51 protein-coding genes (2 of these 51 running past the window's edge) are annotated in these 56463 nt (G+C 70.2%); 36 read left to right on the top strand and 15 right to left on the bottom strand.

The genetic code is table 11. The features are described from left to right. On the top strand, positions 1-23 hold the final stretch of the coding sequence (locus ACQPWU_RS50415; RefSeq protein WP_433433634.1) for a hypothetical protein. The gene continues 205 nt to the left of window position 1, outside the view; 23 of the gene's 228 nt are visible here — the last part of the coding sequence; the start codon falls outside the window, past its left edge; its stop codon occupies positions 21-23. A 99-nt stretch (positions 24-122) separates the two neighbouring features. Beyond that, on the top strand, positions 123-422 hold the full coding sequence (locus ACQPWU_RS50410; protein WP_360690884.1) for an HU family DNA-binding protein: 300 nt from the start codon (positions 123-125) through the stop codon (positions 420-422). 99 nt (positions 423-521) lie between these two features. Here ACQPWU_RS50410 and ACQPWU_RS50405 read toward each other — a convergent pair whose 3' ends face one another. Beyond that, the gene (locus ACQPWU_RS50405) at positions 522-761 is read right to left on the bottom strand and encodes a hypothetical protein (protein WP_433433633.1); all 240 of its coding nucleotides are present in this window, start codon (positions 759-761) and stop codon (positions 522-524) included. Between the two features lie 57 nt (positions 762-818). Between ACQPWU_RS50405 and ACQPWU_RS50400 the strand changes: the two genes are divergently transcribed. Continuing rightward, entirely contained in the window at positions 819-2030 is a 1212-nt protein-coding gene (locus ACQPWU_RS50400; RefSeq protein WP_433433631.1) for an MFS transporter, read from the top strand. On the opposite strand, the gene cofC is transcribed toward ACQPWU_RS50400, so the two are convergent. Next, complete coding sequence (gene cofC / locus ACQPWU_RS50395; protein ID WP_433433629.1) at positions 2025-2660, bottom strand: 2-phospho-L-lactate guanylyltransferase; 636 nt, start codon at positions 2658-2660, stop codon at positions 2025-2027. The genes ACQPWU_RS50400 and cofC overlap by 6 nt on opposite strands. A 134-nt stretch (positions 2661-2794) precedes the next feature. Between cofC and ACQPWU_RS50390 the strand changes: the two genes are divergently transcribed. The 3 genes from ACQPWU_RS50390 (at position 2795) to ACQPWU_RS50380 (ending at position 5806) form a co-directional block, all read left to right on the top strand. Continuing rightward, the gene (locus ACQPWU_RS50390; protein ID WP_433433627.1) at positions 2795-3451 is read left to right on the top strand and encodes a lysophospholipid acyltransferase family protein; all 657 of its coding nucleotides are present in this window, start codon (positions 2795-2797) and stop codon (positions 3449-3451) included. A 4-nt stretch (positions 3452-3455) separates the two neighbouring features. Further along, complete coding sequence (locus tag ACQPWU_RS50385) at positions 3456-4466, top strand: NAD(P)H-dependent glycerol-3-phosphate dehydrogenase (RefSeq protein ID WP_433433625.1); 1011 nt, start codon at positions 3456-3458, stop codon at positions 4464-4466. 245 nt (positions 4467-4711) lie between these two features. Then, positions 4712-5806 carry a D-alanine--D-alanine ligase family protein gene (locus ACQPWU_RS50380; RefSeq protein ID WP_433433623.1) on the top strand — a complete coding sequence of 365 codons (1095 nt, stop codon included), beginning with the start codon at positions 4712-4714 and terminating at the stop codon, positions 5804-5806. A 4-nt stretch (positions 5807-5810) separates the two neighbouring features. Here ACQPWU_RS50380 and ACQPWU_RS50375 read toward each other — a convergent pair whose 3' ends face one another. Beyond that, positions 5811-6242 carry a DUF3515 domain-containing protein gene (locus ACQPWU_RS50375; RefSeq protein ID WP_433433622.1) on the bottom strand — a complete coding sequence of 144 codons (432 nt, stop codon included), beginning with the start codon at positions 6240-6242 and terminating at the stop codon, positions 5811-5813. A gap of 13 nt (positions 6243-6255) precedes the next feature. After that, a complete protein-coding gene (locus tag ACQPWU_RS50370) occupies positions 6256-6489 on the bottom strand; it encodes an Lrp/AsnC family transcriptional regulator (protein WP_344991475.1) in 234 nt (77 codons plus the stop codon). Between the two features lie 47 nt (positions 6490-6536). On the opposite strand from ACQPWU_RS50370, the gene ACQPWU_RS50365 reads away from it, so the two are divergent. The 3 genes from ACQPWU_RS50365 (at position 6537) to thiD (ending at position 10284) form a co-directional block, all read left to right on the top strand. Next, positions 6537-7502 carry a thiamine-phosphate kinase gene (locus ACQPWU_RS50365; protein ID WP_433433619.1) on the top strand — a complete coding sequence of 322 codons (966 nt, stop codon included), beginning with the start codon at positions 6537-6539 and terminating at the stop codon, positions 7500-7502. Positions 7503-7627: 125 nt separating this feature from the next. Further along, complete coding sequence (locus tag ACQPWU_RS50360; RefSeq protein WP_433433617.1) at positions 7628-9481, top strand: hypothetical protein; 1854 nt, start codon at positions 7628-7630, stop codon at positions 9479-9481. Positions 9482-9498: 17 nt separating this feature from the next. After that, positions 9499-10284: a bifunctional hydroxymethylpyrimidine kinase/phosphomethylpyrimidine kinase gene (gene thiD, locus ACQPWU_RS50355; RefSeq protein ID WP_433433615.1), complete on the top strand. Its 786-nt coding sequence runs from the start codon at positions 9499-9501 to the stop codon at positions 10282-10284. 226 nt (positions 10285-10510) lie between these two features. Here the strand turns inward: thiD and rpmB are convergent, their stop codons facing one another. Continuing rightward, complete coding sequence (gene rpmB / locus ACQPWU_RS50350; RefSeq protein WP_043618345.1) at positions 10511-10696, bottom strand: 50S ribosomal protein L28; 186 nt, start codon at positions 10694-10696, stop codon at positions 10511-10513. 235 nt (positions 10697-10931) lie between these two features. Between rpmB and ACQPWU_RS50345 the strand changes: the two genes are divergently transcribed. From ACQPWU_RS50345 to mutM, 8 genes are all read left to right on the top strand, one after another. Further along, the gene (locus ACQPWU_RS50345; protein WP_433433613.1) at positions 10932-12479 is read left to right on the top strand and encodes a DAK2 domain-containing protein; all 1548 of its coding nucleotides are present in this window, start codon (positions 10932-10934) and stop codon (positions 12477-12479) included. Positions 12480-12541: 62 nt separating this feature from the next. Continuing rightward, positions 12542-14716 (top strand): ATP-dependent DNA helicase RecG, encoded by a 2175-nt coding sequence (gene recG, locus ACQPWU_RS50340; RefSeq protein WP_433433612.1) that lies wholly within the window; start codon positions 12542-12544, stop codon positions 14714-14716. A gap of 572 nt (positions 14717-15288) precedes the next feature. Further along, entirely contained in the window at positions 15289-15870 is a 582-nt protein-coding gene (gene rsmD / locus ACQPWU_RS50335) for a 16S rRNA (guanine(966)-N(2))-methyltransferase RsmD (RefSeq protein WP_433433610.1), read from the top strand. Positions 15871-15884: 14 nt separating this feature from the next. Beyond that, positions 15885-16361 carry a pantetheine-phosphate adenylyltransferase gene (coaD, locus tag ACQPWU_RS50330; protein ID WP_139632167.1) on the top strand — a complete coding sequence of 159 codons (477 nt, stop codon included), beginning with the start codon at positions 15885-15887 and terminating at the stop codon, positions 16359-16361. Positions 16362-16414: 53 nt separating this feature from the next. Beyond that, entirely contained in the window at positions 16415-16984 is a 570-nt protein-coding gene (locus ACQPWU_RS50325) for a YceD family protein (RefSeq protein WP_360703641.1), read from the top strand. A gap of 1 nt (position 16985) precedes the next feature. Continuing rightward, entirely contained in the window at positions 16986-17165 is a 180-nt protein-coding gene (gene rpmF / locus ACQPWU_RS50320) for a 50S ribosomal protein L32 (protein WP_139632166.1), read from the top strand. Positions 17166-17453: 288 nt separating this feature from the next. After that, complete coding sequence (gene rnc / locus ACQPWU_RS50315) at positions 17454-18173, top strand: ribonuclease III (RefSeq protein WP_433445506.1); 720 nt, start codon at positions 17454-17456, stop codon at positions 18171-18173. Between the two features lie 113 nt (positions 18174-18286). Further along, positions 18287-19132 (top strand): bifunctional DNA-formamidopyrimidine glycosylase/DNA-(apurinic or apyrimidinic site) lyase, encoded by an 846-nt coding sequence (gene mutM, locus ACQPWU_RS50310; protein WP_433433607.1) that lies wholly within the window; start codon positions 18287-18289, stop codon positions 19130-19132. Here mutM and ACQPWU_RS50305 read toward each other — a convergent pair. After that, the gene (locus ACQPWU_RS50305; protein ID WP_433433605.1) at positions 19080-20243 is read right to left on the bottom strand and encodes an MFS transporter; all 1164 of its coding nucleotides are present in this window, start codon (positions 20241-20243) and stop codon (positions 19080-19082) included. The genes mutM and ACQPWU_RS50305 overlap by 53 nt on opposite strands. 98 nt (positions 20244-20341) lie before the next feature. On the opposite strand from ACQPWU_RS50305, the gene ACQPWU_RS50300 reads away from it, so the two are divergent. From ACQPWU_RS50300 to ACQPWU_RS50270, 7 genes are all read left to right on the top strand, one after another. Beyond that, positions 20342-21244, top strand: a complete 903-nt coding sequence (locus tag ACQPWU_RS50300; protein WP_433433603.1) for a LysR substrate-binding domain-containing protein — start codon at positions 20342-20344, stop codon at positions 21242-21244. An 11-nt stretch (positions 21245-21255) separates the two neighbouring features. Continuing rightward, the gene (locus ACQPWU_RS50295) at positions 21256-21543 is read left to right on the top strand and encodes an acylphosphatase (RefSeq protein WP_360703628.1); all 288 of its coding nucleotides are present in this window, start codon (positions 21256-21258) and stop codon (positions 21541-21543) included. A 191-nt stretch (positions 21544-21734) separates the two neighbouring features. After that, positions 21735-21929: a hypothetical protein gene (locus tag ACQPWU_RS50290; RefSeq protein WP_106249247.1), complete on the top strand. Its 195-nt coding sequence runs from the start codon at positions 21735-21737 to the stop codon at positions 21927-21929. A gap of 177 nt (positions 21930-22106) precedes the next feature. Then, on the top strand, positions 22107-25847 hold the full coding sequence (smc, locus tag ACQPWU_RS50285; protein WP_433433600.1) for a chromosome segregation protein SMC: 3741 nt from the start codon (positions 22107-22109) through the stop codon (positions 25845-25847). 225 nt (positions 25848-26072) lie between these two features. Continuing rightward, positions 26073-27251: a signal recognition particle-docking protein FtsY gene (ftsY, locus tag ACQPWU_RS50280; RefSeq protein WP_433433599.1), complete on the top strand. Its 1179-nt coding sequence runs from the start codon at positions 26073-26075 to the stop codon at positions 27249-27251. A gap of 256 nt (positions 27252-27507) precedes the next feature. Next, positions 27508-29184 (top strand): tetratricopeptide repeat protein, encoded by a 1677-nt coding sequence (locus ACQPWU_RS50275; RefSeq protein ID WP_433433597.1) that lies wholly within the window; start codon positions 27508-27510, stop codon positions 29182-29184. Between the two features lie 3 nt (positions 29185-29187). Beyond that, positions 29188-30444, top strand: coding sequence for an MFS transporter (locus tag ACQPWU_RS50270; protein ID WP_433433595.1), 1257 nt, complete (start codon positions 29188-29190; stop codon positions 30442-30444). Here ACQPWU_RS50270 and ACQPWU_RS50265 read toward each other — a convergent pair. The 3 genes from ACQPWU_RS50265 to ACQPWU_RS50255 are packed head-to-tail and all read right to left on the bottom strand — an operon-like array spanning position 30365 to position 33242. After that, positions 30365-31168 (bottom strand): ABC transporter ATP-binding protein, encoded by an 804-nt coding sequence (locus tag ACQPWU_RS50265; protein ID WP_433433593.1) that lies wholly within the window; start codon positions 31166-31168, stop codon positions 30365-30367. The genes ACQPWU_RS50270 and ACQPWU_RS50265 overlap by 80 nt on opposite strands. Next, a complete protein-coding gene (locus ACQPWU_RS50260) occupies positions 31165-32208 on the bottom strand; it encodes a FecCD family ABC transporter permease (RefSeq protein ID WP_433433591.1) in 1044 nt (347 codons plus the stop codon). Before ACQPWU_RS50260 ends, ACQPWU_RS50265 begins: the two co-directional genes overlap by 4 nt. Continuing rightward, positions 32208-33242 (bottom strand): FecCD family ABC transporter permease, encoded by a 1035-nt coding sequence (locus ACQPWU_RS50255; protein WP_433433589.1) that lies wholly within the window; start codon positions 33240-33242, stop codon positions 32208-32210. The genes ACQPWU_RS50260 and ACQPWU_RS50255 overlap by 1 nt, the downstream gene beginning before the upstream one ends. 106 nt (positions 33243-33348) lie before the next feature. Here ACQPWU_RS50255 and ACQPWU_RS50250 point away from each other — a divergent pair, with 106 nt between their 5' ends. Further along, positions 33349-34311, top strand: a complete 963-nt coding sequence (locus ACQPWU_RS50250) for an ABC transporter substrate-binding protein (RefSeq protein WP_433433587.1) — start codon at positions 33349-33351, stop codon at positions 34309-34311. A 7-nt stretch (positions 34312-34318) separates the two neighbouring features. Here the strand turns inward: ACQPWU_RS50250 and ACQPWU_RS50245 are convergent, their stop codons facing one another. Continuing rightward, entirely contained in the window at positions 34319-35395 is a 1077-nt protein-coding gene (locus ACQPWU_RS50245; RefSeq protein ID WP_433433585.1) for a PLP-dependent cysteine synthase family protein, read from the bottom strand. Between the two features lie 246 nt (positions 35396-35641). Between ACQPWU_RS50245 and ACQPWU_RS50240 the strand changes: the two genes are divergently transcribed. Next, positions 35642-36232 carry a sigma-70 family RNA polymerase sigma factor gene (locus ACQPWU_RS50240; RefSeq protein WP_433433583.1) on the top strand — a complete coding sequence of 197 codons (591 nt, stop codon included), beginning with the start codon at positions 35642-35644 and terminating at the stop codon, positions 36230-36232. 267 nt (positions 36233-36499) lie between these two features. On the opposite strand, the gene ACQPWU_RS50235 is transcribed toward ACQPWU_RS50240, so the two are convergent. Continuing rightward, the gene (locus ACQPWU_RS50235; RefSeq protein ID WP_433433581.1) at positions 36500-37339 is read right to left on the bottom strand and encodes an EamA family transporter; all 840 of its coding nucleotides are present in this window, start codon (positions 37337-37339) and stop codon (positions 36500-36502) included. Between the two features lie 88 nt (positions 37340-37427). Here ACQPWU_RS50235 and ACQPWU_RS50230 point away from each other — a divergent pair, with 88 nt between their 5' ends. From ACQPWU_RS50230 to ACQPWU_RS50215, 4 genes are all read left to right on the top strand, one after another. Then, positions 37428-38003: a helix-turn-helix domain-containing protein gene (locus ACQPWU_RS50230; protein WP_433433579.1), complete on the top strand. Its 576-nt coding sequence runs from the start codon at positions 37428-37430 to the stop codon at positions 38001-38003. Positions 38004-38107: 104 nt separating this feature from the next. Further along, complete coding sequence (locus ACQPWU_RS50225; RefSeq protein WP_433433578.1) at positions 38108-38233, top strand: hypothetical protein; 126 nt, start codon at positions 38108-38110, stop codon at positions 38231-38233. Positions 38234-38698: 465 nt separating this feature from the next. After that, positions 38699-39493, top strand: coding sequence for a polysaccharide deacetylase family protein (locus tag ACQPWU_RS50220; protein WP_433433577.1), 795 nt, complete (start codon positions 38699-38701; stop codon positions 39491-39493). A 37-nt stretch (positions 39494-39530) separates the two neighbouring features. Next, entirely contained in the window at positions 39531-40181 is a 651-nt protein-coding gene (locus ACQPWU_RS50215) for a DUF2461 domain-containing protein (RefSeq protein ID WP_433433575.1), read from the top strand. 62 nt (positions 40182-40243) lie between these two features. Here ACQPWU_RS50215 and typA read toward each other — a convergent pair whose 3' ends face one another. After that, positions 40244-42094 (bottom strand): translational GTPase TypA, encoded by a 1851-nt coding sequence (gene typA / locus ACQPWU_RS50210; RefSeq protein ID WP_433433573.1) that lies wholly within the window; start codon positions 42092-42094, stop codon positions 40244-40246. 221 nt (positions 42095-42315) lie between these two features. Between typA and ACQPWU_RS50205 the strand changes: the two genes are divergently transcribed. The 5 genes from ACQPWU_RS50205 to ACQPWU_RS50185 all read left to right on the top strand — a co-directional run bounded on the left by ACQPWU_RS50205 (position 42316) and on the right by ACQPWU_RS50185 (position 49338). Beyond that, entirely contained in the window at positions 42316-43056 is a 741-nt protein-coding gene (locus tag ACQPWU_RS50205) for an AMP-binding protein (RefSeq protein ID WP_433433572.1), read from the top strand. Positions 43057-43108: 52 nt separating this feature from the next. Continuing rightward, positions 43109-45526, top strand: a complete 2418-nt coding sequence (locus tag ACQPWU_RS50200) for a LuxR C-terminal-related transcriptional regulator (protein ID WP_433433571.1) — start codon at positions 43109-43111, stop codon at positions 45524-45526. Between the two features lie 136 nt (positions 45527-45662). Further along, entirely contained in the window at positions 45663-46103 is a 441-nt protein-coding gene (locus ACQPWU_RS50195; protein ID WP_433433569.1) for an AMP-binding protein, read from the top strand. Positions 46104-46130: 27 nt separating this feature from the next. Continuing rightward, a complete protein-coding gene (locus ACQPWU_RS50190) occupies positions 46131-48575 on the top strand; it encodes a LuxR C-terminal-related transcriptional regulator (RefSeq protein ID WP_433433567.1) in 2445 nt (814 codons plus the stop codon). 10 nt (positions 48576-48585) lie between these two features. Beyond that, a complete protein-coding gene (locus tag ACQPWU_RS50185) occupies positions 48586-49338 on the top strand; it encodes an alpha/beta hydrolase (protein ID WP_433433566.1) in 753 nt (250 codons plus the stop codon). 199 nt (positions 49339-49537) lie between these two features. Here the strand turns inward: ACQPWU_RS50185 and ACQPWU_RS50180 are convergent, their stop codons facing one another. Beyond that, positions 49538-50971: an aldehyde dehydrogenase gene (locus tag ACQPWU_RS50180; protein ID WP_433433564.1), complete on the bottom strand. Its 1434-nt coding sequence runs from the start codon at positions 50969-50971 to the stop codon at positions 49538-49540. Between the two features lie 123 nt (positions 50972-51094). Next, positions 51095-54112, bottom strand: a complete 3018-nt coding sequence (locus tag ACQPWU_RS50175) for a M14 family zinc carboxypeptidase (RefSeq protein WP_433433563.1) — start codon at positions 54110-54112, stop codon at positions 51095-51097. 201 nt (positions 54113-54313) lie between these two features. Between ACQPWU_RS50175 and ACQPWU_RS50170 the strand changes: the two genes are divergently transcribed. Then, positions 54314-55210: a coiled-coil domain-containing protein gene (locus ACQPWU_RS50170; RefSeq protein ID WP_433433562.1), complete on the top strand. Its 897-nt coding sequence runs from the start codon at positions 54314-54316 to the stop codon at positions 55208-55210. On the opposite strand, the gene ACQPWU_RS50165 is transcribed toward ACQPWU_RS50170, so the two are convergent. Then, positions 55192-56463, bottom strand: partial view of a GH1 family beta-glucosidase gene (locus tag ACQPWU_RS50165; protein ID WP_433433560.1) — the 3' portion only. 24 nt of this gene lie beyond the right edge of the window; 1272 of the gene's 1296 nt are visible here — the last part of the coding sequence; the start codon falls outside the window, past its right edge — the gene reads right to left on this strand; the stop codon is at positions 55192-55194. The two genes, ACQPWU_RS50170 and ACQPWU_RS50165, sit on opposite strands and share 19 nt — an antisense overlap.

Here is a 56463-nt window from a genome sequence, read left to right as displayed (position 1 = left end):
GCGAAAATACGCTTGGTGATTGAGTTCCCCCGCGATCCAGCCTACTTTCGAGCGCGTAAGGGGTTTCTACGTCGAACTCGTGAGCTGGAACCCCGAGCCGTAACTGGGGGAGCAGGACTTTCATGAACAAGCGAGAACTCGTCGAGGCCATCGCGGATCGGGTGGGCGACAGGAAGACGGCCACCGAGGCCGTAAACGCGGTCATCGACGCCATCCAGAAAGCCGTGGCCAGTGGCGACAAGGTCTCGATCACGGGCTTCGGCGCGTTCGAGATGGTGAACAAGCCCGCCCGCACGGCCAGGAACCCGTCGACCGGCGCGGAAATCAACGTTCCCGAGAGCTGGGGGCCGAAGTTCCGGCCGGGCTCCGACTTCAAGGAGCTGGTCAACCAGGGCGGCAAGAAAGCCGGAAAGAAGAAGTAATCCCAGCGAGCCAGCACGCCCGGGCCGTCGGCCCGGGCGTTCGCATTTGGCCACGCGATCCGCCGAGAACGCCGGCCCGCCGCTCGCGTGCGGGACCCGTTACTCCGCGTCGGCCGCCGGACCCGGCTCACCGAATGTGTCCGGGACCGGGAAAGTCGAGAGCGTGATGTAGGTGATCTCGCCGGCGGACATCGCGAGGTTGACCCGCTGGCCCGTGCGCAGCAGCCGAAGCGGCCCCGCGTCGAAGGCGGGCGTGCCGAACTCCAGCACGGTCCCGTCGTCCAGGAACACCGTGCCCGAGCGCGTGGCCTCGTCAAAGCTGCGTACCGTCCCCTGCACGCAGATCAGCGTAATTGGTTTGCCCCTCGCCCGGCGAGGCGACCAAAATCGAAAAGCATGGTGCGTGCGGGCGACTTCTGGCGATTCGTGTGGGCGAACGGTGTCACGCAAATGGGCACCCAGGTCACGGTCGTGGCCCTGCCGCTGGCGGCGCTCCTCACACTGGACGCCGGAGCGTTCCAGCTCGGCCTGCTGTCGGCGGCCCAGATGCTCGCCTTCCTGCTGATCGGCCTGCCCGCGGGCGTGTGGGTGGACCGGGCGCGGCGCCGCCCGATCCTCATCTGGTCCGACGTCGCGCGCGGCGTGGCGCTGCTGTCGATCCCGATGGCGGCCTGGCTCGACGTGCTGACTCTGCCGCACCTCTACGTCGTCGCGCTGGTGCTGGGAGTGGGCACGGTGTTCTTCGACGTCGCCCACATGAGCTTCCTGCCCGCCATCGTGCCCAAGGAGCGCCTCGAACGCGGCAACGGCCTCCTGGAGGTCACCAGGAACGTCTCGCTGCTCGCGGGTCCGGGCGTCGGAGGCTGGGCGGTGGCCGTGTTCACCGCGCCGATCGCGCTGCTCGCCGACGCCGTCAGCTACCTCGTCTCCGCGCTCCTGCTGTCGGGGGTGCGGGCTCAGGAGAGTCCGATGCGTGGCGAGCGGGGGTTACTGCGGCATGAGGTGGCGGAGGGCATCAAGTTCGTCGCGGGGGAGCCCGTGCTGCGCAGGATCGCGGCCGGCGGCGCGCTGGCCATGGCCGCCAACAGCATCTGCACGGTCGGACTGCCGCTCTACCTGATCAAGCAGCTCGGCGTCGGCTCGGCCCAGTACGGGCTGCTGCTGTCGGCCGCCGCCGTCGGCTCCCTCGTGGGCGCGGCGCTGGTGGCCCGCGTCACGGCCCGCTTCGGCACCGGCCGCACCCTGTACGGCTCCGCCGTCCTGGCGACCCTGCTCTACCTGCCCGCGCTGGCGACCGGCCCCGGCTGGCGGCTGCTGATCTTCCCGGTGGCCTCGTCGCTGTTCGGCGTGGCCAGCTCGATCTTCGGGATCGCCCAGCTCAGCTACCGCCAGCGCATCACCCCCGACCACCTGCTCGGCCGGGTCAACGCCAGCATGCGCTTTCTCATGTGGGGCGCCGTCCCCCTGGGTGGGCTGGCCGGCGGGGCGCTGGGGGAGTGGCTCGGCGGACACGCGGTCTTCGCCGCGGGCGTGGCCCTGCTGGGCCTGTCGCACCTGGCAATGGCGACCTCGCCCGCCATCATGAAGGCGCCCGCGACCCCCTCATGAGGCGGGCCACAGCTCGGCGACCACCGCGGCGGTGTGCGGGCCGAGGCCCAGCGCGATGGCCGCGCGCAGGTCGTCGGGCGTGTCCACGTCCCGCCGGACGGAGTCGATCCCCGGCAGGCACAGCTCCTTGGCCCCGACCGCCAGATGCTTGGCCCGCGACTCCCCGCCGAACCTCGGCGTGAACGCCATCCCGGGCCGTACCCCGTAGAAGGTCGTCCCGACGTCGAGCGCGTCCGGCACGAAGGCCTGGTCCAGCTCGGCCGCGGCCGACAGCGCCACCCCCAGCTCCGAAGAGCGCAGGGCGGGCAGGTCGGCCTGGAGCGCCCCCACAGCGTCGCCGGGCGCGACGCGTACGGCGTGGGCGGCCCCTGTCCGTAAGGCGGTGTTCAGTCCGCGGTCCGGATCGGCCACCACCTCGGCCCCCAGCGCGCCCAGCGGACCCGCGGCGGCGGGATCGGCCGTCACCACGATCACCCGGGCGACCTGCGCACATGAAAGCGCCGCCGCCACGGTGTCGCTGGCCACCGCCACCGCCAGCCGGGTGCGGTGTGGCCCCGTCGCCGCGGCCAGCCTCGTCTTCGCCGCGACCAGCGTCTTCACCGGGATGACCAGTGACCAGCGGATGCTCATAGTCTTAAGCATCCCGCCTCGACATCCCGCACGGCCACCCGGGAGACTTGGGGCGCATCCCGTACGTGTTGGAGGAGACCATGAGCCGCCCCACGAGACCATCGCGTTTCTGGGAAACCCTGGCAGTAGTTATCGTGAAACCGCTGTCCCGGCTCCTGGTCAAGAGGGACTGGCGCCGGGGAGAGCGCATCCCGCGCACCGGCGGCGTGATCATCGCGGCCAACCATCTCTCCTGGACCGATCCGGTCCTGCTGTCCCACTACCTCTACAACAACGGCCGCTGGCCGGTGATCCTGGCCAAGTCCGCGCTGTTCAAGGTGCCGTTCCTGGGCAAGGCCGTGGCGGAGCTGCTCGCGATCCCGGTCTACCGCGACAGCGCCGAGGCGGCCAAGTCGCTGCACATCTCCGCTCAGCGGCTCAAGGACGGCGGCGCGATCCTGTTCTACCCGGAGGGCACCTGCACTCGCGATCCCAACCTGTGGCCCATGGTGGGCAAGACGGGCGCGGCCCGGCTGGCGCTGGAGAGCGGCGCGCCGGTCATTCCGGTGGCACACTGGGGCGCGCATGAGCTCCTGCCATATGGGGAGAAGAAGCCCAGGCTGTTCCCGCGTAAGACGTTCCACGTGACGGTGGGGCCGCCGGTGGACCTGTCGAAGTACGAAGGCAAGCCGCCGCACGCGGACGTGCTGCGCGAGGCTACGGCCGACATCATGGCGGCGATCACCGAGCAGCTCGCCGAGTTGCGTGGCGAGCAGGCCCCCGAGACTCCCTACGATCCCGCCGGACGGTGATGGCATGACAAAGGTGGCCGTTTTCAGTACGGGTTCATGGGGCACCACGTTCGCGATGATTCTGGCGGAGGCCGGCAACGAGGTCACGCTGTGGGGGCGCAGGCGGGAGCTGGTCGAGGCGATCGACCGCGACCATGTCAATCCCGACTACCTGCCGGGCATCGCGCTCCCCGAAAACCTGCGCGCCACGACCGACCCGGCGCGCGCGCTCGACGGGGCCGAGTTCGTGGTGCTGGCCGTGCCGTCGCAGCAGCTGCGGCCCAACCTGGCCGCCTGGCGCGAGCACATCCCGCCGAACGCGGTCCTGGTGAGCCTGATGAAGGGCATCGAGCTGGGCACGACCAAGCGGATGAGCGAGGTGATCCGCGAGGTCGCCGAGGTGCCCGAGGAGCGGGTCGCGGTCATCTCGGGTCCCAACCTGGCCAGGGAGATCGCCGAGCGCCAGCCCGCCGCCACCGTCGTCGCGTGCACCGACGAGTCGGTCGCCGCCCGCTTCCAGGCGATCTGCCATCTGCCTCCGTGGTTCCGCCCGTACACCAACCACGACGTGGTCGGTGTCGAGCTCGGCGGCGCGGTGAAGAACGTGATCGCGCTGGCCGTGGGCGTCTCCGCCGGCATGGGCATGGGCGACAACGTCAGCGCCATGCTCATCACCAGGGGGCTGGCCGAGATCTCCCGCCTGGGCGCGGCGCTCGGGGCCGACCAGCACACGTTCGCGGGGCTCGCCGGGATGGGCGACCTCGTGGCGACCTGCACGTCGCCGCTGTCGCGCAACCGCACCTTCGGCGAGAACCTGGGCAGGGGCATGACCCTCGACGAGGTCGTGGCCGCCACCAAGCAGACCGCGGAGGGCGTGAAGTCCTGCGAGTCCGTGCTGGAGCTGGCCAGGAAGCACGACGTCGAGATGCCGATCACCGAGGTCGTCGTCGGGGTCGTGCACGACGGCATGTCTCCTGCCGAGGCGGGCATGCTGCTCATGTCCCGCTCACCCAAGCCAGAACGCTACGGCGTCTAGACACAGTGCGCCGCGTCGACGCGGCACACTGTAGGCGCAGACTCCGCTGCCTGCAGTGCACCGCTGAACGCGGCACACTGTAGGCGCAGACTCCGCTGCCTGCAGTGCACCGCTGAACGCGGCACACTGTAGGCGCAGACTCCGCTGCCTGCAGTGCACCGCTGAACGCGGCACACTGTGAGAAAGACCTGATTACGGCGTGCTTGGCTCGCTGTGACCAGAACACCCCGGTAGATTCGGACACCATGAGCAAGCCACGCGTCGCCGTCGTTTTCGGAGGCCGCAATTCCGAGCACGCCGTGTCCCTGATGGGCGCGGGCAGCGTTCTGGATGCGATCGACAGGAGCAAGTACGAGGTGATCCCCATCGGGATCGCCCAGGACGGCAGGTGGGTGCTGGCAGCTTCCGACCAGCGGTTCGCCATCGAGTCGGGCGAGCTGCCGGTCGTCGACACCTCGGGCGCGGCGCTGGCGCTGCCGTCCGGCGGGAGTTCGCTGGTGGCGTACGACTCCGGCAGCATCCCCGTGGAGCTCGGCAGCGTGGACGTGGTCTTCCCCGTGATGCACGGGCCATTCGCCGAGGACGGCACGATCCAGGGGCTGCTGGAGATGGCCGGGGTGCGCTATGTCGGCTCCGGCGTGCTGGCCAGCGCCGTGGGCATGGACAAGGCCCACATGAAGACCGTGATGGCCGCCGCGGGTCTGCCGACCGGCCGCTACGTCGTCGTACGTGACCGCGACTGGCGGCTCGACCGCGACCGCGTGCTCAAGGAGGCGGAGTCGCTCGGCTGGCCGGTGTTCGTCAAACCCGCAAGGGCGGGCTCGTCGCAGGGCATCTCCAAGGCCTCCGACCTGGCCGGGCTGGAGTCGGCCGTGGAGTTCGCCAGGCAGCACGACCCCAAGGTGCTCATCGAGGCCGCGATCGTGGGCCGCGAGATCGAGTGCGCGGTGCTGGAGTCGCTCGGCGACGAGCCCGCGGTGGCGTCGGTGCCAGGCGAGGTGAAGGTCGAGGGCGGCCAGGAGTTCTTCGACTTCGAGGCGAAGTACTACCCCGATCAGATGTCACTCACCGTGCCCGCCGACATCCCCGAGGAGACGGCCGAGCAGCTGCGGGCGATGGCCGTGCGCGCGTTCGAGGCGCTCGACTGCGAGGGGCTCGCGCGGGTCGACTTCTTCTACACGACCGACGGCGAGCTGGTCCTCAACGAGATCAACACCATGCCCGGTTTCACGGCGCTGTCGGTCGCGCCGCAGCTCTGGGCCGCCTCAGGGCTGGACTACCCGGCGCTGGTCGACCGGCTCATCCAGCTCGCGCTGTCGCGGCCGACGGGGCTGCGTTGACGTCTCAGCTGGACGGCGTCGAGACCTGGGCGATCGGCTTCGACAGGTCCGCGAGCACCTCGGCGGCCACGTGTTCGCCGCCGACCGTGACCTCCACATAGGCCGTGTCCGTCACCGCGGTGAACAGGGTGGGCCTGTCGGGATCGGGGAACCAGCCCACCCCCCCGATCTCCTGGAGCTGGTCGGTGGGCGCCATCTTGGCGGGCCGGGGCACGCCGCAGCGCAGCGCGATGGCGGCCTCGCCCCAGACGGCCACGTACGGCGACTCCGGCGTGGACGTGCCACGCCGGTCGCCGTCGAGCGTCTGGGGCAGCAGCGTCGCCAGCTTGTCGCAGGCCGCCACCGCCTCGCCCTGCGGCTTGGGTGGGTCGACCTGCACGGTGCCGCCGCAACCGGCGAGTGCTAGGAGAACGAGCAGGACGGCGGCGGCACGCATGCGACGACTACCTTCAAATGTGGACAATCGGACACGTAAGAGTACGCGTGATGCCCTCCACTGCCTGAATCTGCGCCACCACGAGCTTGCCCAGCTCGTCGACGTTGTTGGCCTCCGCGCGCACGATCACGTCGTAGGGGCCCGTCACGTCTTCAGCCTGGGTGACGCCGGGAATCCCGGATATCTCCTGAGCCACGGCAGCGGCCTTGCCGACTTCAGTCTGAATAAGGATGTAGGCCTGCACCATCACGTCCTCCCAGGCGATTGGATCACGCCGAAGGGCCACCGTACCCTGTGTGCGTCAGGAGGTGCGTCATCACAGTCGGAGATCTCGGCGAATTCGGAGTGATAAATCGTATTACCGGACGTCTGCCCCAGGGCGCGGCGGTAATGCTAGGCCCGGGTGACGACGCCGCCGTCATCGGCGCGTCCGACGGCCGTGTCGTGGTCTCAACGGATCTGCTGATCGAGGGTAGGCACTTTCGCCGCGATTGGTCCAGCGGCTATGACGTGGGCCGCAAGGCGGCAGCACAGAACCTTGCCGACGTCGCCGCCATGGGCGCCGAGCCGACGTCCATCGTGGTCGGGCTGGGCATGCCCGCCGACCTCCCCTTGAAGTGGCTGGACGACCTTACGGACGGGTTCCGCGACGAGTGCGCAGTGGTCGGGGCGAGCGTGGCCGGGGGTGACATCACGAAGTGCGACCTGGTGGTCATCGGGGTGACCGCGCTGGGCGACCTGGGCGGCCGGGCGCCCGTGACGCGTTCGGGGGCCAGGCCCGGGCAGGTGGTGGCGGTGACCGGCCGGCTGGGGTACGCCGCCGCCGGGTGGGCGCTGCTGGAGGCGGGTGTGCCTCTGACCCCCGTCCTCGAGGAGGCCGTGGTCGCGCATCGGCGGCCCTGCCCTCCGTACGCGATGGGGCCGCGGGCGGCCGAGCTGGGCGCGAGCGCGATGCTGGACGTCAGCGACGGGCTGCTGCAGGACCTTGGCCACGTCGCCGAGGCCAGCAGCGTGCGTATCGAGGTCGATCCACAGGCATTCCCGGTGGGGGAGCCAGTGGCCGTCGCGGCCAAAGAACTGGGGGCCGATCCGCTGGAGTGGGTGCTCACAGGCGGTGAGGACCACGCGCTCGCCGCGGTCTTCCCCGCAGAGGTACGGCTGCCGCCGTCATGGCAGGTCGTGGGCCGGGTGGTCGAGGGCGAGGGCGTTCTGGTGTATGGACGCGAGATCGGCCGGCGCGGCTGGGATCACTTTCGGTGACGACTTGTCCCGATTTACGTGAAATTTTCCTGATTTGGCGTGGGACTCAGGGGATTGCTGTGACAACGACGTAGCAAAGGTGTTATGAAGATTGGCGGCCACTGTAACCGCGAGAAAGGGCAGCCATGGGCCGCCACGGCACAGGTGGATCCGACGACGGGGACGAACGGGGGAACAACAGCGCATTCTGGGGTCCTGACGAGCAGGCCGAGCCGCCGGGCTGGCCCTCGTTGCCGGACGAACCCGAGGTGACGGGCCAGTGGGCTCCCATGCCGCGGCGCACGGACGGGCCGCCGTCGCGCGGGCCGCAGTCCGAGCCGTTCGAGACCACCGGGGCCTTCGCGCTGCCCAACGACCCCGCCGGCGGCTTCCCCCCGGCCAACGACCCTTCGCGTGCCTTCCCGCCGGCGAGACCAGGGGAGGAGGCCGGGCCGTTCGAGACGACGGGCGCCTTCACCCGTCCGTCGGAGTGGGGCCCGGTCGCCGACCGCTCCTTCGACGGTCCGGATCCCGCTGACCGTCCCTTCGCCGGCCCCGCCGACCAGACATCCGTCTTCGGCGGCCCCGACCGGATGCCCGGTCGCGGCGCGCCGGACCCCGGGCCCTCGGGCATCTTCGGCGGCGCGCCCAATGACCGGCCCGGGCCTTCCGCCGGGCGGGGCCCCTTCGACGTGCCGGGTCCCTTTGACGGGCCCATGGAGCGCACGGCCTTCTTCGACGGTCCGGACGCGCCGGGTCCTTCTGAGCGCACGGCCTTCTTCGACGGCCCCGATGCGCAGGGCCCGTCCGAGCGCACGGCCTTCTTTGACGGTCGGGACGCCCACGGCGCGTCCGAGCGCACGCCCTTCTTCGACGGTCCGGACGCACCCGGCCCCTCTGAGCGCACGGCCTTCTTCGACGGCCCCAACGCGCCAGGTGGTGCCTTCGGTGGGCCGCCCGGCGACCGTACCGGAGGGTTCGACGTACCCCTGTCGCCCGGCCCGCCCGAGCCGGGGGACGTCAAGGTGGCCGGGGAGCCGACGGCCGTGCAGGCTCCCGCCTGGGCGAACGCCGAGACCGGGTTCCTCGGCTCCGACTGGCCGTCCGACTCCGGCTACGACGAGCCGGAGGAGCCGAAGGGCCGCCGCGGGCGCCGTAAACCCGGACGCGGCGGCGACGACGTGCTCGCCGCGCCCCCCTCGGGCGGAGGCAAGGGCCGGGTCGCGCTGCTGTCTGTCGCCGCCGTGGCCGTCGTGCTGGGCGGCACCGTGGCGGGCGTCAAGTTCATGAGCTCGTCGAGCGGGACCGGCAAGTGCGCGGATACGACCTGCGCCGCCGTACAGGCGACGGGCAACCAGCCGGGCCCCGAGGTCTCCCAGCCGAGCGAGGAGCAGACCCAGCCCGAGGAGGAGCCGACGGAGGAACCGACCGAAAAGGACACGCCCTCCACGGCCCCCTCGCCGACGGCCTCCTACAGCGCCCGCACGCCGCGGCGCACCTCGTCCGCCACACCGACGCCCACCAAGACCAAGGTGAAGACGTCCTCGAAGCCGACGGAGGACCCGACGCCCCCCGTCGAGGAGAGCGTGTCCGAGTCCCCGGCCGAAGAGCCTTCGACGCTGGACGACTCCGACACCGGCGGCGCGCCCACCAGCGGCACCACGCCCGCCCCCACCGACACGGGCACCTTCGGGTCCGGCGCCGGCTCGATGAACCTCCGGCAGACGATCAAGCAGCAGCTGTTCACCTATCAGGCCGCCATGACGCTCTCGAACACGTCCAAGCAGACGCTCGAGAACCCCACCGTGTCCGTCCCGGTGGAGGGCAAGGTCATGAACGTGACCGGCGCCCAATGGACGCAGGACGGCGACCTGCTGATCCTGGACCTGTCGGCGTCGCTGGCGTCGGGTGACTCGGTCTCCGTCTCGTTCACCGCCACGGGCAAGGGCGAGAAGGCTGCGAACTGCGGGCTGGTCAGCGGGAAGTGTGCCGTCAGCTGAGTGGTTGGATGGGGGACATGACCCCTCCATGTGTGCTGACCGTCGCCGGCTCCGACTCAGGGGGCGGCGCGGGCATCCAGGCCGACCTGAAGACCATGATGGCCATGGGCGTCCACGGCATGAGCGTCATCGCCGCGGTGACGGCACAGAACTCGCTGGGCGTCCAGGGCTACTGGGAGCTGCCGCCCGAGGCCGTGCGGGCGCAGCTCGACTCGGTGCTCGGCGACATCGGCGCGCAGGCGGTGAAGACCGGCATGCTGGCCTCACCGGCCCTGGTCGAGACAGTGGCCGGCGTGCTCGGCTCGTACGCCGCCCCGGTGGTCGTGGATCCCGTCGGGGTGTCGAAGCACGGCGACCCGCTGCTCGCGCCCGAGGCCGTCGAGACGGTCCGGACGCGGCTGCTTCCGGTGGCCACCGTGGTGACGCCGAACCTGTGGGAGGTGGAGCAGCTCACGTCCGTCAAGGTAGAGGACGAGGACGGGCTGCGCCGGGCCGCGGACGCCGTACTGGAGCTGGGGCCCGCCTGGGCGCTGATCAAGGGCGGCCACCTGCCCGGGGCGCCGGTCGACCTGCTCACGGACGGCACGAACGAATACCGCTTCGCCGCCGAACGCCTCGACAACCGCCACACCCACGGCACGGGCTGCACGCTGGCCTCCGCCATCGCCTCCCGGCTCGCGCTGGGTGACGACGTGCCCGAGGCGGTGGGCAAGGCGAAGGAGTACGTGACGGGCGCGATCGCCCGCGGCTTCCCCCTGGGCAGCGGTATCGGCCCGGTGGACCATGCCTGGCGCTGGCGCTGAACCCAGACCCTGAGAGCCCTCCTCGGCCGCCGTTCCCTGCTTGCAGCCTTTTCAGGCGGAATGCCACGCTCTGGGGCGCGCTGACCCCTCTGGAGGCGCGCCGACCGCATTCCATCGGACAGCAGCTCGTTGTCCCGTTGGGCGGTCGGCCGTGGCCGCCGGGAACGAAAACACGCAAGCCCGCCGCTCCACAGAAGAGCGACGGGCTTGGGTGAGAAGTGTGGGACTAGCGGGTGACCTTGCCCGCCTTGATGCACGAGGTGCACACGTTCAGCTTCTTCGGCGTGCCGCCGACGACCGCGCGAACCGTCTGGATGTTGGGGTTCCAACGACGACGGGTGCGGCGGTGCGAGTGGGACACGTTGTTGCCGAAGGTCGGGCCCTTACGGCAGACATCGCAGACGGAAGCCACGGTTCGCTCCTTAAAACAGTCGATGTAGCCCTGTCCGCTGATGCTTTCCGGGCGGAGGGCATGCCGGGACAACCGGCCAGCCAGACGAGAATATCCGATCCACACCGATGGGCGCGAACTGGAACGCTGGACCGGGGGCCCAGCAGCGATATTCTCCATCGACAACCGTAGCGCATTCGGGCCAGGAGTTCGGCCGGGGGTCGGTTGGTTGGGGAAATACAGTCGGAGGGCGTAGATGAAGATCCTCGACCCGCCCGCGGTGCGCCGCTGGGCCCGCCTCGCCGCCGACGCGCTGGGCCAGGCCAGGGCCGAGATCGACGCGCTCAACGTGTTCCCGGTGGCCGACGGCGACACCGGCACCAACCTGCACCTGACCATGCTGTCCGCGGCCGAGGCCGTCGAGTCGCTGCCCGATGACGTGGACGCGGCCGTGGTGTGGCAGACGCTCTCTTACGGCGCCCTGGTCGGGGCCCGCGGCAACTCCGGGGTGATCGTCAGCCAGGCGTTACGCGGCCTCGCCGAGGTCCTGAAGGACGGCACCGATCTGCGGGCCGGGCTGCTCAGGGCCGCCGTGCTGGCCAGGGAGGCGGTGGCCAGGCCGGTGGAGGGCACGGTGCTGAGCGTGCTGGAGTCCGCCGCGCGAGCCGTACAGGACGTGGACGGGGACGATCTGACGGAGGTGGCGCGGCAGGCGGCGGGCGAGGCCCGCGCTGCGCTGCGCCGCACGCCCGGCCAGTTGGAGGTGCTGGCCCGCAGCGGTGTGGTGGACGCGGGTGGCGCGGGGGCGGCGATCGTGCTGGAGACGCTGGCCGCCGTGATCACCGACTCCTACGTCGACCACTACGACGTGCCGGCGCCGACCGCCCGGGTCTCGCCGATGGCCGAGGTGGGCGCGGGGTACGAGGTGATGTACCTGCTGGAGGCCGACGACGCCGCGGTGGCCGCGCTGCGCGGGGAGCTCGACGCCATGGGCGACTCGCTGGTCGTGGTCGGAGGCGGGGGCCTGTGGAACGTGCACGTCCACGTGGCCGAGGCCGGTCCCGCCGTCGAGGCCGGTGTGCGGGCGGGCCGGCCGCACCGGATCAGGATCACGTACCTGGCCGAGCGCACCCACCGTGGCGGCGCGGGCAGGGGCGTGGTGGCGGTGGCCGCGGGGGACGGGATCGCGGCGCTCTTCGAGGAGTGCGGCGCTGTCGTGGTACGGCGCGCGCCCGGCACACGGCCCGCGCTTCCCGCGATGCTGGCCGCGATCAGGCAGGCCGGCAGCGAGGTCGCGGTCCTGCCGAACGACGAGGGCGTCAGGTCGATCGCCGTCGCGGCCGCGGAGATCGCCCGCGAGGACGGGGTCACGGTCAGCGTGCTGCCCACGGAGGCGACCGTGCAGGGGCTGGCGGCCCTGGCCGTACACGATCCGCTGCGCCGCTTCGACGACGACGTGGTGGCGATGACCGACGCCGCGGGGCACACGCGGTACGGGCACGTGACGGTGGCGGACCGGGAAGCGGTCACGAGCGCGGGGGTCTGCTGCCCCGGGGACGTGCTCGGCATGATCGACGGGGATGTGGCGGTGATCGGCGGCTCGCTCGACCACGTGGCGACCATGGTCGTGGACCGGATGGTGGCGGGTGGCGGCGAGCTGGTGACCCTGGTCACGGGCCTGGAAGCGCCGCCGGGGCTGGCGGGGCACCTGGAGGAGCATCTGGGACGTGTACGGCCGGACGTGGACCTGGTCGTGTACGACGGCGAGCAGGGCGGCTACCCGCTCCTGATCGGCGTGGAGTGATCTGACGAAAGAGGACCGTCGGGCGGGATTCCTGTCGGGCGTAGGCGGTAGAACTTAATGCCGTGAGCCGTTTCGACGAGCCTCTGACGAAGGCGCTCGACCCGAAGACCGCCAAGCTCCTGCACAGCGTGCTCGACCTGGAGACGGTCGGCGACCTGCTGCGCCACTATCCGCGGCGTTACGCCGAGCGCGGCGAGCTGACCTCGCTCGACGCGCTGGAGGTCGACGAGCACGTCACCGTGGTCGGCGAGGTGACCAGGCTCATGCGCAAGCCCATGCGCAACCGCGGCGGCACCTGGCTGGAGGTCGAGGTCGTCGACGGAAACCGCAACAAGATCTACCTGTCGTTCTTCGGCAAGGGTTCCCATGTGGCGGAGTCGCGGCTCAAGCCCGGGCGGCGCGGCATGTTCGCGGGCAAGGTGGGGCTGTTCGGGTCGCGTACGAGCCCGCGCTGGCAGCTCTCGCACCCGGAGTTCGAGCTGTTCGAGGAGAACGAGGCGAGCGCGGAGGAGTTCGCGGCGGCGCCGGTGCCGATCTATCCGGCGGGCAAGGACCTCACGCCGTGGGCGATCAGGCGCGCGGTCGGCATCGTGCTCGACACGCTCGGCCCGCTCGAGGACCCGCTGCCCGCCGCGCTGCGGGCCCGCCACGGGCTGCAGGACCTGGGTGAGGCGCTGGTGGCCATCCACCGGCCGAAGGACTTCGCCGAGGTGGGGCGGGCGCGTCAGCGGCTGAAGTTCGATGAGGCGTTCGTGCTGCAGGCCGTGCTGCTGCAGCGGCGCCAGGCCGCCACCTCGCTGCCCGCCAAGGCCAGGCCCAGGCGTTCGGACGGCATGCTGGCCGATTTCGACGCGCGGCTGCCGTTCTCGCTGACGGAGGGGCAGGCGCAGGTCGGTGAGGAGATCGCCGCCGACCTCGCGCTCGAGCACCCGATGCACCGGCTGCTGCAGGGCGAGGTCGGCGCGGGCAAGACGGTGGTGGCGCTGCGCGCGATGCTCCAGGTGGTCGACGCGGGCGGCCAGGCGGCGCTGCTGGCGCCCACGGAGGTGCTGGCCCAGCAGCACCACCGCTCGATCACGAGCATGTTGGGGGATCTGGCGCAGGGGGGCATGTTCGGAGGCACGGCGGTCACGCTGCTGACCGGCTCGATGGGCGCCGCCGCCCGTCGCGCGGCCCTGCTCGACGCCGCCTCGGGCACGGCGGGGATCGTCGTGGGCACGCACGCGCTGCTGCAGGAGCACGTGCAGTTCGCCGACCTGGGGCTGGTCGTGGTGGACGAGCAGCACCGGTTCGGGGTCGAGCAACGTGACGCGCTGCGCGAGAAGGCGGGAGGCGGGCGGCCGCACGTCCTGGTCATGACGGCCACCCCGATTCCGCGCACGGTCGCCATGACGGTCTTCGGCGACCTGGAGGTCTCGACGCTGTCCCAGCTCCCGGCCGGGCGTGCGCCCATCTCCAGTCACGTCGTCCCGGCCGCCGAGAAGCCTCACTATCTCGAACGCACGTGGGAGCGGGTGCGGGAGGAGGTGGCCCTGGGGCGCCAGGCGTACATCGTGTGCCCGCGCATCGGCGACCTGGAGGGCGACGAGGGCGACCTGGCGGCGGCCAACGACGAGGAGCGCCGCCCGCCGCTCGCGGTCCTCGACGTGGCCGAGCTCCTGAAGAGCGGCCCCTTCCACGACCTGCGCGTCGGCACCCTCCACGGCAAGCTCCCGCCGGAGGAGAAGGACGCGATCATGCGTTCCTTCACGCGGGGTGAGCTGGACGTCCTGGTGGCCACCACGGTCATCGAGGTGGGTGTCGACGTCCCCAACTCCTCCGTCATGATCATCATGGACGCCGACCGCTTCGGCGTCTCCCAGCTCCACCAGCTCCGCGGCCGCGTCGGCCGCGGCGGCCTCCCGGGCCTGTGCCTGCTGGTCTCGGACTTCCCCGAAGGCACCCCGGCCCGCGCCCGCCTGGACGCGGTGGCCGCCACCTTGGACGGCTTCGAGCTGTCGCGCGTGGACCTGGAGCAGCGGCGGGAGGGCGACGTACTGGGGGCGGCGCAGTCCGGCAAGCGGTCGTCGCTGAAGCTGCTGCAGCTGCTGCGGGACGAGGACGTGATCGCCACCGCCCGCGACGAGGCGTCCGCCCTGCTCGCCGAGGACCCGGACCTGACCTCCCACGAGGGCCTGAGAGCCGAGATCACCCGCCTCTTGGCAGACGAACGCGCCGAGTATCTGGAGAAGACCTGACACGGGGCGCTCCTCAGCCGCACGGCGGGAGCCGGTAGGGGTGCAGGGGACGTCTGAAGCGGCGCTGGTGCGGCGGGACGGCGTGGGGTCCGCCACGAGGCGGGAAGGGCCGTCTTCCGGCATGGGCGGGGTCCGCTATGAGGCGGAAAGGGCCGTGCGGGGTCGCGGGTGGGAGCCACGGAATCGGCCAAGGAATCGCCGTAACGGTGGCCGGCCATGTGCGGGTCAGCGAGCGTCTTCCTGGAGGCCCTCGGCCACGTACGGCGGTAAGTGCCAAGCCGGCCCCGCCGTAACAAATGAAAAAACCCACGACAAAGAAGAAAAAGGCCCAGCCGCGGGGACGGCCTCCCCCCGAATGCCGTCCCCGGCTGGGCCCACCCTCGGGTCAGGTGCCGAGGGAACCGGCGTGCGGAAGGGCTCACGATCACGCCGGTCGGCCTTCATGTGGGTCACCTTGAAGGCCGCAGAACTCATCATGCGGGCCGACCGGCCCGATGTGAATCACCCTTGCGTACTCGAGGCAGACACTTGTCCACTCTTGACCTGCAAGAATATGCGGAACAATAGGTCACATGACGCGGATCATCGCAGGCACGGCGGGTGGCAGGCGGCTCGCGGTGCCGCCGGGGCGCGGGACGAGGCCGACCAGTGACAGGGCGAGAGAAGGGATCTTCTTGACGCTCGACTCGCTGTACGGACTCGACGGCGCCCGCGTGCTCGACCTGTACGCCGGATCAGGGGCGATCGGCCTGGAGGCCCTGTCCAGGGGAGCGAAGGAGGCCGTGCTGGTCGAGTCCGACCCCAAGGCCGTACGGACGATCAAGGCGAACGTCCAGACGCTCGGCCTCGAAGGCGCCAGGGTGATCGCGGACAAGGTGGTGCGGGTGCTCGGGAAGACACCTGACGATCTTGGAAAGGAGTCGCCCTACGACATCGTGTTCGCGGATCCGCCGTATGCCACGTCCGATGCCGAGGTCCAGCAGGTCCTGGATCTGCTGCGGGACAACGGCTGGCTGGCGGATGAGGCGTTGGTGGCGTTCGAGAGGGAAAGCAGGGGAAAGGCCCTGATGTGGCCGGAAGGCTACGTTGAGGAGAGGGTCCGTCGTTATGGCGAAGCGTCCGTTTGGTACGGTCGCGCCGCCGGGAACCCGTAGACCTGGGAGGCGTCTTGCGCCGCGTAGTCTGCCCGGGGTCGTTCGACCCCATCACCAATGGCCACCTCGACATCATCGGCCGCTCCGCGCGCCTGTATGACGAAGTGACCGTGGCAGTCCTCATCAACGTCGAGAAAAGCAGTCTGTTCACGGTGGACGAGCGAATCGACATCCTGCAGACCGTGACCAAGGACTTTCCGAACGTCAAGGTGCGGAAATTCCACGGACTGCTGGTCGATTTCTGCAGGCAGAACGACATCCCTGCCATTGTCAAGGGCATCAGGGTGGTCAGCGACTTCGACTACGAGCTGCAGATGGCACAGCTCAACTATCGGTTGTCAGGGGTGGAGACGCTTTTCATGCCCACGAATCCCGAATACTCGTTCCTGTCCTCCAGCAGGGTGAAGGAGATCGCCAGATATGGTGGGGACGTATCGGGCCTCGTACCCGATCTTGTGCACAAGCTGCTCATCGAGCGGCTCAGGGGCTGAGTGCGACCTGCTATCCTTTCATTTCGGCCTTGTACGACGGCGATCGTCTCGCCATGCCTAGCGAGAGCAGGATGACTCAGCACCTCGACCCCCGCTCCCCGTGGGTGATCTCCACTCATGACCTGGGAAAGCGGCCGGGCACGATGCGGCAGATGACCCTGACCCTTCCGGCACCGGCAGATCTCGGCGTCGACATGATCGGTGTCCCCAAGGACGCCGAAGTCGAGCTGGATCTCCGGTTCGAAGCAGTGATGGAAGGCGTGCTCGTGTCAGGCACGGCGCAGGCCCCGCTCGCCGGGGAGTGCGCGCGCTGCCTCGACCCGCTCACCTCGGAGATCGAGGTGGACCTGCAGGAGCTGTTCTTCTACTCCGACGAGGACGCCTCGGAGGAGGACTCACTGCTCGACGGGGAGCTGCTCGACCTCGAGCCGACGTTCCGTGACGCGGTGGTGCTGGCGCTGCCGTTGAGCCCCGTGTGCCGTGAGGACTGCGAGGGGCTCTGCACGGAGTGCGGGGTCAAGCTGGCCGAGGCCGGCGATGATCACCGGCACGAGAAGATCGATGCCCGTTGGGCGTCGTTGCAAGGTCTGATTTCCGACAAAGATAACGATCAGGAGAAGTGACGTGGCCGTCCCGAAGCGAAAGATGTCGCGGAGTAACACCCGCCACCGTCGCTCCCAGTGGAAGACGACTGCTGTCGCCCTGGTGAGCTGCCCGCAGTGCCGTTCGCCCAAGCAGCCGCACATCGCGTGCCCCACCTGCGGCACCTACAACCGTCGTCAGGTCATCGAGCCGTCCGCCTGATCCCTCTGACAAGAAGACCTGCCCGTCGGGCTGCCGCACCGGAGACCGTGGCGGCAGTCCACATCGCAGGTTTCTCGTCAGCAGTTGACGTGATGCCGACCGGGTGCCATTGTGCCTCGGTCGGCGTTACCGTCTCAGATGCGTGCGGCGGCGGCTCGCCCGCGGTCGTGGTGGACGCCGGGGCTACGTGTTACCCCGACGCCCACCACGTTTTCGGGCATCTCCCGCGGCCGGCGCGCCATGCGAAGATGTCCGAGGAGGAAGCACGTGGGCGCAGGTCCTAAGCCGGTGGCCGTGGAGGTCGCCAAAGACGAGCTTGAGCGGGTCCTGGCGGTCGGCCTCGACCCCGACATCCTGGAGCGGGCGCTGACCCACCGCTCCTACGCGTACGAGAACGGTGGCCTGCCCACCAACGAGCGCCTGGAGTTCCTGGGCGACTCGGTGCTGGGCCTGGTGGTCACCGACACCCTCTACCGCAACCACCCCGACCTGCCCGAGGGCCAGCTCGCGAAGCTGCGTGCCGCGGTGGTCAACATGCGGGCGCTGGCCGACGTGGCCCGAAACCTGGGCCTGGGCCGGTTCCTGCGGCTCGGCAGGGGCGAGGAGGGCACCGGCGGGCGCGACAAGTCGTCCATCCTGGCCGACACCCTCGAGGCGCTGATCGGCGCGATCTACGTCGACAAGGGGCTCGACGAGGCGTTCCGGGTGGTGCACCTGCTGTTCGACCCGCTGATCGTCCGCTCGGCCTCGCTCGGGGCCGGGCTCGACTGGAAGACCTCGCTGCAGGAGCTGACCGCCTCCGAGGCGCTCGGCGTGCCCGAATACCACGTCGAGGAGAGCGGTCCCGACCACGCCAAGTCGTTCACGGCCATGGTGCGGGTCGGCGGCGAGTCCTACGGGTCGGGCACCGGGCGCAGCAAGAAGGAGGCCGAGCAGCAGGCGGCCGAGGCGGCCTGGACCCGCATCCGGGCCAGGCGGGAGCAGCGCGAGAGCCAGCCCGCGGGCTGAACGGCCCTCCGGGTGTGTCCGGAGGGCGACAATTAGGTTGCTGCCCGAAGCGTCTGGGGCCCGGCCATCCGGGCGTCCAGAGGTTTGCGGCGCCCGAGCTTTAGGGGTCTGAGGTGCCTGAGCTACCGGAGGTCGAGGTCGTCAGGCGCGGCCTCGCGCAATGGGTCACCACACGCGAGATCGCCTCGGCGGAGGTGCTGCACCCCCGTGCCATCAGGCGGCATCTGCCCGGGGCCGACGAGTTCGCGGCCCAGTTGAAGGGCCGCGAGGTGCTGTCCGCCGAGCGTCGCGGCAAATATCTGTGGCTCCGGCTCTCGGGCGCCGAGGAGGCGCTCATGGCCCATCTGGGGATGAGCGGCCAGCTGCTGGTGGTCGACCAGGACTCGCCGCTGGAGAAGCATCTGAGGGTGCGCGTCCGTTTCGAGGACGGCGGCCCCGACCTGCGCTTCGTCGACCAGCGGACGTTCGGCCACGTCATGATCACGTCCCTGGTCGGCGGCGTGCCGGAGCCGATCTCCCACATCGCCCCCGACCCGTTCGAGGCGGTGTTCGACGACGCCGAGTTCGCCCGCAGGCTCAGGGCCAAACAGACCGAGATCAAGCGGGCGCTGCTCGACCAGTCGCTGATCAGCGGCGTCGGCAACATCTACGCGGACGAGGCCCTGTGGATCGCGCGGCTCCACTGGGCCAGGTCCACGCAGACGCTCACACGTCCCAAGATCGCCGAGCTGCTCGCCGCCGTGCGCACGGTCATGGCGTCCGCGTTGCGGGCGGGTGGCACCTCGTTCGACAGCCTGTACGTGAACGTCAACGGCGAGAGCGGCTACTTCGAGCGCTCCCTGGAGGTGTACGGCCGGCGCGACCTGCCCTGCTCGCGCTGCGGCACCCCGATCAGGCGCGAGCCGTTCATGAACCGGTCGTCGTACTCCTGCCCCAAATGCCAGCGACGGCCGCGGTGAGCACGGCCAGCCCCGCGCCCAGCCACATCGCGGCGGAGATCGAGAACCCGTCCACGACCCTGCCACCGGCGAACGCGCCGAGCGCGATGGAGACATTGAAGGCGCTGACGAAGAGCGCCGTGCCGAGTTCGCCGCCGCCCGCGCGCATGATCCACAGCTGAAGCGTCACTCCGACGCCCCCGTAGCCGAAGCCCCACACCACCAGCACGGCCAGGGGGAGGCCGATGACGGGCAGCGCCGCCGTGCCCAGCGCGATGAGGACGGCCCGGGTGATCAGGACCGGCTTGGGGTTCCTGGCCGCCCACGCGCCGGCCGTGAAGTTGCCCACCACGCCCGCGGCGCCGTACAGGAGAAGGATCGTGCTGATGAGGGCGGGACCCGCGTGCGAGACCTGCTCGAGGAACGGCTGGACGTAGGTGTAGGCGGCGAAGTGCCCGCACACGATCAGAACGGTCATCACCAGGACGGTCTTGAGCTGCCCCGAGAGCCACTCCCGTGGGGATCCCGATGTCCGGGCGGGGCCCTCGCCCGGCAACGGCGGCAGCGTGGCGTACAGGACCGCGATCAGGGCCAGCGCCACCACGCCCATCGCGGCGAACGCCATCCGCCACCCCGCGAACGACGAGATGAACGTCGCCGCGGGCACGCCCAGCACCGACGCCACCGAGACACCGCCCAAGATGATCGACGTGGCCCGCCCGACGGACTTCTCCGGCACCAGCCGCGTCGCCAAGCCCGCCGCGAAGGCCCAGAACCCGCCGATGCTCACCCCGGTCAGCACCCTGGCCGCCAGGATGACGGGATAGCTCGGCGCGAACGCGCCCACCAGGTTGGCCACAGCCAGCACCGCCATCAGCCCGAGCAATGTGGCGCGCCGATCGAGCCGGCGTGTGGTGACGGCCAGCAGGGGCGCGGAGACGGCGGCGACCAGGCCCGGGGCCGACATCATCAGTCCGGCGGTCCCGGCGGACACGCCAAGGCTGGATGCGATCGAGGTCAGCAGCCCGACAGGCAGCATCTCGCTGGTCACGATGGTGAAGGTGCCTACCGCGACCGTCGACACGGCCAGCCAGCGAGCCCTCGTAGCAGGGGAAACTTCGGTCATGGTCATGCCACTCAGCCTTTGCCCCGGCCGCCTGCGGGAACAATGGCGAAGTCCGAAGGCTTGGTTTAGGTGGGCTAAGCGATCCGGGTCCAGAGGTGGTGGAGATGGAGTTCAGGGAGCTGGAGTGCTTTGTGGTGCTCAGCGAGGAATTGCACTTCGCGCGTACGGCCGAGCGCCTCTACCTGTCGCCCGGGAGGGTGAGCCAGCTCATCAGCTCGCTGGAGACCGGCATCGGCGGCAGGCTCTTCCAGCGGACCAGCCGCAGCGTGCGCCTCACGCCGCTCGGCGAGCGCTTCCTGGCCGACCTGCGCCCCGCGTACGACGGCCTGGCGAGCGCCGTGAGCCGGGCCAAGGCGGCCGCGCGCGAGGTGACCGGCGCGATCAGGGTCGGCTTCCTGGCCACGCCCACAGAGGTCGTCACGGGGAGCGTGCAGGCCTTCGAACGCCGGTATCCGGGGTGCGAGGTGGAGCTGGTCGAGATCCCGCTCTCGGACCCTTTCAGCAAGTTGCGGGCCGGGCAGGTGGATCTCGCGTTCACGCTGCTCCCGGTGCGTGAGCCCGACCTGGCGACCGGCGAGGGACTGAACGAGGTCTCGTACCAGCTGGGCGTCTCCGTCCGCCATCCGCTGGCCGGCCGCGCGAGCATCGCGGCGGAGGAGCTGTCGGAGGTGCCCCTGATCGGACTGGACGGCCCGGCCCCGCGGGACTGGCGCGAGCGGGTGGCACCCTCGGTAACCCCTTCCGGACGTCCGATTCCTCTGGCCGGTACGGTGACCACCAGCCAGGAGGGCCTGACCCAGGTGGCGCTCAACCGGGGTGGCATGCTGTTCTGCACCCCGACGGCGGCCCACCACAGGCGGCCGGACGTGAGCTTCGTCCCCGTCACGGGGCTGCGGCCGTCCATCATGGGCCTGGCCTGGGTGAAGGCGGCCGAGACCGCCGCGATCAGGGCGTTCGACGAGGCGGCGGCCGGGCACGCACTCGGGGTGGAGTCCCTTGTGGCCTGACAGGAGAGGACATGCAGGAGAACGGCGAGAACGCCCGATTGACCGCCTGGGTTCGGGGCAGGGTCCAAGGGGTGGGGTTCCGCTGGTGGACCCGTGCCCGGGCGCTGGAGCTGGGGCTTGAGGGCTGGGCGCGCAACACGGCCGACGGCCGGGTGGAAGTGGTCGCCGAGGGCCCCCGCGAGGCGTGCGTCAAGCTGCTGGAGCTGCTCAAAGGTTGCGACACGCCGGGGAGAGTAGATGGAGTAGTAGAACGTTGGAGCGAACCCCGAGGTAGTTTGGGTGGGTTTGTAGAACGGTAGTACCTTTTGTTAAACCGCCCAAATAGGGTATAGTTGTATGTCGGGAGTGCCCATCAGTAGGGCTCAGCGGTTGGTTCGACTTGACCGCCCACACTGCCGGTGCGACTCTTGTTAGGTACCACGCGCACCCCTCCCGCGGAATAAGAAGTGCGCGAACCAGTCTGGTCACTCAGCGTGGAGGACCCTTTACCATGGCGAAGGCTCTACTCGGCCACGTCGGCGGTCCTGACCCTCGAATGGTCTCGGAGATGCGCCGTCTGCAGCAGCGTATCCGGGATCTGGAGGCAGAACTCATCCGACTTCAGGCCACCAATGACGCTCTTGCGGCGCAAACCCGCGATGAGGCGATAAGCCGCATGCAAGAGCGCGAGCCGGCACTCACCTGAGAGTGATCGGAGCGCAAGACCCCAGGGACGTCTCGGAGAGGCGTCCCTTGTTATTTGCGCTCTTTCGGAAACCTTCCTTTGCCCAGGCCGGCCCGGTCCAGAATGTACGTGCCCACGTGGGGCAGTGAGGACCAGTAGGCTTTCCCGAGTCCGGCATCAGGGAGAAGGGGGTCGCGCTTGTATTTGAAGACCCTCACCCTGCGCGGCTTCAAGTCTTTCGCCTCCGCGACCGCCCTGCGTCTCGAACCGGGCATCACCTGCGTCGTCGGCCCCAACGGCTCGGGCAAGTCCAACGTCGTCGACGCCCTGGCCTGGGTCATGGGCGAGCACAGCGCCAAGTCGCTGCGCGGCGGCAAGATGGAGGACGTCATCTTCGCCGGCACCTCCTCCAGGCCGCCCCTCGGGCGCGCCGAGGTGACGCTGACCATCGACAACTCCGACGGCGCCCTGCCGATCGACTACACCGAGGTCACGATCAGCCGGCTGATGTTCAGGTCGGGGCAGAGCGAATACGCCATCAACGGTGACACCTGCCGCCTGCTCGACATCCAGGAGCTGCTGTCCGACTCGGGCATCGGGCGCGAGATGCACGTGATCGTCGGTCAGGGCCAGCTCGACGCCGTGCTGCACGCGGGGCCCGAGGACCGGCGGGCGTTCATCGAAGAGGCCGCCGGCGTGCTCAAGCACCGCAAGCGCAAGGAAAAGGCGCTGCGCAAGCTCGACGCCATGCAGGCCAACCTGACCCGCGTTCAGGACCTCGCCACCGAGCTGCGCCGCCAGCTCAAGCCGCTGGGCCGCCAGGCGGAGATCGCCCGCAAGGCCGCCGTCATCCAGGCCGACCTGCGTGACGCCCGGCTGCGGCTGCTCGCCGACGACGTGTGCATCCTGCGTACGACGCTGGAGCGGGAGGCCGCCGACGAGGCCGCGATCATGGCCAGGCGTAACCAGGTGGAGACCGAGCTGGCCGAGGGCCAGCAGCGCGAGGCGGCGCTGGAGACCGCCGAGGCCGAGACGCAGCCCCGCCTTGCCGCCGCGCAGGAGACGTATTTCCGCCTCTCGTCGCTGCGTGAGCGCATCACCGGCCTGGCGCAGCTCGCCGCCGAGCGCCACCGCCACGCGCTCGACGCCGCCGCCATCGAGCGCCGCGGCCGCGACCCCGAGGACCTCGAACGCGAGGCGGCCGAGGTGCGCGAGCGCGAGCTCATACTCAGGGCCGAGCTGGAGCAGGCGCACGAGCTGCTGGAGGAGGCCGTCCAGCGGCGGGCCGAGGCCGAGGCCGAGCTGAGCGCCGAGGAGCAGCGGCTCGCCCTGGCCGCCCGGGCCGCCGCCGACCGCCGCGAGGGGCTGGCCAAGCTGCGCGGGCAGGTCGATTCCGTACGGAGCCGGGCACGGGCCGCCGAGGAGGAGATCGGGCGGCTCCAGCAGGCCGTGGCCGACGCGGCCCAGCGCGAGCGGCGCGCCAGGGAGGACCTGGAGGCGCAGCGGCTGGAGGAGCCCGCGGTCGATCCGGCGCTCGCGGAGGAGCTTGCCACGGCGCAGGCCCTGGTGGAGGAGGCCAGGGCCGTCGCCGACGAGGCGCGGGCCGCGGTGGAGGAGGCCAAGTCGGGCCTCGACGCGCCGCGCGCCGCCCTGCAGGCCGCCAAGTCCGGGGTGGTCACCGCGCGCGCCGCCGACCAGGAGGCGCAGCGGTCCGTGGCCGCTCTGGTCGCCCGCCGGGATGCCCTGGAGCTGGGGCTCGCCAAGGGTGACGGAGGCGCGGCCCTGCTGGACGCGGACCTGGCCGGGGTGCTGGGGCCGCTGGCCGCCTCGATGCAGGTCACGCCCGGTGCCGAGCTGGCGGTGGCGGCCGTGCTGGGTCCCGTGGCGGAGGCGATCGCGGTCAAGACCCTGGACACGGCCGTCGAGGCGCTGGATTTGCTGCGCACTCAGGGCGCGGGCCAGGCGACCCTCCTGGTGGCCCTGCCGGCCGGTGCCGACGACGACCACCCGGGCTTCCTGACCGACGCCACGACGTCCGGTGGGTCCTCACGCGGAGCCCCGCGCATGCGTACGGCGGCTCCCGAGGGCGGTCAGTGGGCCGCCGACCTCGTCGCGGTCCCCGACCACCTGCGGCCCGCCCTCGACCACGTGCTCGCGGACGTCGTCGTCGTGGCGGATCTCGAAGCCGCGCGCTCGGTCGCCGACCGCCACCCCGGGCTCAGGGCGGTCACCAAGGCGGGCGACCTGGTGGGCGCCCATCTGGCCAGCGGCGGCGCCGAGGGCGGCACCTCCGTGCTCCAGGTGCGCGCCGCGCTCGACGAGGCCATCGGGGACCTGGAGCAGGCCGAGCGCAGGTCGGAGGAGACGGCCGAGGCGCTGGACGAGGCGATCGAGCGGGAGCAGGCGGTCCAGGCGGCGCTGGAGGCCGCCCAGGCGAAGGTCAGCGAGGCCCAGACCGCCGTCACCACCGCCCAGGCGGGCGTGAGCGCCGCCCAGGGCACCCTCGACCAGGTCAGGGGCCGCCAGCGGGAGGCCGACCAGCGCAACGCCGCCGCCGCCAAGCGCCTGGCCCAGCTCGAGGCCGCCGCCAACGCCGCCCACGACGAGGCGGAGCGCCTCGCCAAGAGCGTCACCAGAGCGGAAGAGTCCCGTACCGAAGGCTTGGAAGAACTGGCCGAGCTGGAGATCCGCCTGGCCGAGGCCGAGTACGCCCGGGAGCTGGAGTCCGAGCCCACCACCGACCTCCGCGACGACCTGGCGAGCGCGTGCGAGGCCGCGAGGCAGCGCGAGATGGACACCCGCCTGCAGGTCCGCACCGCCGAAGAGCGCGCCAAGGGCATCGAGGGCCGCGCCGACGGCCTCATGCGGGCCGCCCAGCGGGAGCGCCAGGAACGCGCCCAGGCGGCCGCCCAGCGCGCCAGACGCCGCCAGCAGGCGGCCGTGGCCGAGTCCGTCAGCAAGGGCGCCAGGCAGGTGCTCAAAGCGCTCGAGTCCTCCATCCAGCTCGCCTCCAGGGAACGCGACGAGGCCGACCTCGCCAGGGTCGCCGTCGACGCCGAGCTCAAGCAGGTCCGCCTACGGGTACGCGAGCTCGGCCAGGAGCTGGACAAGCTGGTCAACCGCGTGCACGGCAGCGAGGTCGCCCGGACCGAGCAGCGGCTGCGGCTGGAGCAGATGGAGCAGCGGGCGCTGGAGGAGTTCGGGGTCGAGGCCGAGTCCCTGATCTCCGAGTACGGTCCCGAGGCTCCGGTCCCCGGCGACCCGCCCGTGCCGTACGTGCGCGAGGAGCAGGAGAAGCGGGCCAGGGCCGCCGAGCGGCAGATGAACCAGCTCGGCAAGGTCAACCCTCTCGCGCTGGAGGAGTTCGCGGCGCTGGAGGAGCGGCACGCGTTCCTCAACTCGCAGCTCGAGGACCTCAAGAAGACCAGGCGCGACCTGCTGACCGTGGTCAAGGAGGTCGACGACCGGGTGGAGCAGATGTTCGCCTCGGCGTACGAGGACGTGGCCACGGAGTTCGAGCAGATCTTCACCAGGGTGTTCCCCGGCGGCGAGGGCCGGCTGGTGCTGACCGAGCCCAACGACATGCTGACCACCGGCATCGAGGTCGAGGCCAGACCGCCGGGCAAGAAGGTCAAGCGGCTGTCGCTGCTGTCGGGCGGCGAGCGCTCGCTGACCGCCGTGGCGTTCCTGATCTCCATCTTCAAGGCGCGGCCCTCGCCGTTCTACGTGATGGACGAGGTCGAGGCCGCGCTCGACGACACGAACACGCAGCGGCTGCTGACGTTGTTCGAGGAGTTGCGGCAGAGCTCGCAGCTGATCGTCATCACCCACAACAAGCGCACGATGGAGATCGCCGACGCGCTCTACGGCGTTTCGATGCGCGGCGACGGCGTGACGCAGGTGGTCAGCCAGCGGCTGCGCGAGCGCGAGTCGGCCTGACCCCAGCGCCGCGCCGGACCCCGAGGCCGTTTCCTCCCGATCGAAGGACCGTGACCCCGGACGGCGGGGCGGAGGTTCCCTCGGGGAAGCGGGCCATCGGTGGCCGACCGGACCGTTCAGGGCCGGGCATGGGCTCGCTGAGGGCGGAGCGGGAGGCGCGAGTTGGGGCCGATCGGAGTGGCCTTGGGCATGACCATGCCGGTCGATCTGGAAAACTGACATCTTGTGGATGGTTACCTCGGCGTCATCGTGATCGTGGCCGTCGTCGCCCTGCTGGCGGCCGGCGGTCTTCTGCTGTACTTCAGGCCGGGTCGCAAGGCGGCCCCGCCGGTCAAGCCGCCAGAGACGCCCGTGCTTCCCGAAGAGAAGGAGAAGCGTCCCGCCGGACTCGGCGAGGAGGGCGAAGGCGCGACCACCACGCTCCCGCCGCCGGTCAAGCCCGCCGAGCCGGCCGTCGTCAAGCCGGAGCTCGAGGTGCCGCCGCCGTCCGCGGGCCGGATGGTGCGGCTGCGCTCGCGGCTGGCGCGCTCGCAGAGCGCGCTCGGGCGCGGGCTGCTCGAGCTGCTCTCCCGCGACCGGCTCGACGACGAGGTGTGGGACGAGGTCGAGGAGAAGCTGATCAGCGCCGACATGGGCGTCGCGCCGACGCGCACCGTCGTCGATGACCTGCGTACCAAGGTCAAGGTGCTGGGCAGCCGCACTCCTCAGGAGGTGCGAGAGCTGCTGAAGCAGGAGCTGCTCGCCCAGGTCAACCCCGACCTCGATCGAACGCTGCACGTCCAGAAGCACGGCGAGCGGCCCGCGGTCGTGCTCGTCGTGGGCGTCAACGGCACCGGAAAGACCACCACCACGGGCAAGCTGGCCCGTTCGCTCGTCGGTGACGGCAAGAAGGTCGTGCTCGGCGCGGCCGACACGTTCCGGGCGGCGGCCGCCGACCAGCTCGAGACCTGGGGCGAGCGGGTGGGCGCCGACGTCGTGCGCGGCCCGGAGGCCGGCGATCCGGCCTCCGTGGCCTTCGACGCGGTCGCCAAGGGCATCGACGAGAAGGTGGACGTCGTCATCGTCGACACCGCGGGCCGCCTCCACACCAAGACCGGGCTCATGGACGAGCTGGGCAAGGTCAAGCGGGTCATCGAGAAGAAGGCCACGGTCGACGAGGTGCTGCTCGTCCTCGACGCCACCACCGGCCAGAACGGCATGCGCCAGGCCCAGGTGTTCGCTGAGGTGGTCAACATCACGGGGATCGCGCTGACCAAGCTCGACGGCACCGCCAAGGGCGGCATCGTGATCTCGGTGCAGCGGGAGCTGGGGGTGCCGGTCAAGCTCGCGGGGCTGGGCGAGGGGCCCGACGACCTGGCGCCGTTCGACCCCGAGGTGTTCGTGGACGCGATCCTGGGGGACTAAGCGGGACAATTCCGGTCATTCGTTAATTAGCGGAGAAATAGCCATTACCAGATAAACGTTGTTTTGCGCCATTTCTCTGTGTTGACATGTACCGGTCACCGCTCGATTCCGCGCAAAGGGGCGTACATGAAGAAGATCGTCGTTCACCGGCCAGGCACCGTGAAGCCGACCGCCGCGGCCTCGCCGAGGCACGGCCAGTAAGTCGCCCGGCCGGCGTCTCGTGCGGGGACGCCGGCCACCACGGAGAAGGGCCCCTGTGGACACGATCATCCTTGACGCCGACCGCCGGATCGGCGGCCCCTACACGTTCGCGGCCGGGCTCCTCGACCGCCTCGTCCCCCAGGCGCTGGAGCGCTGGCCCGACCTGGTCGCCGCGTACGACATCGAGATCCGCGCCGCCGCGCCCGGCTTACGCGAGGCCGTCCCCGAGCGCAGGAGCTCGCTGGCCGGCAGCCTGCCCAGGGGGCAGCGCATTCTCGTGCCCGGCGCCCGGCGCAGCCTCCGGGTGGCGAACGGGCTGGCCGAGTTCGTCCGCGACCACCTGCGCCGCGCGGGCCCGCTGGCCGTGACCGTGACCAATCTGGGCGAGGCCGACCACACCGACGCCGAGCTGGTGTCCGTGCTGCGGCGCAGGGTCGATCCTCGGCTGCTGCGGATCGACGAGGGCCCGTCGGCCCCGAGCGCCGGGCCGTTATGTGGGGATTTCGACCGCTATCGCGATGAGGGCTTCCACCACGCCATGGCCGAGTCGGGCCTGGAAGCGCTGCGCGACATGACGTACGAGGACGACCCGGAGGGCTGGCGGCACCTCCAGCAGCGCGTCGCCGCCTCCCTGGAGGCCATCGAGCGCGAGGACGAGGCCCGCGAGCTGTACGACAGGGCCAGGCGCCACAGCACCGACCCCAAGCACCGCGCCACCATCGGGTACGCCACCGCCATGATCCTGGTACGCCACCACGACCCGGCCCGGCGCGACCCCGAGGAGGCCCTGGCCTGGATCAACGAGGCGATCACGATCACATCGCTGCTGCCGGACCGCCGTGAGCGCGCCTTCCACCTCGGGTTCGACCTCAACGGCAAGGCCCTGGTGGAGGTACGCAGGGGCCGTTACGAGGCCGCGATGGAGCTCGTACGGCAGGCCATCGACCTGGCCGAGGTGGACCTGGCCGGCGAGCACCCGATACACCGGCTGGTGCTGTACGCCAACAGGGCGCAGCTCCTGGCCGTGGCGGGCAGGACGGAGGAGGCGCTGGCCGACTACACGCGGGCCATCGAGGCCGACCCTGGCTATCCCGACTACTACCTTGAGCGGGGCAATCTGCTGCACCGGCTCGGCAGGCCGGACGAGGCCCTGGCCGACTACGAGGCGGTCATGCGGCTCAGCCCGCCCTTCCCCGAGGCGTACTACAACAGGGCCGAGCTCCGGTTCGCCTCGGGCGACCTCGACGGCGCCCGCGCCGACCTGGACCACACGCTGGAGCTGGACCCCGAGTTCGCGTCCGCGTACGTGAACCGCAGCGGCATCCACGCGGGGCTGGGGGAGTACACGAGGGCCAGGGAGGACGTGGTGCGCGGGCTGGGGCTGACGCCGCGCGACCCCCACCTGCTGTGCGTGCTCGGGCAGGTGGAGCTGGCCGAGGGCAGGCACCCGGAGGCGCGGACCGCGTTCGACAGGGCGCTGGAGATCGACCCCGGGCTGGTGGCGGCCTGGGCGGGCCGGGCCGAGCTGGCCTTCGAGCGCGGCGATCACGACGAGGCGCTGGCCGACCTGACGCACGCGCTCGAGCTGGGGGAGACAGCGGAGCTGCTGTTCAACAGGTCCGTGGTCTACCGGGCCGCGGGACTGGCGGGCAGGGCCAAGGAGGACCTGCTCAGAGCCGCGGAGCTGGCTCCTGATGACGAGGACGTCGGGCGGGCGCTCGCCGAGGTGTGACCCATGGGCAGGCGCTACTGGCTGCTGCTGAGCGCGTTCCTCGCCTCGTCGTTCGGCACCTGGATCTATCGGCTGGCGCTCCCGCTGCTGGTCTACGAACTGACCGGGTCCGCGCTGGGCACGGGGCTGGTCTACGTCGTGGAGTACCTGCCGTACCTGGCGCTGGGGATGTTCGGCGGGGTGCTGGCGGACCGGTTGGACCGCAGGCGCGTGCTGGTGCTCGGCGACCTCGTCTCCGGGGCGATCACGATCGTGCTCGCGGTCATGGTCAGCGCGGGGGTGTCGCGGACCTGGCCGATCTACGCGGTGGCGTTCCTGCTTGCCTGCGTCGATCCGCTGTACCAGCCCGCGTTCAGGTCGATCGTGCCCTCGCTGGTCGACGTGGACCGGCTGCCGCAGGCCAACGCCCGCATCCACATGGGCGAGCACGCGGTGAACATGATCGGCCCGGTGGCCGGCGGCGCGCTCGTCGTGAGCTTCGGCTACGAGGTCGCGGTCTATGCCGACGCAGGGACCTTCCTGGCGTCGGCGCTGCTGATCTGGTTCATCAGGACGGCTCCGGCCGTGGCGGCGGCCCGGGGGCGCTCGGTGCTCGCGGACATGCGCGAGGGGCTGCGTTTCCTCCTGCGCGGTGACAGGGTCGTGCTCACCACCGCGCTCACCTCCCTGGCCTGCAACTTCGGCGTCTGGCTGCTGCTGGCCGGCCTGGTCTACTACCTCAGCTCCTATCACGGCTTCACGCCGGGCGAGATCGGCGTGGTCTACACCTTCCAAGGGGCGGGCGCGGTACTGGGCGCGGTGCTCGGCAGCCGGCTGATCCGCTGGTACCCGCCGGGGCGGGTGATCTCCTGGGCGGTCTTCGCGGGCGGCCTGGCGATGCTGCTGATGATCGTGGCGCGCGGTCCCGTGCTGATCGGGCTCGCGTGGCTGGGGCAGTTCGCCGCCGCGGGAACGTCGATCGTGGCCACCGCGACCGTCCGCCAGCTTCTCGTGCCCAACGAGCTGCTCGGGCGGGTGCTGGGCACGGCCAGGATGATCGCCTTCCTGTCCATCCCGCTGGCGGCGTTCGCGACCGGGGTGTTCGAGTCCTTCGTGCGCGACGCGTACGCGCTGATGGCCTTCGCCGGGGCGAGCTGGATCGCCATCGCGGCGGCCGTGGCGTGGTCGCCGCTGCGGCGGGTCAGGCTCGAGGCCCTCCAGGATGCGAACGCGGCCCGATCGGAACCACCAGGGGAGTCCCCGCCACCGGATCCTCGATGACCTTGGCGTCCAGGTCGAACACCTCGCGCAGCAGCTCCTCGGTCAGCACCTCGTGCGGGGTGCCCGCGGCGATCACCTTGCCGGCGCGCATGGCCACCAGCCGGTCGGCGTAGCGGGCGGCCAGGTTGAGGTCGTGCAGGACCATGACGACCGTGCGGCCCGCCTCCTGGTGCAGGTGCCGTACGAGCTCCAGCACCTCCACCTGGTGCGCCAGGTCCAGGAACGTGGTCGGCTCGTCGAGCAGCAGCAGGTCGGTGCCCTGGGCCAGGGCCATGGAGATCCACGCCCGCTGGCGCTGGCCGCCCGACAGCTCGTCCAGCGGACGCTCCGCCAGGTCGGCCAGGCCCGTCATGTCCAGCGCGGCCGCGACCGCGCCCTCGTCGTCCGACGACCACTGCCGGTACCACGTCTGGTGCGGATGCCTGCCCCTGGCCACCAGGTCGGCCACGGTCAGCCCCTCGGGAGCGGTGGGCGCCTGGGGCAGCACGCCGAGGATCTTGGCGACCTCCCGGGTGGGGATCTTGTCGATGCGCTTGCCGTCCAGCAGCACCTCGCCGCCCTGAGGCTTGAGCAGGCGGCCCAGCGCGCGCAGCAGCGTGGACTTGCCGCAGCCGTTCGGGCCGATGATCGTGGTCACGGTGCCCGCCTCGATGCCGAGGTCGAGGCCGTCGACCACCAGCCGTTCGCCGTATCCGAGCTTGACACCGGCGGCCTGCAGCCTCATTTGCGGGACCTCCAGATCAGGTGGATCAGGTACGGGGCGCCCAGCACGGCGGTGACGATGCCGACGGGCAGCTCCAGCGGGGAGAACACGGTCCTGGCGATCAGGTCGGCGGCGGAGGTGAGCACGGCGCCTACGACCGCCGAGCACAGCAGCGGCGGCTGGGCGGAGCGGGTGAGCCTGAGCGCGATCTGCGGCGAGGCGAGGGCCACGAACGCGATCGGGCCCGCCGAGGCGGTGGCCACGGCGGCCAGCAGCACGGCGGCCAGGATCATCAGCGCGCGGGCCAGGTTCGTGCGGACGCCGAGCGCGGCGATGGTGTCGTCGCCGAAGCGCAGGGCGTCGAGTGAGCGGGTGCCGAGCAGGGTCAGCGGCACGAGGACGGCCAGGGCCAGCGCCGTGGGCGTCACGTGCTCCCAGCCGCGGCCGTTGAGTGAGCCGCTGATCCAGACCATGGCGCGGCCGGTGTCGTTGACGTCGCCGACGGTCAGGAGCCAGAACTTGATGTTCGTGAACACGGCGGCCACGCCGATGCCGACCAGCACCAGGCGGTAGCCGTCCAGGCCGCGTCGCCAGGCGAGCCCGTAGACGACGGCCGCGCCGATCAGGCCGCCGAGCAGGGCCAGCGCGGGGATGCCGAGGGTGGCCAGCAGGCCGCTGGCGCCGCCGTACGCGCTGCCGCCGGCCACGACGCCGGCCACGACCGTCACGGAGGCGCCCGTGGTGACGCCGAGGATCTCCGGGCTGGCCAGCGGGTTGCGCGCGATGGATTGAATGATCGCGCCGGACAGCGCGAGCGCGGCCCCGACCAGGGCGCCGGTGAGGGCGCGCGGCAGGCGCAGCTCCATGATGACGAAGTGGGCGGCGCTGTTGACGTCGAACGTGCCCGCGACCACTTCCGGCAAGGTCATCGGGATCTCGCCGATGCGCATGTTCAGAGCCATGAGCAGGGCGATCAGGACGAGCCCCGTCAGCGTGACGGTCGCGCCGCGCAGCCGTACCCGCCAGGACAGGCCGGCGAGGCGCAGGGGGAGAGCGGTCATCACAGTCGCACTGGCTTCCTGCGGCGTACGAGCGCGACGAAGAACGGCGCGCCGAGCAGGGCGAGCACCACGCCTACCTCCAGCTCTCCCGGCGGGGCCACCACGCGGCCGATCACGTCGGCGAGCAGCAGCAGCGCCGCGCCGACCAGCCCCGAGTACGGCAGCAGCCACCGATGGTCGGTGCCCGACAGCGGGCGGGCCAGATGGGGCACGATCAGGCCCACGAACGCCAGCGAGCCGCAGGCCGCGACGGCCGCGCCGGACAGCAGGGTCACCGCGGCGACGCCGACGGTCCGGGTCAGGGCGATGTTCTGGCCAAGGCTCCTGGCCACGTCCTCGCCCAGGGAGAGCGCGTTCAGGCCGGGCGCGTTGACCATCGCGAGCACCAGGCCCACGAGGATGAACGGCAGCACCTGCCAGACCACGTCCGCGCCCCTGGCCGCGATGGAGCCGGCCTGCCAGAAGCGGAACACGTCCATCGCCTGCTCGTTCAGCAGCACGATGGCCGAGGTCAGGGCGTACAGCAGAGCGCTCACCGCGGTGCCCGCGAGCGCCAGCGTGACTGGGGTCGGGCCGCCCCTGCCGCCCACCATGCCGAGCGCGAACACCCCCACGCTGGCGATCAGCGCGCCGGCCAGGCCGAACCAGATGTAGGCAAGCAGGCTGGAGGCGCCGAGCAGGATGATCGAGGCCACCATCGCGAACGCCGCGCCCTGCGTGACGCCGAGCAGCCCGGGATCGGCGAGCGGGTTGCGGGTGTGGCCCTGCATGAGCGCGCCCGCCACGCCGAGCGCGATCCCGGCGAGGACCCCTAAGGCGGTCCTGGGGATGCGGAGCGAGCGGATCACGATGTCGTTCTCCGTCCCGGTGGGAGCGGTGAGGGCGTGCCAGGCGTCGGAGAGCGGCACGGACTTGGAGCCGATCGTGATGCTCAGCACGACCGCGACGAGCACGGCGCCGAGCAGGGCGAGCAGGACGGTGAGCCGCCTGTGCCGGAGGTCATGGAGGCGCGGTGCCACGGCGGTCGCACTCACCCATGCCCTCCTCAGCGTTTGCCCGATCCTGGTGAAGTATGCCAGCTTAGGCAGGGCTAACCTAATTTAGGGTTGCCTAACTTGCTGGGTTCTGGAAAGGGATCTGATGAGATCGTTGCGCGTGCTGGCCGGTGCTGTCCTGATAGCGGGGCTCGCCGCCTGCGGTTCTTCCCCGGCGGAGAAACCCGAGGCCGCCTCCTCCGCGTTCAGGACCGTCAAGCACGCGATGGGCGAGACCGTGATCCCTGCTCAGCCGAAGCGGGTGGTGGCCCTGGACCAGAGCTTCGTCGACGCGGTGCTCACGCTGGAGACGCCGGTGGTGGGGTACACGACGTACCGGTCGCTCGACGACAAGCTGCCCGCCTACCTGGGGACCGTCGCCGAGCAGTACGGCAAGGAGGCCACCCCGGTCGGCACGCTGGAGCAGCCGAGCCTGGAGAAGATCATGGCGCTCAAGCCCGACCTGATCGTCTCGGCCAAGGTCCGGCACGAGGCCCTGTACGACAAGCTGTCCAAGATCGCGCCAACCGTGTTCAGCGAGACCACCGGGGCCATCTGGAAGGAGAACCTCCGGCTCATGGGGCAGGCCCTGGGCAAGGAGCAACTCGCCGGCACCAGGATCAAGGAGTACGAGGGCCGGGCGGCCAAGATCGGCGAAGCCGTCAAGGCGAAGGACGGCGAGATGCCGACGATCTCGGTCGTGCGGTTCGCCGGCGAGCCGACGGTCCGTCTGTACGTGGAGAACTCCTATTCCGGCCTGGTGATGAAGGACGCCGGCTTCCCGCGGCCCGAAGGGCAGCCGACCAAGCAGGACGCCATCGCGGTGGACGTCAGCCAGGAGCGGATCTCGGACCTGGACGCCGACCACATCTTCGTCGCGACATATCCGGACCCGTCGGCTGAGGGGCCCAAGGAGAAGTTCGTGAACAACCCGCTCTGGAGCAAGCTCAAGGGCGAGAAGCACGAGGTCGAGGACCTGACCTGGATGACCGCGGTGGGGATCCAGGGCGCGCACGCGATCCTGGACGACGTGGCCAAGCTCTTCTCCGTGGACCCGGCGAGGACCTGAGGCCCCTTTACGAGCCGTTGAGGAACGTGCGCAGCTCCGCCAGATGGCGGTCGATGTCGAGGCCCTGCTCGCCGAGCCACTGCGGGTTGCCGTACGTGCCGCGGTAGCGGTCGCCGCTGTCGCAGATCAGCGTGACGATGCTGCCCTGCTCGCCCGCCGCGCGCATCTCGCTGATCAGGTCCACGCAGGCCGCCACGTTCGTGCCCGTCGAGCCGCCCACGTCCAGCCCTGTGACCTCGCGGGTCCAGTGCATGGCGGCGATCGAGCGGGCGTCGGGCACGGCGATCATGCGGTCGATGACGGACGGCTGGAACGAGGGCTCCACGCGAGGGCGGCCGATGCCCTCGATGCGCGAGCCGGGCGCGGTGACCGAGGTGTCGCCGGAGATCCAGCTCGGGTAGAAGGCCGAGCCCTCCGGGTCGACGACGGCCAGGCGAGTGGCGTGGCGGCGGTAGCGGATGTAGCGGCCGATGGTGGAGGACGTGCCGCCGGTGCCGGCGCCCACCACGATCCACGCGGGCTCCGGATGGGGCTCCATGGACATCTGGGAATAGATGGACTCGGCGATGTTGTTGTTGCCCCGCCAGTCGGTGGCCCGCTCCGCGTAGGTGAACTGGTCCATGAAATGGCCGCCGGTCTCGGCGGCCAGACGGTGAGATTCCTCATAGATCGCGCGCGGATCCGCCACGAGGTGACATTTCCCACCGTAGAACTCGATGAGGTGACACTTCTCCGGTGACGTGGACGCGGGCATGACCGCGCTGAACGGCAGGCCGAGCAGGCGGGCGAAGTATGCCTCACTCACGGCCGTGGATCCGCTCGACGCCTCCACGATCGTCGTGGTGGGGCCTATCCAGCCGTTGGACAGGCCGTACAGGAAGAGAGACCGGGCAAGTCGATGTTTGAGTGAACCTGTGGGGTGCACCGACTCGTCTTTCAAGTAGAGGTTTACACCCCAGTGCGAGGGCAGCGGAAAGACGTGCAGATGTGTGTCGCAGCTACGGTTGGCGTCGGCCTCGACCTTGCGTATGGCCTCCGCCACCCAGCGGCGCGTCCCCGGGTCGTGACGGTCCACGAAACTCATGCCTATACGCTATCCCATGTGACTCTCGCCACTATTTCCCAAAAAATGGGCGGCTAGTGTTATGATAATGAGACTTGTCCGGCCGTGGACGTGATGACACACGCCGCGAGCAGATGGACGGAAACCCCCTCTGACCAAGGCGGATCTCTAACGCGTCCCTTACCTGGGACTTGCCATGATGGAATCCGCCCGCAGGCGGCTTGTGCCGGAACGGGGGATAGCGCAAGGGGGAATGAATTGATCACTATGACCGATGAGCAGCGTCAGGACTGGTTCGAGCGCGATGTCGTGCCCGTGACGTCGCAGCTGTTCGCCTCCGCCATGCGCCTGACCCGCAACGCCGCTGACGCGGAAGACCTGGTACAGGAGACGGTGGCGAAGGCGTATACGTCGTATCACCAGTTCCGGGAGGGCACGAACCTCAAGGCGTGGCTGCACCGGATCCTCACCAACAACTTCATCAACGACTACCGCAAGAAGCAGCGCTCGCCCAAGCTGTCGGCCGCCGAGGACATCGAGGACTGGCAGCTGCACGCGGCCGAGTCGCACAGCTCGACCGGTCTGCGCTCGGCCGAGACCGAGGCGCTCGACCGGCTGCCCGACAGTGTCGTCATGAACGCCCTGCGGGCGCTCCCCGAGGACTTCCGCGTGGCCGTCTACCTGGCCGACGTCGAGGGGTTCGCGTACAAGGAGATCGCCGAGCGCATGGGCACGCCCATCGGCACCGTCATGTCCCGCCTCCACCGGGGCCGCCGCCAGCTGCGCGGCATGCTGGAGGAGTACGCCCGCGAGGAGGGCGCCGTCCGGCTCCCCGCCCAGCGCGCGGCCGCGGCCTGAAACCCCGTCCCTAGGACCTCATAGTGAGATGAAGGCGGACGCGTAGCGCGCCGCCTTCATTGCGCAGCTCGACGAGATCGCAGAGCTGCCGGCTGATCCAGAGCCCGTATCCCCGAGGGGATTCGGGCTCAGGTGGTATATAGCCGGGCAAGGGGCCATCCAGGGAGCCGCCGGGGTCGGCTATCTCGCAGATCAGCTCACCGTCACCGACCCACATCGTGATCGTGCCGTGCCCGGCCAGGGCGCACGGGCGAAACGTAGCAAGCGCTAGAGGGGCTGCGCAACGGCTATCAACGCCACCGCCCCCAGCGCGCAGGCCACACCGGCCACCTGGATCGCCCGCAGCCGCTCGCCCAGCACCTGCCTGGCCAGCAGCAGGGTGCTCGCGGGATAGAGCGAGACCAGCACGGCGACGAGGCTGAGCAGGCCGTCCTGCTGGGCCAGCAGGTAGAGCACGTTCGCCGCCATGTCGAGCACGCCCGCCGCCACGATGATGTGCAGCGAGCCCGGGCCTGGCTTCAGCGTCCGCCGTGTGGCCAGGGCCAGCATCGCCACGACCGTCACCGAGGACAGTCTGGCGCCCACCAGCGGCCACAGGCCCGCCTCGTGCGGCGCCATGGCGAGCAGGATGAAGAAGCCACCGAACCCGGCCCCCGCGGCCAGCGCGACCAGCACCGCAGTGAACGAGCCGCGCCGTACGGCGGACTTGTCCTGGCTGACCAGCAGCACGGCGCCCAGCGCCAGGGCCACCCCCACCAGCGCCCAGAACGCGGGCCGCTCGCCCGTCGCCAGCCCGAACATCACAGGCAGCGCCGCGGAGGTGACGGCGGTCGTAGGGGCCACCACCGACATGACGCCCGTGGCCAGCGCCCGGTAGAACAGCACCAGACCGGCCGCGCCCGACAGGCCCGCCGCCAGGCCCCACGACAGGGCCGGGGTGCTCGCCGTGCCCGGCAGCAGCGGCAGCAGGCCGAGGATCAGCGCCAGGCCGGCGAGCTGCGACAACACGACGACGGACAGCACTTGAGAGCGCCGCGTGGCCAGGCCGCCGAAGAAGTCGGCCGTGCCGTACACGACCGCGCACGCGGCCGCCAGGATCACCGTCATCGGCAGCCCTCCAGTTCAACAGATTGCACCCTTAGTACAACACAAAGAGTACAGTCCACTGCAAATCGAATTCACTAGACTGCACTGCGTGGAAGATCCGGATCTGATCAACCAGGCCATCGCCAACAACGTGCGCGCCCAGCGCTCGCACCGCGGGCTGACACTGGACGCGCTGGCCGCCAGGTCCGGGGTGAGCAGGGGCATGCTCGTCCAGGTGGAGCAGGGCAGGACCAATCCCAGCGTCTCCACGCTCACCCGGATCGCCTCCGCCCTGGGCGTCACCGTGGCCAGGCTCGTCGAGGTCGCCGACGTGCCCACGGTGCGGATCGTGAGCAAGGCCGACGTGGTCACGTTCGACCAGGGAGACGTGCGGGCGCGGCTGCTGGTCGGCGCGGACGTGCCGATGATCCTGGAGCTGTGGGACTGGCGGCTGGCGCCCGGCGAGCACCACGACGGCGACGCCCACCCGCCGGGCACCCGCGAGATGCTGACCGTGCTGGGCGGCGAGCTGACGCTCACCGTGTACGGCAAGAGCTATGTGATCGGGAAGGACGACGCGGTGCTCTTCACCGCCGACCGGCCCCATCGCTACGCGAACGGAGGTGAGGAGCATCTCAGATTCGTGATGGTGGTCGCGGAGCCGCGGGATACCCACGACCAATGACGGCGCGGGACCCAAGAGCAAGCTTCTTGGAAACGCCATGGAAAAGGTTGGTCACACTCGGTAATCTGTGCGTCAAGTGAGGCTCCCGTGACAGGAGGTGTGCGATGGCGCTTTGTCAACAGGTCGCCGGGCTGGGCGCGCAGGCAGCCGTGCGGGCGATCGCCCCCTGCGCCGGTCGGCACGCCACGAAGCTCGGCGCGGCGGGCGCTGTGCCGCCTCGCGAGGCGTGAACACACTGAGAGCAGGCTGTCGCCGGCCTCAGTCGATAGCAGTTGGTGATTACTCCCCGTCTTGGACGGCTGATGCCCGTTGCTGGGTACATCCCTGGTGTACGGCGGAGCGTCGGCAGGGGGTGGCGTGTGAGTGAGGCCCGAGCGGCGACGGAGAAGCTCCAAGTGGAGCTTCGTGGTCTGGGCGTCACCAGCGCGTACGAGGTAGGCGATGGGGAGACCATCTCTGTGTGGATAGGCCTGGTAGTGCGCTATAGAGATGGTTTTTACCGTTGGCAGGAAGGGTCGGCGAAACGTCGGCATCTGGGTACGGATCCGGTTGGATGTGCCATACGCGTGGCGCGCCGCTACAAGGAACTGCAGGCCGATATCCCACTCTGGTGGGACGACCTGGCCAGGGAGTTGCGGGGGAAACCGGCCCAGGACTATCCGTAAGCCCCCGCGCGCGGCGTTTCGGGGGGAACCATGCGCGTATGGGCTCTGCCGCTGGCCCTGCTCGTTGTGGCGCTCTGCGTCACCTACTCGGTGGCGCGCCGCCGGCAGCCTGAGCCGCCGATCGTGCCCATCAGACCGGCCGCCGTCAATCCCGAGGCACTGGCCAGACGACTGATGTCGATCCAGGGGGCCGGCTGGCCGCGCAGCCGTAAGTTCGACTGCTCGAAGTTGAAGTGTGTGGCCCTGACCTTCGACGACGGGCCGGGCGACTACACCGACCGGCTGCTCGACCTGCTGCGCCAGCGTGACGTCAGGGCCACGTTCTTCGTCATCGGGCAGATGGTCGCGGCCGACAAGGGCGGCCGCATGACGCGCCGCATCGTGGACGAGGGCCACGAGATCGGCAACCACACGTGGAGCCATCCGCCGCTCGCGGGGTTGTCACACGAGGAGGTCGAACGGCAGCTCCAGCACACCGAGGACCTCGTGGAGAAGCTGACCGGGGTGCGGATGCAGGTGATGCGGCCGCCGTACGGGTCGACGAACCACGAAGTCGCGGCGGAGGCGCGCCGTGAGGGGCTGGCGCAGATCCTCTGGAGCGTGGACACGCTCGACTGGCTGAACCGCGTGCCGTCCCTCGTGGCCAAGCGCGCAGGGGAGGCCAAACCCGGCGCGATCGTCCTCATGCACGACATCCACCGGACCACCGTGGACGCCGTGCCCGCCGTGCTCGACATCCTCCAGAAGAAGGGCTATACGTTCGTCACGGTCTCGGAGCTGTACGGCAAGACGCCCTCACCTGGGCGGACGTACACCGAGCGCTGATGTCCGTCGTGCCCGTGGGGCGTGGCACCCTTGGGGCATGGGTTTCAGCGGCTTCCCTGACGAGGCGTTCCTGTTCTACGAGGGGCTCGAGGCGGACAATTCGAAGACCTACTTCGCGCGGCACAAGCACCTCTATGAGGAGGCGGTCCGGGAGCCGATGCTCGCGCTCACGGACGAGCTGGCCCCGGAGTTCGGGCCCGCGCAGCTCTTCCGGCCCTATCGGGACGTGCGCTTCTCCAAGGACAAGTCGCCGTACAAGACCCACCAGGGTGCCTTTGTGGACCTTCAGCCTGGGATCGGGCTTTACGTTGAGGTGAGCGCGGCAGGGCTGTTCACGGCGGGCGGCTTCTACACGCAGGCCACCGACCAGGTGGCCCGCTATCGGGCGGCCGTGGACGAGGACCTGTCGGGCAAGCCGCTGGAGTCGATCACGTCGGCGCTCGTGGCCCAGGATCACGCGCTGTACGGGGAGCGGCTCAAGACCAAGCCGCGGGGCTTCACGGAGGACCACCCGCGCATCGAGCTGCTGCGGCACAAGTCGCTCTACGCGGGCATGCGGTTCGAGCCGGAGCCTTGGGTGCACACGGCGGAGGTGCTCACGCGCGTGACGCACACGTGGCGCGCCTACGCCCCTCTGGTCGACTGGCTCTGCACCCACGTCCGCGGCAGCGAGCTCCCCCGCCGCTGACCGGCCATCAGCCCCCGGGCACCTGTGGTGTTGCCCCGGGGGTGATGAACGGCCGGAAAATCTCAGGCGCGCTTGGCGCGGGCCGCGGCGCGACCGCGCGTGGAGGCGTCGAGCACGACCTTGCGGATGCGCACGTGCTCCGGAGTGATCTCCACGCACTCGTCCTCGCGGATGAACTCCAGCGCCTGCTCCAGCGAGAGGACGCGCGGCGGGATCACCTTCTCCGTCTCCTCGCTGGTGGAGGAGCGCATGTTGGTGAGCTTCTTCTCCTTGGTGATGTTCACGTCCATGTCGTCGGACCGGGAGTTCTCGCCGATGATCATGCCTTCGTAGACCTCGGTCGTCGGCGAGACGAACAGGGTGCCGCGTTCCTGCAGGTTGAGCATCGCGAACGCCGTCACCGGGCCGGACCTGTCGGCCACCAGGGAGCCGTTGTTGCGGGTGCGGAGCTCGCCGAACCACGGCTCGTAGGAGTCGAACACGTGGTGCACCAGGCCGGTGCCGCGGGTCTCGGTGAGGAACTCCGTACGGAACCCGATCAGGCCGCGCGCCGGGACCACGAACTCCATCCGGATCCATCCGGTGCCGTGGTTGGTCATGTGCTCCATGCGGCCCTTGCGGACGGCCAGGAGCTGGGTGATCGCGCCGAGGTATTCCTCCGGGCAGTCGACCGTGAGGCGCTCGACCGGCTCGTGCACCTTGCCGTCGATGGTCTTGGTGACCACCTGCGGCTTGCCCACGGTCAGCTCGTAGCCCTCGCGGCGCATCTGCTCGACCAGGATGGCCAGCGCCAGCTCGCCGCGGCCCTGGACCTCCCAGGAGTCGGGCCGGTCGGTGGGCAGCACGCGCAGCGACACGTTGCCGACCAGCTCCTTCTCGAGGCGGTCCTTCACCATGCGGGCGGTGACCTTCGAGCCCTTGACCTTGCCGACCAGGGGCGAGGTGTTGGTGCCGATGGTCATGGAGATGGCCGGCTCGTCCACCGTGATCAGCGGCAGCGGGCGCGGGTCGTCGGGGTCGGCGAGCGTCTCGCCGATCATGATCTCGGGGATGCCTGCGATGGCGATGATGTCGCCGGGGCCCGCCTCCTCGGCCGGCTTGCGCTCCAGCGCCTCGGTCATGAGCAGCTCGGTCACCTTGACGCGCTGGATCGTGCCGTCGGTGCGGCACCAGGCCACCTGCTGGCCCTTGCGCATGACGCCCTGGTGGATCCGGCAGAGCGCGATGCGGCCCAGGTAGGAGGAGGCGTCGAGGTTGGTGACGTGGGCCTGGAGCGGGGCGCTCGGGTCGTACATCGGCGCCGGGATGGTCGACTTGATGATGTCGAACAGCGGCTCCAGGTCCGGCGAGTCGGGCATGCCGCCGTCTTCAGGGCGCTCCATGGAGGCCCGGCCCGCCTTGGCGGAGGCGTAGACGATCGGGAAGTCGATCTGCTCCTCCGTGGCGTCGAGGTCCATGAACAGCTCGTAGACCTCGTCCACGACTTCCTTGATGCGGGCGTCCGGGCGGTCGACCTTGTTGATGCAGAGGATGACCGGCATCTTCGCGGCCAGCGCCTTGCGCAGCACGAAGCGGGTCTGCGGCAGCGGCCCCTCGGAGGCGTCGACCAGCAGCACCACACCGTCGACCATCGACAGGCCGCGCTCGACCTCGCCGCCGAAGTCGGCGTGGCCGGGCGTGTCGATGATGTTGATGGTCATGCCGCCGTGCTGGACCGCGGTGTTCTTCGCGAGAATGGTGATGCCCTTCTCGCGCTCGAGGTCGTTGGAGTCCATGACGCGGTCGTCGACGTCCTGGTTCGCGCGGAAGGCCCCGGACTGCCAGAGCATGGCGTCGACCAACGTGGTCTTGCCATGGTCGACGTGCGCGATGATCGCGATGTTCCGCAGGTCGTCGCGGCTGTTCAAAGGCATGATGACGTCTCGCTCTATGTGAGGTGGGGTCGGCCGCGCGAAGTCGCGACTACATAAGTCTAGTTGATCCCCCCTGATGCCAGCGCGGCGCACGGTGAACGGCAGGGGGGATTCGGGCCTACATACTGGGGACCCCCTGTACGCATGGGAAACCTGACGTACATAGCGGGTTGCACAATTGTGCGCATGGCAAGCGTGGCTCGCGTCCCTAGATTGACGGCATGACGTGGACAGAGCTGGTTATGGCCGCGGCGCCGACTCAGGGGGATCAGCCGGCGGTCAGCGACGTCAGGACCGGCGAGGTGGTGTCATACTCCGCGTTCGTCAGACGCGTCACCCGTGCCGCGGCGGGCCTGCGCCTCCAGGGCCTGAAGCCGGGCGACCACGTCATCGTCAACGTCCCGCTCGGCGCGACGCTGCCCGTCGCGGTCCACGCCGTGGCCTGGGCGGGCGGGGTCGCGGTCCTCGCGGCCTCGGGGGCGGCCCGCTTCATGATCACCCAGCGTGATTACGACCCCGCCGTCGCAGAGGTCGAGCAGGTCTTCTCGTTCCAGCCGGTGGCGGGGGCGAAGCCGTTCAGCGAGTTGATCGGCGACCGCACCGTCGAGTTCGGCCCGTTGGCGGGCCCCGCGATCATCGACGGCGGGCGGATGTTCCGCCACGACATGCTGGCGGGCGACCTGCGTAAGCTCGCCTCGCGCCTGGTGATCGACAAGGACGACGTCGTGCTCAGCGCGGTGAGCGAGCCGTTCAAGGGCCTCAGGGTGGTCGATCTGGCGATGACGGCGGGCGCCCACGTCATCGTCGCCCACGAGCCGAGCCTGATCGGCTGCCGCGTGCTGGCCGCCGAGCGCCGGGCCACCATGGTCGTCGCGCCGTATGACCTGGCCAGACGGCTGCTCGGTGACCCCGTTCTGCGTGTCGTCGACGAAAGGGCGATCGTGAGCTCGCTCGGGCTGTGAAAAGTGCGACACTGTGGGAGAGTGTGATCCTTCAGCGACGCAGGGTGACCACATGCCAGAGCCCCCCAGGCAGCACAACCTTCCCGCTGAGCCCAACCGGTTCGTGGGCCGCGAGCGCGATCTCGACGACCTGCGCAGGCTGTTCGGCGAGACCCGCGTGGTCACGCTGTGCGGGGTCGGAGGCATCGGCAAGACCCGGCTGGCGCTGCGTGTCGCCGCGAGGCTCGTGCCCGCGTACCCCGACGGCGTCTGGCTGGTAGAGCTGGCCAAGGTGCGCCGCCCGGAGCTGGTCGACCAGGAGGTCGGCCGCGTGCTCGGCGTGTGCGAGGAGGCGGGCCGCCCGGTGTTCGCCACCGTGGCCGACCGGCTGCGCGATCTGCGGTGCCTGCTGCTCCTCGACAACTGCGAGCATCTCATCGACAGGTGCGCCGAGGTGAGCGCGGCGCTGATCGCGGCCTGCCCGCGGCTGAGCATCCTGGCCACCAGCAGGGAGCCGCTGCACATCGCCAGCGAGCTGATCTGGCGGGTGCCGCCGCTCGACCTGCCCGACACAGGCGGTCCCGACGCCGAGTCCGTGCAGCTCTTCATGGATCGGGCGGCGGCCGCCGGCACCAGGCTGGGCCCCGGCAGCCTGCCCGACGTGGTGCGCCTGTGCCAGGCGCTCGACGGGCTTCCGCTCGCGCTGGAGCTGGCCGCGGCGCGCACGAGCCTGCTCAGCCCCGGGCAGATCGCCGACCGCATCGACGACCGGTTCTCGCTGCTCACCACCGGCGGCCGCACCGCTCCCGCCAGGCAACGCACGCTGCTGGCGGCCGTCGAGTGGAGCTACGACCTGCTGTCCGAGAAGGAGCAGGTGCTGCTGCGCAGGCTGTCGGTGTTCCCGCGGGACTTCGACCTCGACCTCGCCGAGCAGATCTGCGCGGGGCAGCCGATCTCCGGGGCGGAGATCGTCGATCTGCTCGGAGGGCTGGTCGACAAGTCCCTGGTGCTGTGCGACGAGAGCCGCAGGCGCTACTGGCTGCTCGAGACCATCAAGCGGTACGCGGTCGAGCGCCTCCAGCAGGCCGGCGAGCGCGAAGTCCTGCGCGAGCGGCACCTCCACGTGCTCTGCGAGCTGCAGGAGCGCCACTTCATGACCGAGATGGTCGAGCAGGGCGTGCCGTGGGCGCGCCGGCTCGAGGCGCTGACCATGAGCAAGAGCCTCATCGACGACCAGCGGGTGGCACTCGACTGGGCGGCCGAGTCCGGCAGCGTGCTGCTCGCCCTGCGCCTGTGTGCCAGCAGCACGGGCCTGCTGCCCATCTGCGGAAACCTGACGGAGATCGTCACCTGGGTCGAGCGGCTGCTCTCGCTCGACCTGACTCATGTGCCGCCCGAGCAGATCGCGCAGGCCAAGGCGTATCTCGCCTACGGTCTGGAGGCCAGAGACGAGCTGAGCCGCGCTCTGGAGCTGGCGGAGGAGAGCCTGGCCGGGATGTCGCCGTCCAACGCGTACGCCTGCTGCGTCATGCACAGCCTCATCGTCGTCGTACTGCTGCGCATGGGCAGGTCCGAGGACGCGGTGCACCACGCTGAAGAGGGCCTGGCCCTGGCCACCCGCTCGGGCGACGCGTGGAACCAGGCGGCGGGGCTGGCCGGGCTGTCGGCGGTGGCGCTGACCCGCGGCCGGCTGCGCGAGGCGCAGCGGCTCGGCGAGGAGGCGCTCGCGCGGGCCCGTGAGCACGGCCACCGCTGGATCATGGCCAGGACCGCGACCCAGCTCGGCGCGGTGGCCGAGTTCCGCGGCGACCTGGTGACCGCCAAGGCCCAGTACGAGATGGCCGTCCCATGGCTGCGCGAGATGGGCAGCGACCTCGATCTGTCGCGCTGCCTGGCCAGGATGGGCAGGGTGGCGGCGCTGCTGAGCGAGTTCGCCACCGCGCGGGAGTGGCTGGGTGCCAGCCTCGCTCTGGGCAGGGAGACCGGGCAGCGGCAGGGCGTGGCCCGCTGTCTGGTGGGGCTGTCCGTGCTGGCGGAGTGCGAAGGCGATCTGGAGGGCGCCGTGCTGGCCGCCGGCGCGGCGGCCACGCTTCGCGAGTCGATCGGCCAGCAGTCGTCCACGATCAGGATCGAGGAGCTGCTCGGCCGGGCCCGCACCAAGCTGGGCGACGTACGCGCCACCTCGCTGTGGTCGCGGGGGCGGGCGATGAGCCCGGACGACGCCGCCCGCCGCGTGCTGGAGGGCGAGCGGGTGACGCAGAAGATGCCCGTGGCGGCCGAGCCGGTCAAACACTCGCTGCTGACCGCACGCGAGCAGGAGATCGCCAACCTCCTCACCCGGGGGCTGTCCAACCGGGCCATCGCGGCCGAGCTGGTGATCAGCCCCGCCACCGTCGCCCGGCACATCGCCAACATCATGGAGAAGCTCGGCTACACGTCGCGGGCGCAGATAGCGGTGTGGGCCGCCAAGCACCCGAGCCCTCCGCCCTGACGATCCTCAGGGCGTCCCGGCGCTTCGTGTGTAGGCGGCGGGCACGGCGAGTGTGTGATGGGGCAGGCGCTTCTGCATAAGGATCTGCATATTCCGCCCCATGTACGCACGAGACCCCCTCCCTACCGTGGGCGACATGGATGAGCGGATCGTGATGGTGGACTCGGGCACGGGCCTGAAGCTCACCGAGGAGCAGCTGGACGAGAGGTCCGCCGTCGCGACCGTCCAGCTGCGGCGCAGAGGCGTACGCGCGGGTGACGCCGTGCTCATCTGCCTGCCCGTCGGGCCCGACCTGCTGGTGGCGACCGACGCGGTGATCGCCGCGGGAGGCGTCGTCTGGCCGTTGCCCGCCGAGCTCGACGCGGGCGTCCTCAGGGACCGCATGCGGGCGAGCGGCGCCCGCGTGATGATCTCCGATGTGCCGCAGGCGCTCGACGCGGCGGACGAATCACGCGTAAGGGTCGTCATGAGCGTCGCGGACCTCGGCGCCCTGCATTCGTATCCAGTCAGTCACGACTCTGCACGGAAAGTGACCGCATCAGACCCTGAAGCGGTGGAGACTATGCACCGGATGTGATCCTCCCGCGACCTGTTTGGGCCCCACATGACCGCGCAAGTCCCGCACAATCTCCCTGCTGAGCCCAACCGCTTCGTCGGGCGCACCCGCGATCTGGCCGAGCTGGCGGCGCTGCTCCACGAAGAGCGCGTGGTCACGCTGAGTGGCGTGGGCGGCATCGGCAAGACCCGCCTGGCCCTGCGCGTGGCGGCGCAGCAGTCGCACCATTTCGCCGACGGCGTGTGGCTGGTGGAGCTGGCCCGCATCGGCAACCCGGCGCTGATCGTCAACGAGATGGCCGAGGTGCTCGGCGTACGCGACGAGGTGCCCGGGCGGCTGCTCGACGGCCTGCGCACGCGCCTGCGCGGAGCCGGCGCGCTGATCGTGCTGGACAACTGCGAGCACCTGGTCGATCGCTGCGCCGAGCTGGTGGGCGACCTGATCGCCGAGTGCCCGGAGCTGCGGTTCCTGCTCACCAGCCGCGAGCCGCTGCACATCCCCGGCGAGCTGATCTGGAGGGTGCCGCCGCTGGAGCTGCCGGATGAGGGGCATCCCGAGGCGGAGTCGGTGCTGCTGTTCGTGGAGCGGGCACACGCGGCCGGCGCGCGCGGGGTGACGGGCAGCATGAACGACGTCATACGCCTGTGCCACGCGCTCGACGGCCTGCCGCTCGCGCTGGAGCTGGCGGCGGCCCGCACCAGCCTGCTCGGCCCCGGCCGCATCGCCGATCGCATCGCCGTTCGCAAGGGCGACCGCTTCAGCCTCCTCACCACCGGCGACCGCACGGCCCCGGCCAGGCAGCGCACGCTCCTGGCCACCGTCGACTGGAGCCACGAACTGCTCCTGCCCAAGGAGCGCGTGCTGCTGCGCAGGCTGTCGGTCTTCGCCGGGCTGTTCGACCTCGGCCTGGCCGAGCGGGTGTGCGCCGACGGCGGCATCCTGCGCAAGATCGACCTGCTCGACCTGCTCGGCGGCCTGGTCGACAAGTCGCTGGTGCTCCACCACGCCGCCGGCCGCTACCGCCTGCTGGAGACCATCAAGCAGTACGCCGCCGAGCGCCTGGACGAGGCCGGAGAGGCCGAGCGCCTGCGAGACAGGCACCTGAAGGTGATCTGCGAGGCGCTGGAGCGCGGCCACGACGCGGCCTCGCTCGACCGCAGGAAGCCTTGGCAGGAGCGGTTCGCGCACTTCACCGAGGGCCGCGCCCTCCTCGACGACGCCAGGAACGCGGTGGACTGGGCGGTGGAGAGCCGCGACCCGGCGTCCGGGCTGCGCCTCGCCCGCGTCGCGCTGGCGATGCTGGCCGCCCGCGGCGACCTGGGCGAGACCGTCGCCTGGCACGAGCGGCTGCTCGCGCTCGACCTGTCCGGCGTGCCCGCCGACCTGGTCGCGGTGGCCAAGGGCGCGCTGGCGTACGGGCTGGAGCTCGCCGATGAGCTGGCCGGCGCGGAGGAGCTGGTCGTGCGGAGCGTCGAGGAGCAGAAACGGCACCCGTACACGCACTGGCTGGGCATGACGTACGGCGTGGCGCTGACCGTGTTCTTCCGCACCGGGCAGAGCGAGAAGGCACGGCGTTACCTCGAGGAGCTGGAGGCGGCGGCCACCGCCCACGACGACCTGTTCAACCTGGCCACGGCCAGGATCGCCCAGCTCAACCTCGCGCTCTTCCGCGGCCGGCTGCACCAGGCCCAGCGTTACGGCGAGGAGGCGCTCGCGCTGGCCAGGGAGGCCGGGCACCACTGGACGGTGGCCAGGGCGCTGACCCACCTGGGCGCGGTGGCCGAGGCGGCGGGCGACCTGGAGACGGCCAGGTCGCACCACGCCGCCGCGCTGCCGCTGATCGAGGACATGGACAACCGGGTCGAGCTGGCGCGCTGCCATGCCCAGCTCGGCCGGGTGGCGGCCGGGCTGGGCGACTACGCCGCGGCCAGGAGCCACATCTCCGCCGGTCTGGACCTGAGCAGGCAGATGGGCCAGCGCAGGGGCATCATGCGTGCGCTCGCGGCGCTGTCCGCCCTGGCGCGGGCCCAGGACGACCTGGAGGGCGCGGTGCTGGCCGGGTCGGCCGCCACCGCGCTGCGCGAGTCCATCGGGCAGTTCGGCACGCCGGGCCGCATCCAGGAGCTCCTGGAGCTCGCCCGCTCGAGGCTCGGGGCGGGCCGGGTGGCGCTGCTCTGGGCCAGGGGCGCGGAGCGGCCGCCCGAGGAGGTGGCCAGATGGGTGCTCGAGGGGGAGGCCGCGTACACCTCTTCGCAGCCGGGCACGCGTGCCCGGGAGGCGGCGCCGTACGGCGGGCTGACCGCGCGGGAGCAGGAGGTCGCCGCCCTGCTCGCCGGCGGGCTGAGCAACCGCGGCATCGCCCAGGAGCTGGTGATCAGCCCGGCCACCGTTGCCCGGCATATCGCCAACATCATGGAGAAACTGGACTTCGGCTCGCGGGCGCAGATCGCGGTGTGGGCGGCCGAGCACGGGGTGGACGCGGGGCGAACATAAGCTCATATCCATGCCGTTCGCGCCCAACTTTCCCGTCATGCTCAGAACCGACGACGGGGTCCGCATCGACGCCGCACACACCCCCTCCACACGCACCCACACAGGGATCGTGGTGGCGCACGGGTTCACCGGGTCGTGGCGGGAGCGCAGCGCGCGCCGCATCGTGCACGTGCTGAGCGAGTACGGCGGCGTGGTCGCCTTCGACTTCCGCGGCCACGGGCGCTCCGGCGGCGAGACCACGGTCGGCGACCTGGAGATCCTCGACGTGGAGGCCGCCGTGAGGCACGCCCGCGTGGTCGGGTACTCCAAGATCGCGGTTGTGGGCTTCTCCATGGGCGCGGCGGTGGCCGTACGGTACGCGGGGCTGCGCGGGGGCGTGGACGCGGTGGTGTCGGTGAGCGGCCCGGCCCGCTGGTACTACCGCGGCACCAAGCCGATGCGGCAGGTCCACTGGGCCATCGAGCGGCCGCTCGGTCGTTGGGCGGCCAGGATGGCCAAGCGCACCAGGATCGCCCGCGGCCAGTGGGACCCGATCCCGATGCCGCCCCACGAGGCCGCCGGCCTCATTTCGCCGACCCCGCTGCTGATCGTGCACGGCGACGCCGACACGTTCTTCCCGCTCGACCACCCGCACCAGCTGTACGCGGGCGCGCGCGAGCCCAAGGAGCTCTGGATCGAGCCGGGGTACGGCCACGCCGAGTCCGCCGCCACTCCCGATCTCATCCGCAAAATCGGCAAATGGATTGCCTCGAACCTTTCGTGAGTTAAACGCGTCTATCTAGGGCGGAAAGAAAGAAACCGCCGGGAGAAAGTCCCTGGGGAAGGAAACCGCCTTCGCGGTGGACGTGGGACATACTTCCGGTAGCGGGATCTGTACCTAGCGTTGCGGGGGCGCGCTGGGTGCACGTCCCGCGGCACGAAGAAGGGCCTCGCGGCGTGCCGCGAGGCCCTTCGCAAGAGGTCTAGCCGAGCCGGGCGATCGTCTTGTACTCCAGATAGCCGTTCAGGCCCTCGGGGCCGAGTTCGCGGCCGATGCCGCTGGCCTTGTAGCCGCCGAAGGGCGCGTTGGTCTCCAGCATGAAGCAGTTCACGCCGTACGTGCCGGTGCGGACCTGGCGGGCCACGTCCATGCCGTGCTCGGTGTCGGCCGTCCAGACCGTGCCGGCCAGGCCGTAGTCGCTGTCGTTGGCGATGCGTACGGCGTCCGCCTCGTCCTCGTACGGGATCACGGCCAGGACCGGGCCGAAGATCTCCTCACGCGCGATGCGCATGTCGTTGGTGACGCCGGCGAAGACGGTGGGGGAGACGTACCAGCCGCGGTCGCGAGGGCGGTCCAGGCCGCCGACGACGACCTTGGCGCCCTCGTCCATGCCGATCTTGATGTAGCCCTCGACCCGGTCCTGCTGCCGCTTGGCCACCAGCGGGCCGATGCCGGTCGCCGGGTCGGCGGGGTCGCCGACGGGCTGGGAGTTGACCATGCCGGCGACGGCCTCGACGACCTCGTCGTAGCGGTTGCGCGAGGCCAGGATGCGGGTCTGGGCCACGCACGCCTGGCCGTTGTTCATGAGGGAGGCCATGGAGAGGAAGCCCATGCTGGCGGCCAGGTCGGCGTCGTCCAGGATGATCGCGGCGGACTTGCCGCCCAGCTCCAGGCTGACCCGCTTGAGCTGCTCGCCGCAGATGCCCGCGATGCGCCGGCCGGCGGCCGGCGAGCCGGTGAAGGCCACCTTGTCCACGCCGGGGTGGGAGATCAGGTGCTCGCCGGCCTCGCGGCCCGCGGCCACGATGTTGAGCACGCCCGCCGGGAGGCCCGCCTCGTGTGCCCACTCGGCCAGCAGGTACGCGTCCAGCGGCGTCTCGGGCGCCGGTTTGAGCACGATGGTGCAGCCGGCCAGCAGCGCGGGCGCGACCTTGGTCATCGTGACGAACTGGGGCACGTTCCACGGCACCACGGCCGCCACCACGCCTACGGGCTCCCTGCGCACGGTCAGCGGGCCGAACAGCCCCGGCCGCTGGTCCTCCTGCTCGAACGTCTTGCCCAGCTCGGCGTAGTACTGCAGCATGCCCAGCGGCTGGGGCGCCTGGGCCAGGTTCGAGAACGTGATCGGCGAGCCCATCTCCTCCGTGATGAGCTGGGCCATCTCGCCCTGCCGCTCGTTGTAGATCGCGGCCAGCCTGCCGATCACCTCGGCCCGCTCGGCGAACGTCATCTGCGGCCACGGTCCGTGGTCGAACGCCTCCCGGGCGGCCGCGACCGCCCGCTCCATGTCCTCGGCCGTGCCGTCGGGCACCCGGCCGACCACCTCTTCGGTGTGCGGGGAGACGACGTCTATCGTTCCGGTGCCCGCTGGGGCCACCCATTCGCCCCCGATGAACAGCGTGTCGTGCTGGCGCATGTCGTGAGCCTCCTGCTTGACCGAATGCTTGCTTGCTTTCGGGACTCCTCAAGGTGACCGAACCATGTTCTGTCCGGACACGCAAGAGGGGTGCGGCATGGCTCGCCGCACCCCTCCTGGGCCTTAACCGAGCAGATGCCGCATGGACCGCTTGACGAGGTCGGCCCGCGTGGCCTGGTCGGTCACGCTCTCAGCGCCGAATCCCAGGTAGACGGTGTTCTTGGTGACGATGCCGCCGCCTTCCTCGAAGACCTGGTCCGTGCGGAACCAGTTGTTGATCGACGGTGAGGTGCCCTCGGGAGGCGCCCCGACGGTCCAGCCGCCCAGGTCCGACTCGAACGAGGTCTGCTCGGCCGTCGCGCCGTCCAGGGTGACCGCGAAGTCGTCCAGGAAGACGCCCGCACCCTGGGTGCCCCAGTCGCTGATATAGGAGATGGACAGCTCGACCTTCTTGCCCGCGTACGGGGTCAGGTCGACCTTCCACTGCTGCCAGCCGCCCGAGTTGCCGGTGGCCGCGTGCCAGGCGCCGGACGTGCCGGTCGGCTCGCAGTTCGGGCCCTGGTAGCGCTGGGTGAACGGGTGGATCGCCCGCCAGCCCTCGCCGCCGCTGGGCGGATCGCAGCTGCTGCCGGTCTCCTGGGTGGTGTGCCCGTTGGCGTCCGGCAGCGTGGTCCAGTCGTCGCCGCCTGCCGTGTGCGCCTCGACCGTCAGGAAGTCCCAGCCGCCCTCGGTGTCGTACGAGGTCCAGAACGACAGGTCGCCACTGGTCTTCCCGGTCAGGTCGATCGTCTTGGTCAGCCGCTTCCACGAGACGTCGGCGATGCCGCTGTAGACGTCCCAGGAGCCGGTGTGCGGGTCGAACGGGCCGCCCGGGCGTGCCCACTTGACCTGCGCCGAGCTCGCGAACAGCGGGAACTGGTCGGCGGGCAGGATGGCCGAGGTGGCCACGAACGAGTTGGTGTGGCTCGGCTCGATCGTGGCGTTGAAGCCCTCGAACTTGCCTCCGTGGCCCTGCAGCGCGTACGGCTGCCCGGTGTTCTGGTCGGTGCCCGCGTCGTCGAAGTAGACGTACGCGCCGAGCCAGTACTGCTGGAAGTCGTTGAACACCGGGATGCACGGCGGGTCGTTCGGGACCGTGCACTCGGGCTGCGCCGGCTGGTCGGGCTGGTAGTAGTAGGCGCCGTTGTTGTTGGCCGCGTACGACGGGAACTTGCCGGCGTGCAGCAGCTTGCCGCCCTCGTTCAGGTAGTCGCGGACCGCCAGCTCGGTGTCCACGCCGCCCTTGGAGGTCGTGCCCGCCACCTGGCCGGGCGATCTCGGGATGATGTCGTCGCCGGTCTCCCACACCACGGCCTTGTAGTGGCTGAGCACACCGAGCGGGTGCGGGGCCTTGCGGCCCATCTTGTCCATGTCGTACACGTCCGAGGTGTAGCCGGCCGTCTGGAGCGCGGCGGCGTACTCGTCGGCGTACTTGGCCTCGGTCACGCCCTGCGCGGGGCTGAGGCCCGTGACGTCCTCGGTGGCCAGGATCAGCACCTTGCCGCCGATGTCGGTCGCGACGGTGTAGGTGAAGTCGGCGCTCTTCCTGCCGATCGAGCTGAACCAGACCTTCACCTTGTCATTGGGCTTCGTGCCGGTGATCTTGCCGCGGAGCCGGTGGTAGTAGCGGTTGTAGCCCTTGCCGTAGCGCTCACCGCCGTTCCACTCGGAGGTCAGGGCCGTCTTGGTACGGCCGCCGTTGACCTGGTAGTTCAGGAAGACCGGGCCGAGCTTGCGCTTGGCGTCGACCTGGACGACCTGGTCCTTGCCGTAGCTGACCTCGAACGGGTCGATCTCGAAGTCGGGGGTCGTGTTGCCCAGGTGGTTCACCGGCTCGACGGGGTTGACCGCGGACTTGGCCACGTCGAGCGCGAACGGCAGGTTCTTCTCGAACTCCGCCTGCACCGCAGCCTCGTCGTCGGGGAAGACGAACCCGCAGCCGTCGCAGCCCTCGTCCAGCTCCGGCGTCCACGACAGCGTGCCGTACTGGCGATGGGCATGGTCGTTGGTGTCGCCGTTCGTGGTGTACAGCTCGGCGCCGAGGTCGGGGTCGAAGCCGGGGACGGCGGGGTTGGCGTCGTTGCCGGTGATGGCCTCGTAGATCGGGTTGTCGGCCGTCTCCGTGGCGATCTGGAAGCCGCTCGGGTAGAGCAGCAGCGGGCCGAAGGAGTGGTAGTTGAGGTTCATCTCGAACCCGACGCGTTTGAGCAGGCCGTCCATGGCCTTGGTCTCCGGCTCGCTGGCCGGGCCCGCGCCGCGGAAGGTCTCGCTGCTCGGGATGCTCGACGAGCCTTCCTCGTCGTAGTGGAAGTTCGTGGGGAAGTTCCGGTTCGGGTCGACGCCGTCGCCGATCGTGATCTTGCCGTCGCCGTTGTTGTCGCGCAGGTTCTTGCGCCACAGGCGGTTGCCCTCGGTGAACGTGAAGTCGTACCCGTCGGGGTTGGCCACCGGCACGAACCACAGCTCGGTCTTGTTGAGCAGGTCCTTCAGCGTGGCCTTGTTCGCGATCACGTGCTTGAGCAGCCGCATGTCCACCTCAGTGGCGATCCACTCGCGGGCGTGCTGCGTGGCGGAGTAGAGCGTCGAGGGCTTGAGGCCGTCGGGCAGCAGCCGGGCGCCCGTGGTGACCTTGACGGCCAGGATGTCCTGGCCCTTCAGCGACTTGCCGATCGACTCGAGCTTGACGATGTCCTTGTTGGCGTTCGCGATGGCCTTGAGCTGGTCGGCGATGCCGCCCGACTCGGAGTAGGACTTCCAGACGGTGTAGCCGCCCGCCGCCTGCGCCTTGGCGGCCTCCAGCTGGCTCTGGCCCTGCGGGTTGCGTACGGGCTCGGGTTTGTGGCCGAGCTTGCGCAGCGCGGCCAGGTCCGTCTGGGCGGCGGTCAGCTCGATGTGCTCCTTGCCGCCCTTGTTCTGCTGCTGGACGACGTCGAAGCCCTTCTCCCTGAGCTCCTGGGCGGTGCCAGGCGGGCTGTCGAGCTGGTAGAGCTCGATGCGGTCGCCGGCCGGTAAGGGGTCCACGGACGCTTGCGCCGTCGTGGCCACGATGGACGTGCCTAAGCCGAGGATGACGGCTGCGGCGAGGGTCAATGTTCGAGACACGATCTGCCCCTTCGCAGAGACGAGTTCGATCGCCATCTCAAACCGTTGGAGCGATCTATACAAGGCCCAATCTTTAGCTCCTCCTTAATTCGGACAAATCCCTAGAATTTTCGCCAAAGGTGCGGCAGTTCGGTCGTTCGGGTGACAGAGATCAAGATCATCTTCTATAGTTTCGGTCCGTCTATGAGGGAGGGGACGGGTGTGAGAATCGGGCGGGTCGCCGGTCTTGTCGCCGTCCTCGCCGGGCTGCTCGGCCTCCCTGCCTCGCTGCCTGCAGCGGCCGATCCCAGCCCCGCTGACCTGCGGAAGCTCACCAAACAGGCCGCCGAGCTGGAGAAGCGCTACCGCGGCCAGATCCAGAGCCTGGAGGAGGTCAAGCTCCAGGTGAAGAAGGCCACCACGACTTCCGGCACCCTGCTGGCCCAGTTGAAGGAGGCGCAGGCGGACGTGGGGCGCATCGCGCAGACCGCCTACATGGTGGGCCCTGTTGACACCTTTCGGCTCATCGCCCCCAACGTCGACCCGTACGTGATGCTGGGACAGGCGGCCAGCATGACCTACATGGCCGACGAGCGCACCAGGCGCGTCGAGAACGTCCAGAAGCTGATCGAGAAGTCCAGAGCGGCGAAGATCGCCGCCAACGACAAGATCGAGAAGCTGCAGAAGGAGATCAAGAAGCTGCAGAGCAAGCAGCGCGACGTCGAGAAGCTGCTCGCCAAGTTCGGCTTCCAGCAGCCCGGCGGCTCCGAGGGGCTGACCCCGCGCATGATCGCGGTGCGCGCCGACATCATGCAGAACTTCCCCATGAAGTACGGCGTCGGCTGCCTACGCCCCGGCGACCCCGGCGAGCACGGGAAGGGGCGGGCCTGCGACTTCATGATGTCGAGAGGCGGCACCCGGGCCACCGGGGCCGACGAGGCCCGCGGTGACGCTCTGGCGGATTATCTGATCAAGAACGGCGCCCGGATCGGCGTCATGTACATCATCTGGAAGCAGCGCTACTACGACATCCGGTCGGGGGGCGGCTGGGATCCGATGTCGGACCGCGGCGGGATCACGGCCAACCACTACGACCACGTTCACGTGTCGGTGTTCTGAGCCTTCAGGAGGTCCCGCAGCCATCGGTACGACGCCTTCGGGGTGCGGCGCTGGGTCTCGAAGTCCACGCGTACGAGGCCGAAGCGCTGGTGGTAGCCCTCGGCCCACTCGAAGTTGTCCAGCAGGGACCAGACGAAGTAGCCCCGTACGTCCACGCCTTCGGCCATGGCCTGGCGCATCGCCCCGATGTGGCCGTCCAGGAAGTCGATCCGGGCGTCGTCCTGGACCGTGTCCTCTGTGGAGCAGCCGTTCTCCGTGATGAGGATGGGCGGGAGCGCGGTGCCGTACCTCGTCTTGAGGCCGGTCAGGAGCTCGCGCAGGCCGTCGGGGACGACCGGCCAGCCGAACGCGGTCGTCGGGTAGCCGGTGATGCCCGTGTCCGAGAAGGGGAGTGCCTCGTCCGCGGGGGCGGCTATGCGGGTGGGGTTGTAGTAGTTGATGCCCAGGGCGTCCAGCGGGGTGGCGATGATGTCGAGGTCGCCGTCCTGGAGGAAGTCCAGGGATTGGGTATACGCCGACAGGTCCGGATATTTGCCGAGAAGTACGGGGTCGTTGAACAGGCGGTTGTGGAGGATGTCGTACGCGTCCGCCGCCTTGAGGTCGGGCTCCTGCTGCGAGGCCGGCCAGACCGGGGTGCAGTTGTTGGTGATGGCCACCTGGCGGGCCCCCGCGGCCCTCAGCGCCTGCGTGGCCAGTCCGTGCGCCAGGAGCTGGTGGTGGGCGGCCGGGAGCGCGTCCGTGAGGAGGACCTGGCCCGGGGCGTGGATGCCCATGGCGTATCCGTAGGCCATGTGGACGAACGGCTCGTTCAGGGTGATCCAGAGGGGGACGCGGTCGGCCAGACGGTCGGCGACTGCGGCGGCGTAGTCCGCGAACTTTTCCGAAATTTCGCGATTTAACCACCCACTGCGATCTTGCAGCGCCTGCGGCAGGTCCCAGTGGAACAGCGTCGGCACCGGCTGGATGCCGCGCTCGAGCAGCGCGTCCACCAGCCGCTCGTAGAAGTCGAGCCCCTTCGCGTTGACGGGCCCGTCCCCTTGGGGCTGGACGCGCGGCCAGGCGATCGAGAACCGGTAGGCGTTCACTCCCAGACCGGACATGAGCTCGATGTCCTCGCGCCACAAGTGATAGTGGTCGCACGCCACGTCCCCGGTGTGCCCGTCCCTGATGCGGCCCGGCTCGTGGGCGAAGGTGTCCCAGATGGAGACGCCCCTGCCGTCCTCCTCGACGGCGCCCTCGATCTGGTACGCGGC

The sequence above is a fragment of the Nonomuraea sp. CA-141351 genome (assembly GCF_050944675.1).
Taxonomy (GTDB): Bacteria; Actinomycetota; Actinomycetes; order Streptosporangiales; family Streptosporangiaceae; genus Nonomuraea.
The sequence above is the reverse complement of the archived record's forward strand: the minus strand, read 5'-3'. Positions and strand labels throughout refer to the sequence as shown.

What these genes read in the sequence shown, in the direction of transcription:
- ACQPWU_RS50370 (WP_344991475.1), bottom strand. Translation starts at nt 6,489, where the DNA reads ATGGTGCAGGCCTACATCCTTATTCAGACTGAAGTCGGCAAGGCCGCT.
- ACQPWU_RS50410 (WP_360690884.1), top strand. Translation starts at nt 123, where the DNA reads ATGAACAAGCGAGAACTCGTCGAGGCCATCGCGGATCGGGTGGGCGAC.
- ACQPWU_RS50235 (WP_433433581.1), bottom strand. Translation starts at nt 37,339, where the DNA reads ATGACGGTGATCCTGGCGGCCGCGTGCGCGGTCGTGTACGGCACGGCC.
- thiD (WP_433433615.1), top strand. Translation starts at nt 9,499, where the DNA reads ATGACCCCTCCATGTGTGCTGACCGTCGCCGGCTCCGACTCAGGGGGC.
- ACQPWU_RS50185 (WP_433433566.1), top strand. Translation starts at nt 48,586, where the DNA reads ATGCCGTTCGCGCCCAACTTTCCCGTCATGCTCAGAACCGACGACGGG.
- ACQPWU_RS50290 (WP_106249247.1), top strand. Translation starts at nt 21,735, where the DNA reads ATGGCGAAGGCTCTACTCGGCCACGTCGGCGGTCCTGACCCTCGAATG.
- ACQPWU_RS50375 (WP_433433622.1), bottom strand. Translation starts at nt 6,242, where the DNA reads ATGCGTGCCGCCGCCGTCCTGCTCGTTCTCCTAGCACTCGCCGGTTGC.
- ACQPWU_RS50215 (WP_433433575.1), top strand. Translation starts at nt 39,531, where the DNA reads ATGGGTTTCAGCGGCTTCCCTGACGAGGCGTTCCTGTTCTACGAGGGG.
- ACQPWU_RS50180 (WP_433433564.1), bottom strand. Translation starts at nt 50,971, where the DNA reads ATGCGCCAGCACGACACGCTGTTCATCGGGGGCGAATGGGTGGCCCCA.
- typA (WP_433433573.1), bottom strand. Translation starts at nt 42,094, where the DNA reads ATGCCTTTGAACAGCCGCGACGACCTGCGGAACATCGCGATCATCGCG.
- ACQPWU_RS50400 (WP_433433631.1), top strand. Translation starts at nt 819, where the DNA reads ATGGTGCGTGCGGGCGACTTCTGGCGATTCGTGTGGGCGAACGGTGTC.
- ACQPWU_RS50385 (WP_433433625.1), top strand. Translation starts at nt 3,456, where the DNA reads ATGACAAAGGTGGCCGTTTTCAGTACGGGTTCATGGGGCACCACGTTC.
- ACQPWU_RS50325 (WP_360703641.1), top strand. Translation starts at nt 16,415, where the DNA reads ATGCCTAGCGAGAGCAGGATGACTCAGCACCTCGACCCCCGCTCCCCG.
- cofC (WP_433433629.1), bottom strand. Translation starts at nt 2,660, where the DNA reads ATGAGCATCCGCTGGTCACTGGTCATCCCGGTGAAGACGCTGGTCGCG.
- ACQPWU_RS50250 (WP_433433587.1), top strand. Translation starts at nt 33,349, where the DNA reads ATGAGATCGTTGCGCGTGCTGGCCGGTGCTGTCCTGATAGCGGGGCTC.
- ACQPWU_RS50270 (WP_433433595.1), top strand. Translation starts at nt 29,188, where the DNA reads ATGGGCAGGCGCTACTGGCTGCTGCTGAGCGCGTTCCTCGCCTCGTCG.
- ACQPWU_RS50305 (WP_433433605.1), bottom strand. Translation starts at nt 20,243, where the DNA reads ATGACCATGACCGAAGTTTCCCCTGCTACGAGGGCTCGCTGGCTGGCC.
- ACQPWU_RS50240 (WP_433433583.1), top strand. Translation starts at nt 35,642, where the DNA reads ATGACCGATGAGCAGCGTCAGGACTGGTTCGAGCGCGATGTCGTGCCC.
- ACQPWU_RS50345 (WP_433433613.1), top strand. Translation starts at nt 10,932, where the DNA reads ATGAAGATCCTCGACCCGCCCGCGGTGCGCCGCTGGGCCCGCCTCGCC.
- ACQPWU_RS50260 (WP_433433591.1), bottom strand. Translation starts at nt 32,208, where the DNA reads ATGACCGCTCTCCCCCTGCGCCTCGCCGGCCTGTCCTGGCGGGTACGG.
- ACQPWU_RS50245 (WP_433433585.1), bottom strand. Translation starts at nt 35,395, where the DNA reads ATGAGTTTCGTGGACCGTCACGACCCGGGGACGCGCCGCTGGGTGGCG.
- ACQPWU_RS50200 (WP_433433571.1), top strand. Translation starts at nt 43,109, where the DNA reads ATGCCAGAGCCCCCCAGGCAGCACAACCTTCCCGCTGAGCCCAACCGG.
- ACQPWU_RS50265 (WP_433433593.1), bottom strand. Translation starts at nt 31,168, where the DNA reads ATGAGGCTGCAGGCCGCCGGTGTCAAGCTCGGATACGGCGAACGGCTG.
- ACQPWU_RS50360 (WP_433433617.1), top strand. Translation starts at nt 7,628, where the DNA reads ATGGGCCGCCACGGCACAGGTGGATCCGACGACGGGGACGAACGGGGG.
- ACQPWU_RS50380 (WP_433433623.1), top strand. Translation starts at nt 4,712, where the DNA reads ATGAGCAAGCCACGCGTCGCCGTCGTTTTCGGAGGCCGCAATTCCGAG.
- ACQPWU_RS50225 (WP_433433578.1), top strand. Translation starts at nt 38,108, where the DNA reads ATGGCGCTTTGTCAACAGGTCGCCGGGCTGGGCGCGCAGGCAGCCGTG.
- ACQPWU_RS50220 (WP_433433577.1), top strand. Translation starts at nt 38,699, where the DNA reads ATGCGCGTATGGGCTCTGCCGCTGGCCCTGCTCGTTGTGGCGCTCTGC.
- ACQPWU_RS50190 (WP_433433567.1), top strand. Translation starts at nt 46,131, where the DNA reads ATGACCGCGCAAGTCCCGCACAATCTCCCTGCTGAGCCCAACCGCTTC.
- rsmD (WP_433433610.1), top strand. Translation starts at nt 15,289, where the DNA reads ATGACGCGGATCATCGCAGGCACGGCGGGTGGCAGGCGGCTCGCGGTG.
- ACQPWU_RS50205 (WP_433433572.1), top strand. Translation starts at nt 42,316, where the DNA reads ATGACGTGGACAGAGCTGGTTATGGCCGCGGCGCCGACTCAGGGGGAT.
- ACQPWU_RS50295 (WP_360703628.1), top strand. Translation starts at nt 21,256, where the DNA reads ATGCAGGAGAACGGCGAGAACGCCCGATTGACCGCCTGGGTTCGGGGC.
- ACQPWU_RS50195 (WP_433433569.1), top strand. Translation starts at nt 45,663, where the DNA reads ATGGATGAGCGGATCGTGATGGTGGACTCGGGCACGGGCCTGAAGCTC.
- ACQPWU_RS50300 (WP_433433603.1), top strand. Translation starts at nt 20,342, where the DNA reads ATGGAGTTCAGGGAGCTGGAGTGCTTTGTGGTGCTCAGCGAGGAATTG.